The organism is Pseudomonas sp. WS 5411 (assembly GCF_012985595.1).
Lineage (GTDB): Bacteria > Pseudomonadota > Gammaproteobacteria > Pseudomonadales > Pseudomonadaceae > Aquipseudomonas > Aquipseudomonas shahriarae.
This window is the reverse complement of sequence record NZ_JAARMC010000032.1, coordinates 1-49,266: the sequence shown is the minus strand read 5'-3', so window position 1 is coordinate 49,266 and position 49,266 is coordinate 1. Positions and strand designations below refer to the sequence as shown.

Here is a 49,266-nt window from a genome sequence, read left to right as displayed (position 1 = left end):
GGCTGACCGGTGTGCAGTCCGGCGACGTTGAAGCGCCGGCTGGCTGGATCGTCAAGGTCTAAGCCCCGCTGCGCAACAAAATGTGGGAGCGGGCTTGCTCGCGAAAGCGGTGGATCAGTCAACGTCATCAGTGACTGACCCACCGCTTTCGCGAGCAAGCCCGCTCCCACATTTGCTTACAGGTGGTTTCAGGATTTGGGCAGGTTCTGCGCAATCTTCTTGCCCATGCTGATCCTCGGCTCCACGCCATACCCCAGTGCTTCGTAGAAGCCCACCACCGTATCGTTGCCCAGATTGATCTGCAGGTTGATCTTCAGGCAGCCCAGGGCGATCAACGCCTGTTCCCCATGGCGCACCAACGACGCGCCCAGGCCTTGCCGGCGATAGTCCGGATGCACGGCCACCGAATACAACCAACCCCGATGCCCGTCGTAACCTGCCATCAAGGTGCCGATCACGGCCTTGCCGTGGGTGGCGACAAAGAACAGCCCGTCCTCCACCGCAAGCTTTCTATCAATCGCCAGTTCCGGCCGGTTATGTGGGGTGTCATAACCAAACGCCGTCTGCCATAACGCCGCGACCTGGGCCCGATGCAAACGGTCGCGATACACGCCGATGGGGTGGCGAGACGACAATACTTTCTCCATCACCAGGGTGCGCTCGTTGCCGTGGTACACATCCCGCACGGTCTGGAACCCCAGCTTGGTATAAAACGGCTCGGCGGTGAGGGACGACGGTACGCTCAATACCGTGACCCCAGCCTCACGGGCCCGCTGTTCGATATCGGCCATCAGTTGGCGGCCGATGCCCTGCCCTTGCAGCACCGGGTTGACGAACACCGAACGCACCACATTGGCGTCCAAGGCGGCGGTCGCGACGATTTCTTGATCCTGGAGTGCAACCAGCACGGTACGCCGCGTGAGCAATTGCAGCACCGCCTCCGGCGTGAAGTTGCTCGCCACCCGCGCAATCACATCCGCCGGGTAGTCACGGGCGTTGCTGCTGCGCAGGGCCGCCAGGATGACCTGGCTGATGCCTTCGGCATCGGTGGGTTGGGCGAGGCGGACGGCGGTAGACATGACTCCTCCTGACGGGTGACGTAATGACAGCCACCACAATACCCATGTGTGGGCTTGTGTGGGAGCCGGGCTTGCCCGCGATGCAGGCACCTTGGTGTGTCCGCTACACCGCGATGATGCTATCGCAGGCAAGCCAGCTCCCACACAAGTCGGCTCCTACAGGTTTGAGCGCCCCCTGACAGCCGATTCGGCTGCCATACCCCTCTTTTCAGCTTTCCCGGCTGGGCTGCTCCCCTGTTTCAGCCGGGATTCTGCGGCCAGAGCGCACAAAATAGCCTCAATGCCCAACCCCATGGACTCGTGCCCCCATGCAAACCACCAATACCGTCCTGATGATCCGCCCGGCGCACTTTGCCTTTAACCCGGACACCGCGATCAACAACCGCTTCCAGCGCGCGCCCGTCGATCCGGTGGCCGCACAGCAAAAAGCGCTGGAGGAGTTCGACGGTTATGTCGACACCCTGCGCCAGCATGGTGTGGAAGTGTTGGTGGTGCAGGACACACCCGCGCCCCATACCCCGGATTCGATCTTCCCCAATAACTGGTGGAGCAGTCATGCCGACGGCAGCCTGGTGCTGTACCCGATGGAGGGCCAGAACCGCCGCCTGGAGCGCGATAAAGGCGTGCTGCAAGTACTGGAGCAGCGCTTCGCAATCAAAGACACCATCGACTTCAGCCACCTGGAACAACAGAACATGTTCCTCGAAGGTACTGGCAGCATGGTCCTCGACCGCCAGCACCGCATCAGCTACGCCTGCCACTCCGGGCGCACCCATCACGATGCCCTGCGCCAGTTTGCCGAGCGCCTGGACTATCAGGTCTGCGCCTTCCACGCCGTCGACCGCCATCACGCACCGATCTACCACAGCAACGTGATGATGAGCGTCGGCCGCGACCTGTCGGTGGTGTGCCTGGACGCGCTGCCCGAGACCCAAGAACGCCAGGGCCTGGAACGCTCCCTGCGCGACACCGGCAAAGACATCCTGGCCCTGGACTTCGACCAACTGGAAGCCTTCGCCGGCAACATGCTGGAACTCCACGACCGCGACGGCCAGCCGCTGCTGGTGATGTCGGCCAGCGCCTGGCGCTCGCTCAAGCCGGCGCAGCGCCTGCATGTGGAACGCCACACCCACCCAGTCGTGGTGAATATCGACAACATCGAACGCATCGGCGGCGGCAGTGCCCGCTGCATGTTGGCCGAAGTGCATCTTCCGGCCCGCGCCTCATTCCAATAAGGAGTTTTTCCATGACCCGTTATATCGACGTCAACGACCTCAGCTACCTGGTATCGCAAAAAGGCCTGCAAACCTGCATCACCGAGATGGCCGAGTACATCCGCGCCGACTACCTGCGCTGGAATGACTTCGAAAAATGCGCGCGCCTGGCCAACCACTCGCCCGAGGGCGTGATCGAACTGATGCCGGTCTCGGATGCTTCGCTGTATGCCTTCAAATACGTCAACGGCCACCCGAAAAATACCCAGAGCGGCATGCTCACGGTCATGGCGTTCGGCGCCCTGGGGGATGTGGATACCGGCAAACCGGTGCTGCTCAGCGAGATGACCCTGACCACGGCGATCCGCACTGCCGCCACTTCGGCCCTGGTTGCGCGCTACCTGGCACGGGACAACAGTCGCAGCATGGCGCTGATCGGCAATGGCTCGCAAAGTGAGTTTCAGGCCCTGGCATTCCACACCTTGCTGGGCATCAATGAGATCCGCCTGTTCGATATAGATACCCAGGCCATGCACAAGCTGGCGAACAACCTCAAGGCCTTCCCGGCGATCAAGCTGACCCTCGCGGGTAGCGTCGCCGAAGCGGTGAAAGGCGCCGATATCGTCACCACCGTCACCGCCGACAAGGCCTACGCCACCATCCTTACCGACGACATGATCGAGCCCGGCATGCACCTCAATGCCGTGGGCGGCGACTGCCCCGGCAAGACCGAACTGGACCGGCGCATCGTCGAGCGCGCGCGGGTGATCGTCGAGTACGAACCACAAAGCCGTATCGAAGGCGAAATCCAGCATATGCCTGAGGATTCGCCGGTCATCGAGCTGTGGCAAGTGATCAACGGCCAGAAGCCGGGCCGGGAAAATGCGCGCCAGGTCACCCTGTTTGACTCGGTAGGTTTTGCCCTCGAAGACTATTCGGCCCTGCGTTATGTACTGGATGTGGCCAAGGCCCTGGACGTGGGCAGCGAGCTGGAGCTGGTACCGGACCTGGCCGACCCCAAGGACCTGTTCGCCCGCCTGGCCCAGCGACCAACCGCACAGCATAAAAAGCGCGCCTGAAACCGCTCTGGCCTGCCGCTTTGCGCAAGCGGCGGGCCCTAAACCGCGGTTTGAAAAGCCGATATACAGGGTGCCGCAGCCGATTCTGCTGCAATCCGCGTTTTAACAGCGTATTCCGCATGCGAAGGACTAGGTAAACGACACAAAAAACGCACCATCATGAAGCATTCTGAGCGCGACCAAAGAGTCAGCAAATGAATGCATGCCGCACCCTTTCTACTGCCCTGACATCAATTACAAAATATAGGGAAAACACCATGACTCCGCTCCGATCACTCGTCGCCGCGCTGCTCCTGCCTTTGTGCGCCACCGCCGTCCAGGCCCAGGAATGGAAAGAAATCCGTTTCGGCGTGTTCCCCGAGTACCCACCCTTTGAATCCGTGGCCGCCGACGGCAGCCTGCAAGGTTTCGACATTGAGCTGGGCAACGCTATCTGCGCCAAGCTTGAAGTCAAGTGCACCTGGGTCCACAACGAGTTCGACGGCATGATCCCGGCGCTGCGTGCGCGCAAGTTCGACGCCATCATGTCCTCCATGGCCGTGACCCCGGCCCGGCAAAAACAGATCGACTTCAGCGATCGCCTGTTCCTCAGCCCCACCTCGGTGATCACCCGCAAGGGCGCCGGTTTCGGCGACACCCCCGAATCCCTCAAGGGCAAACAGGTCGGCGTGCTCCAGGGCTCGCTGCAGGAAGCCTATGCCCGCGCCCACCTGGCCAAGCTCGGTGCCCAGGTCAAGGCATACCAGTCCCAGGACCAGAACTATGCCGACCTGCAAAACGGCCGCCTCGACGCGACGCTGACCGACAAGCTCGAAGCCCAGCTCAACTTCCTGTCCAAGCCTGAAGGCGCCGACTACCAATCCGGCCCGGCCTTCAAGGACCCGACCTTGCCGCTGGACATTGCCATGGGCCTGCGCAAGAACGACCAGGAACTGCTGGCGCTGATCAACAAGGGCATCGCAGCCATCCAGGCCGATGGCACTTACGCGCTGATCCAGAAGAAGTACTTCGGTGACGAAGATATCTATCACGAGTAATCCCCCGCCCTATCCCCTGTAGGAGCCGGCTTGCCAGCGCTGGCGGTGCGACAAACACCGCCATTTGCGGCAGGTTCCTACCGGTTCTATCGAGACTTTCCCGTGAATGAACTCCTCAACCTGCAAGGCTTCGGCCCGCTGTTGGCCCAGGGTGCCTGGATGACCATCAAGCTGGCGTTCCTCGCGCTGGTCCTGAGCCTGAGCCTGGGCCTGATCGCCGCCGGTGCCAAGCTGTCCAGCCATAAGCTGTTGCGCATCCCCGCCACCCTCTACACCACCTTGATCCGCAGCGTGCCGGACCTGGTACTGATCCTGCTGATCTTCTACAGCCTGCAACTGTGGCTCAATGACTTGACCGAGATGCTTGGCTGGAACTACTTCGAAATTGATCCCTTCACCGCCGGTGTGATCACCCTGGGTTTTATCTACGGTGCGTATTTCACCGAAAACTTTCGCGGCGCGATGCTCAGTGTGCCGGTGGGCCAACTGGAAGCAGCGACCGCCTACGGCTTGAGCCGCTGGCAGCGGTTTCGGCTGGTGATGTTCCCGCAATTGATGCGGTTTGCGTTGCCGGGGCTGGGCAATAACTGGCTGGTACTGCTCAAGTCCACGGCGCTGGTGTCGATCATCGGCCTGGCGGACCTGGTCAAGGCCGCGCAGAACGCCGGCAAGACCACCAATGACCCGTTGTACTTCCTGATCCTTGCGGGCCTGGTGTACCTGGTGATCACCACCCTCTCCAACCGCATCTTCAAACGCCTGGAACGGCGCTACAACGTCGGCATCAAAGGGGTGGCGCGATGATCGAACTGATCCAGCAATATGGCCTGGCGTACCTGTGGACCGATGGCTCTGGGTTTTCCGGGGTGGCCATGACCTTGTGGCTGTTTATCGTGTCGGTGATCCTCGGGTTTTTCCTGTCCATCCCCCTGGCAATCGCCCGCGTCAGCGAGCACTTCTGGCTACGCTGGCCGGTGGAGGTGTACACCTACCTGTTTCGCGGCACGCCGCTGTATATCCAGTTGCTGATTTGCTACACCGGCCTGTACAGCCTGGAAGTGGTGCAGGATAACGCCTTGCTCAATCAGTTTTTCCGCAATGCCTTGAACTGCACGCTGCTGGCCTTTGTGCTCAACACCTGCGCCTATACCGTGGAAATCTTCGCCGGGGCCATTCGCAATATTCCCCATGGCGAAATTGAAGCCGCGCGGGCCTACGGCCTGCACGGCTGGCGGATGAACCTGTTCGTGGTGATCCCCGCCGCGCTGCGCCGCGCATTGCCGGCCTACAGCAACGAAATGATCCTGATGCTGCACGCCACGTCCCTGGCATTTACCGCAACCATCGCCGACATCCTCAAGGTGGCCCGTGACGCCAATGCCGAAACGTTCCTCACGTTCCAGGCCTTCGGCATTGCTGCGCTGCTGTACATGCTGCTGTCCTTCGCATTGGTGGGCCTGTTCCGACTGGCCGAACGACGCTGGATGCGCTTTCTTGTCCCGACCCGAGGCTAACCCATGAATCAGTCCGCACAGGCCCTGGCCGCTCATCCCACACACACTGCCGCGCCCCGCCCGAACGTGGTGGCGGCCGGCGCCAACGTCAAACTCAAGGTCGAAGACTTGCATAAAAGCTACGGCGACCACGAAGTGCTCAAGGGGGTTTCGCTCAACGCCAGCAAGGGCGATGTGATCAGCCTGATCGGCGCCAGCGGCTCCGGCAAAAGCACCATGCTGCGCTGCATCAATTTCCTCGAACAGCCCGACGCCGGGGTAATCACCCTGGACGGCATCAGCATTGAAATGCGCCAGGGTCGCGCCGGGGTGCAGGCGCCGCACCAGGCACAACTGCAGAACCTGCGCACGCGCCTGGCCATGGTGTTCCAGCACTTCAACCTGTGGAGCCACATGACCGTGCTGGAAAACATCTGCATGGCGCCACGCCGGGTGTTGGGCGTCAGTGCCGCCGAGGCGGAGAAACGCGCGCGGATGTACCTGGATAAAGTCGGCCTGCCGGGCCGGGTCGCCGATCAATACCCGGCGTTTCTCTCCGGTGGTCAGCAACAGCGCGTGGCCATCGCCCGGGCCCTGGCCATGGAGCCGGAGATTATCCTGTTCGATGAACCGACCTCGGCGCTGGATCCGGAGCTTGTAGGAGAAGTCCTCAAAGTCATACAGACGTTGGCCGAGGAAGGTCGTACCATGCTTATGGTCACCCACGAAATGGGCTTTGCCCGGCAAGTCTCCAGCCAGGTGCTGTTCCTGCACCAGGGCCGTGTCGAAGAACAAGGCAGCGCCGAGATCCTCGACCATCCGACCAGCGAACGCTTGCAGCAATTTCTCTCCAACCGCTTGAAGTGAACACAGAATCGACCATGGATACCAAGGCCAACGGACCCCATTCCACCCCAGTGCTGGATCGCATTGATGAAGCCATCATTGATGTCTTGCGCCATCAGGGGCGTATCACCTACGAAAAGCTGTCTTCGCTGGTGCACCTGACGCCCAGGCCCTGCCTGGAGCGGGTGCGCAAGCTGGAGCGGCGCGGGGTGATTCGCGGCTACGGCGCGATCATTGATGTGCAAATGGTCTCGCCGGGGTTGTCCTTGCTGGTACTGGTGGCCTTGTCGAACCAGAGCGGGCGCTCGGCGCAAAAAGCCTTCGAAGCCTGCGTCAAAGCCTGCCCACAGGTGTTCGAGTGCCAATTGATCAGCGGCCCCTTCGACTACAGCCTGCGCATGCGCTGCCGGGACATGGAGCACTACCGCGTGCTGACGGAAACCTGGTTGAACAATGATGAGCTGCACATCGACAAACTAGTGGCCCATCCGGAGCTGGCGGTGGTGAAAAACACCGCGACTGAGTTGGCCTGAACCCCATCGCCTCACACGATGCAGATCAGATGTTGGGGGGTGGGCTGGTGTGGGGGCTGGCCTGTGTGGGAGCTGGCTTGCCTGCGATGCAGACGCCTCGGTCTATCAGCTATACCGAGGTGATGCTATCGCAGGCAAGCCAGCTCCCACACAAGCCAGCCCGCCATATGCTTCCCATATGCTTCCCATATGTTTCCCACATGTTTTAACCGTGCCCGCCTGAAATCCGCTTGCCGGGGCGCTCACCAATCAGCTTCGCCTGCCCATCCCGCTGCTTCCCCGTCCGCGCCTCGCTGATCAACCCCGGTATCAACTTACCCTCCGGCAAATTCTTCCAGAACCGGCTCGGCAGGTGCCCCTCCATGACCTTGGGATTCAACCGCGCCGGGTTGAAGATATGGCTGTAATAGGTCAGCCACATGGCACTGTGTGGATCTTCGACATTCTGCGCCAACTGCTGCCATTGCTCCGGGCACTGGCGTTGATGAATCAACTGCTCACCGTCGTAATACACCCCATCCAGGGGCGTCGCGATCATCCAGCGATGACGGCCCATGCGCCCGACAAAATGCTGGCTGGCACTGTGCAAAATATCGTGGGCCGGTTCGTGCCAGGCCACGTACTCCGGCAACTCCGGCCCCGCCGCCGCCGGCAGCGCGATAAAACGCACAAACGCATGCAGATGGTGGGCCTCACGCCTTACCTGCTTGATCCGCCGTTGCAACTCGCTGCCCAGTTGATCCCCCGCCATCATCGCCGTGCGGTCACCATGGCTGACGCGCCACAGCACTTCATACAACAGGCTCCAGCGCTGCTCACCGTGGTAACAGGCGGCACTTTCCAGCAGCTCCAGCAGCGCCTTGGGAATGCGTGCCTGGAACGGGCCATTGTGCGTGGGGTAGTGTTCATCGGTGGCAAACAGGTCCGCCACTTCCACTTCGCCCCAACTGACATGGCTGGGGTCGATCTGATGGCTGAGCAGCCAGCGCGCCTGCTCGCGCCAGGTACTGAACAGGTTGTCGCATTCCAGGCTGATCATCCCCATAACCCCATCTGTTGCGGTTGCGGGCGGTCGCGCAGTTGCTCGCGCAGCAGCACGCTGGTGCTTTCCGCCTGCTGGGGGTGGTAGTCGCTGGTGATGAAGAACGGCTTGGCCTTGGTCAACACGCAGCGCATACGCGCCAGGTCTTCAAAACGGATCTTGCGTTGCCGGCGCAGCTCCACCAGGCGTTCGGTGGTACGCAGGCCAATCCCCGGGATACGTGCGATCAACGTCGCCTCGGCACGGTTCAGGTCCAGCGGGAACACCTCGCGATGCTCCAGGGCCCAGGCCAGCTTCGGGTCGATATCCAGCGCCAGATCCCCCGGCCCCGCGAACAGTTCGTTGGCGCGGAAGCCATAACTGCGCAGCAGGAAATCGGCCTGGTACAAACGGTGCTCGCGCATCAGCGGCGGCGCCGCCAGGGGCACGCTTTTCGGGCTATTGGGAATCGGGCTGAACGCCGAGTAGTACACCCGGCGCAACTTGAAGTTGCCATACAGCGCCTCGGCACCGTGCAGGATGGTGCTGTCGTCGGTGTCATCGGCGCCGACAATCATCTGCGTGCTTTGCCCGGCCGGGGCGAACCGCGGTGCCCGGGGCTCGTTGAGCACGGTTTGCTCGCCGGTGAAAATCGTCTGCATCGCCTGCTTGATCGAACCGATCTGTTTCTCCGGCGCGAGGATCTGCAGGCTTTTATCGGTGGGCAACTCAATGTTCACGCTCAAGCGATCGGCATACCGCCCGGCCTCGGCAATCAATGCAGGATCCGCTTCGGGGATGGTCTTGAGGTGGATATAACCGCGAAAGTCATGCTCCTCACGCAGCAACTTGGCGACCCGCACCAGTTGCTCCATGGTGTAGTCCGCCGAACGAATGATCCCCGAACTGAGAAACAGCCCGCTGACGCAATTACGCCGGTAGAAGTCCAGGGTCAGGCTCACCACCTCCTCCGGGTTGAACCGCGCACGGGGCACGTCACTGGAGCGGCGGTTGACACAGTATTGGCAGTCGTAGAGGCAGAAATTGGTCAGCAGCACCTTGAGCAACGACACACAGCGCCCATCGGGTGTGTAGCTGTGGCAGATGCCCATGCCATCGCTCGAACCCAGCCCGACCTTGCCCTCGGAGGTGCGCTTGGGCGCCCCGCTGCTGGCGCAAGACGCGTCGTACTTGGCCGCATCGGCGAGGATGCTGAGTTTTTCGATCAACTGCATGGCGGGCTACCGGATACTGTATTTTTGTACAGTATCAGCAGCGACACCCGGCATTCAAGGAGAGATCGGCGAACGGTAAAACAAATAGTTGTGGGAGCTGCCGACGTTTTTTCAAACATATCAAGAACAGTTGAGCGACCCCGAGCCTTCAATCGTCGCGCGTCAGCACTTCCAGCAACTCAATCTCGAAATGCAGATTGCTATGGGGCTGGATATGCGCGCCCATCGCCCGCTCGCCATACGCCAGATGCGCCGGCACAAACAGCTTGCGCACGCCGCCGACTTTCATCCCCATCAAGCCCTGGTCCCACCCCTTGATCACACGCCCGGTGCCAATCACACACTGGAACGGCTTGCCCCGCTCCCAGGACGAATCAAACACCGTACCGTCTTCCAGGGTGCCGGTGTATTGAGTGGTGATCAGCGCCCCCTTGACCACGGCTTTACCGTCGCCTTGGCGGATGTCGGTGATTTGCAGTTCTTCGTTGCTCATTTGTTCTCTCATTATTTCTGTATAGGATCCCCCAGATAGGTCTTTTCTCAGAATAAGGAAGGATTGGCAAGCACAATTGAAGTCTCCGCTAATAGTTACTCATAAAGTCACAGGAGGCATTCTTACAAGTAGCCGCGAATATCCTCTTCAAAAAACGCCGCAACACTTATATTAAATCCTGAAGAAAAAAAGGACGATGAAAGTCACAGAATTTAATCGGTATTTATGGAGAGCCAACATGACCATCGGATCAAACTTTAACTACCCTGCCGATATTGCAGCGCAGCGGTCACGTTCGAAAAGATCTGAAAAAAGTAAATGGCGCGGACGTTTCCCCAACCCTCCTGATTTATGCTTCGACTATAGGGCATTGGTAGAATTGGATGGGGGAATAGCCAACGCCACTGAAAGCGATCATAAAATCTGCATAGTTGGTGCTGGAATAACTGGACTGACGACCGCCCGAGAGCTATATCGCTGCGGCTTTACCCATATTACCGTACTGGAAAAGTCAAAAAGGATAGGCGGTAGACACCTTACCGTTCTGGGAAACCACAACTCCAACAATATTGGTCGCCCACCATTTGAGATGGGGGCTATGCGAATGCCTTTTTTTAACAGGTCGGATGAACACCCTAACGAAGGTCGATCACTTATGGCCTATTACGCCAAAAAATTCGACCTACTTTCCAGCAATTTCCCGAACCCCGGAAGCCCATGGGTTAAATCAACTGGCATTTATTTACGCGAAGGTAGGGTTGACAATGCCACTCAGCCGACCATGTTGATTTGGAAGAATGAAAATGGGACGACCTCACCACCCGGAGAAGAGTTAGGAAAGGTTTATGCCAAGTGGAAAACCTTTGCCGAACGTTTCACACAAAAAATTGAGCAGTTTTATGGTAGTGATCAATGGGAAAGTCTTTGGAGCTCTATAGTTGAGCGATATGAGAGCATTTCATTTCGGGACTTGGTGAAAATGCCAACAATTACTAATTGGAGCATAGAAAACCCAGGAGACTTTGGAGGTATGGGAATGACCGCACAAGAGTCTGCTATTTTTTATGCAATCGGCATCGGCGATGGTAGTTGGGGAGCATTTTACGACATTTGCTCACTTTACCCTTTACGTACCGCAGCCTTCGGATTTAGCAGTCATCTACAGTTAATACACGGCCGCGTAAGGCCAGACAATAGCGTTCTGGATTCACCGTACCTGCACAGCACGGCTATTTCCGACTCAAAAGGACTGCGATTTAACAAGCCAAACTATATAGGACTCGCAGCACTTGCAGAGTGCCTACTATTTATGAAAGACGCCGAAAACGATAAATCATTGTATGACCACCTTAGAGCATCCAGAAATGGCTTGCTTACCGACTCAATGGTCACAAAATTGACAAAACTACCCAACAGCAAAATACGAGTCAGCTATGACTGGAAGTCCAGCTCAGGATCAAATACCGAAAAACACAGCGAAGACTTCGACTCCGTAATAATTACACTTCCCTCATGGATTATAGAAACCCAAATAAGACTTGAGAACTTCGACCAAGAGATGCTCCCTTTCGACATCATAAATGCCTACAAAACCGCCCATTGGGAAACCAGCTGCAAAATATACGCACCTTTAAAGAAATCTCTACTTTCAAAAAACACCAAAATTCCTCAAGTTATAATTTCCGACAGCTTTATTCATGACACATATATGTACCGCTATAATGAAAACACCACTTACGACTGCATTCTGCTCAGTTACACCTGGGAAGACGACGCGACAAAACTATCAATTTTTGACAACAAAGAACTGGTTAGGCGCTGCATTGACGAGCTAGACAGAATACTAATGAACTCCGAAAACATAAAAGAAAAAATCTCCCCCTATATTGGTCATGAACAGGCGGTCGTCCAGCGATGGATGACTGATAAAAACTCACTCGGCTGCGCCAAACTATATCGCCCTGGCACCTACTACGAAGCGGTAAACCTAATGAAATACAACAGAGACTTCTCACACAAATCCGGCCTATATCTTTGCGGCGAATCATTTTCGGTTGATGCAGGCTGGACAGAGCCCTGCTTCAGGGGAGCCGTAGATGCAGTCATCAATATCTGCAACAAAACAAAGGCAAACTTCAACGGAGGTTTTACCATGCAAGATTATCCAGAGTTCTCAACTAATCATTAACCTCTAAGCACAATAGTAAAACCCACCATCAGAAAAAAACCACATCTCAACAGGATCCGTCCGACTTCCATTTAAACATTTAGTTGACTCTTATAAACACTCAACCACCCCGGTTGCACAACAATAAGAGGTCACACCCCAATGAGCCAACCAACAAGCCCTGTCCGCGTCGCTGTCGTGCAGTTCGACCCCCAGGTCGGCCTGGATAACCGCGAAAGCAATCTGCATCGCAGCCTGGCCTTGGCTGCCGAGGCGGTCAATGGTGGGGCTAACCTGATCGTACTGCCCGAGTTGTCGAACTGCGGTTACTTCTTCAGCAGCCGCCAGGACGCATTCGAGCATGCCGAGCCCGTTCCCGGCGGGGCCAGTGTGCAAGCCTGGATGGCGTTTGCCGCCACCCATCAGGTGTATCTGGTGGCGGGCCTGAATGAGATCGAGGGTCGGCAGTTATTCAATACTGCGGTATTGCTGGGGCCGGATGGGTTGATCGGTAAGTACCGCAAGGCCCACCTATGGAACCTCGAGAAGCTCTGGTTCACCCCTGGCAACCTGGGCTTTCCGGTGTTTGAAACGCCTATCGGGCGCATTGGCCTGTTGATCTGCTGGGACATCTGGTTCCCGGAAGTACCACGCATCCTCAGCCAGCAAGGCGCCGATATTATTTGTAGCCTCAACAACTGGGTGTGGACACCGCCGCCGCTGTTCGACGAGGCCGGTAAATGCATGGCGTCGTACCTGACCATGACCGCCGCCCACGTCAATAATGTGTTTATCGCCGCCGCCAGCCGGATCGGTGAGGAGCGTGATGCACGCTACCTGGGGTGTTCGTTGATTGCCGGGACCAATGGCTGGCCTATCGGCAAAGTGGCGTCGGCTAACCGCCAGGAAATCCTCTTCGCCGATATCGACCTGACCAGCGCCCGCAGTGCGCCGATCTGGAACAGTCTCAACGACCTGCACCGTGACCGGCGCGATGATCTTTACGATCAGATGCTCGGGTATTGCCAGCACCCCGCCCTGCCACGCTAAAGGGAGGGCGAGTCATGGAAAATTTATTCATGAAACCTGGGAACGAGCGATCTCGGGTCGATAAGGCGATCATCGCATTGGGGCTCATCAGCATCTCGCTGATTGTCTGGACGGTCCTCACGCACCAAGGCTCCTGGCCTAGCTACGGCGATATGGTGGCATCATTTCCCGCCCCCATCGCCTGGCTACGCTGGGTACTGGGAGATGTCAGCGAAGTGGCCTTCTACAAGCATGAGCTTGCCTCCCTCGGGTTGTTGGCGGGTGCATACCTGGCCTGGTGGGCCAGCCGCACCGGCAAGCGCTGGCAAGGCTTTGCGATTTGCTACGGCAGTGGGCTGTGGCCGTGGTTGGTGACCAGTTCCCTGCTGGGCCTGCTGCTGAGCAACCTGCTATGGGGTTGGACGGTCACCGCCGAGACCTGGCAACCCACCTTCGCCGCGTTTGTTTCACTGCCGGCAGCAATGGTGCTGATGTTTGGGGGTGGTTGGAAAGTCACCCTCAATGGCGCGTTGTTGGGGGCGCTGCTGGTCACGCCGATGTGCTTGCTGATCGTCAATTTTGTCTGTGTACCGCTGGATTTGCCGGTGGTGATTGGTAACGTGCTGGGCATGGCGGCGGGCAGCGTGATTGCCTTTGTCATCTGTCGCCGCGTGCCGATTCTGGTGCGCTCGGACTATATCGCCGCGGACAAACCATTGCCGCTCAAACCGCCAACCTATGGCCTGGGCTGGAGCTTGCGCAGGGTCTTGGCCGATTTTTCCGAAGCGCCGTTCTTCGGCAATGAGTGGGCCAGCCTTGGCCTACTGGCGGGAGTCCTGCTGGCGTATGCCTTGAACCCGTTGAGTGCCGCCTATGGGTCGGGACTGGTGCTGCAACTGATCGGTGCCCAGTCGCTGACATCGGCTCTGGGTGTACTGATCTGGCGCAGTCAGTGGATCAAGCGCGGTTGGTATCCCACCTACGTGCCGCTGGTCTCGGTCGTACCGGCAGCGGTGCTGACCCATGGCGGGAGTTGGATGGTGATTGGATCGAGTGCGTTGCTTGGCGCGTTGATCGCGCCGCCGCTGGCCTGTGCCATTGCCGGGCGGCTGCCGACACACTTTCATCCCTATATCGGTAATGTAATCTCGATGGCGTTGAGCACCTTGCTGATTGTGCCCGTCGTTGGAAGGTTGATCGCGTAAACAGCCGGGTAAGGCTCTTGAGCCTTACCCGCTCGCAGCCTTACAGCCACCGCCAGAACCGCCCCCAGAACCCCCGCTCCAGATCCGCCTTGCACCCTGCATACTGGCGCGCATACAGATCGGAACGGGCCTTGACCTTGCCGGCTACCGGCAACAGCCACGCCTTGCTGGCATAGGTGCGGTTACGGTAGCCGCCCCAGCCTTCATGGTAGTTGAGGTACTGGCCATAGGCGTCGTATTTGTATACGCCGTTGATGCTGGCGGTCTTGTCCATGTACCAGCCGACAAAGTCGATCGCGTCGTCGAAGTCCTGGCGGCTGGCCCAGTTGCGGCCGGTGCTTTTCTGGTAGTCGCCCCACACTTCATCCTTGGCCTGGGCGTAGCCGGCAGCGGTGCTGACGCGGCCCCAGGGGATGATCCACAGCAGGTATTTGCGCGGAGTCTTGGCGTTCTGCCGGAAGCCCGATTCCTGATACATGATGGCGAACGGCACCTGGATCGGCACACCCCAGCGCTTCTGGGTGACTTTGGCTGCGTCGTACCAGTCGTCCTTTTCGCGGAAGATGCCGCAGATGTCGTCAGGGGTGCGTGGCGGCGAGGTACCGCACGCCGCCAACAGGGTGGTGAATAGCAGGAGGGCTGTGGTTTTTACCGGGGTCAAAAGCATACCTTTGCGTGAGCGCGAAAAAAGCCGACAGTTTACGCGCTCACGCAAGGTGTTGCGGTTACGAATCAATGGGCCTTGATCAAGCCACGGGCACTTTGCGGGTCGAAATGGCCAGGCGACCGATGCCAAAGCTCAATGCGGCACCCAGTACCAACATCAACAAGGTGCTCCACGCCGCGCGGGACAGTTGCTTGGCCGCCACTTCACCGGCCTCGCGGGCCTTTTGTTCGGCCTGGGCCTTGAGTTCTTCGACTTTCTGCACGGCCTGCTGATAGGCCTGGGCATAGTTCTCGACAATCTGGCTGGCCTCGGCCTGGCTCTTGCCAGTACGGGCGGCGACGATGTTCACCAGCGCCTCTTTGTCGGCCGCATTCAACGCCGGCTCACCAGAGGCTTTGACGCGCTCGAACCATTGCTTGAGTTCGGTCGCGGCCTGGGCCGGGTTGGTGGCGGCATCAGTGGCCGATTGCTGACCGTCTGCCGCTGCCTGGTTAGCTGTTTGCTCGACGTTAGCCGGATCCAGTTCAGCCTTGCCGCTTTGCTTGAGCAAGGTGTCGAGCTCGCCCTGCAGGCTATCCCAATCCAGGCTGATGCCCTTTTCGTCCAGCTGCTGCTTGACGCTGTCGCTGATGCCGGGGGCCACGGCGGCAATGCCGCTACCGGCCGCCGACAGGCCTTTGCCTACGACATTGCCCGCGGCGCCGACCACGCTGGTGGCCAATGCCGCCAGCAGCCACGTGGTGAGCAAGGTGGTGATGGTCCAGCTCAGGACACCATGCAAGCCGCCACGATCCGGGGCTGTGCGGCCGGCGACAAAGGCGCCCACGCCAATCGCCAACAGCGTGGAGACAAACAGCCAGATCCCGGCGCCAGTGCCAAAACCGCTCAACGGGTTGCCAGCCGCCATGGGGTCGACCGCACTGGCGCCGATGGCGGTGCCCAGTACGCTGAGTACCAGGTAGGTCACCAGGGCAATTGCACTGCCGGCCAGTACCGAGCCCCAGGACACACGAAAAGGCGAGCGATGGGTTTCATAGAGGGGGGTCATAATCGTTCCTTGGACAAATGAGTAGACCTTCAGTTTGTCCAGGCCGACGCCTGCGGTCTCGGCACAAATGCACTAGGACGACTGGTGCATTCGCACCCCGTCAAGCTGAATCGGTCTGCACTATGCTCAAGGCCAGTTGTCGTACTCCACACAAGCCAGACATGCCCTGTTGCAGGCGCCGATGTCGTTATGTAGCCATTTTGGAGAAACCATGAGCCAGGCCGTTCTCGCCCAAGAAACCAATCGCCGCCAATTGCAGCAGATCATTTCCGGACTGTCCGATGGGGTGATTCTCGCCGAGATCGACCAGAGCATTCTCTGGGCCAACGAAGCCGCGCTGGCCATGCATGGCCTGGATGACATTGCCGGGCTCGGCGCCAACACCGCCGAATACGCCGAGCGCTTTGCCCTGCGCTACCGCAACAATCACCCGCTGCCCCTGGAAGCCTATCCGCTGAGCCGGGTGGCCAACGGCGAAGAGTTCAGTGATGTGGTGGTCGAAGTCACGCCCAGCGCCGACACCGACCGCACCTGGGTCCACCGCCTGCGCAGCCTGGCGCTCACCGACAGCGCCGGCAAGCCGGAACTGCTGGTGCTGATTTTGAGCGATGCCACCGAATGGGCCAGCGCCGAGCAGCGCTTTGAAAAGACCTTCAACGCCAACCCGGCGCCGGCGGTGATCTGCCGCTTGAGCGATCTGCGCTATATCAAGGTCAACCAGGGCTTCCTGGAGATGACTGGCTACAACCGCGACCAGGTGATCGGCCGTTCGGTGTACGAGCTGGACGTGCTGGAACAGGCCGAGCGCAAGGAACTGGCAATCCAGCGCCTGGGCGAAGGCGCGACCATCCCGCAGATGCAAGCCGAGCTGAAACTGCCCGAAGGCGGCAGCAAGCTGGTAATTGTCGCCGGCCAGCCGCTGGATATGAACGATGAGGAGTGCATGCTGTTTTCCTTCACTGACCTTGAGCCCCGGCGCAAGGCCGAAACCGCCCTGCGCCAGAGCGAGGAGCGGTTTGCCAAGTCCTTCCGCCTGACGCCGGTGCCGACCCTGGTGTGCGACGCGGACAATCAGCAGGTGGTGGACGTCAACGACGCGTTCATGAGCGTCACCGGCTACACCAGCGAAGAGTTGATTGGGAAGTCCATCAGCGATATCGACTTCATCGACAGCAAGGAGGCCTGCACGCAGTTGTTCGCCACTCTGGAAAAAGCCGGCAACCTCGACGGCCAGGACCTGAAAATCCGCAAGAAAGGCAATGAGGTGATTGATTGCGTGGTGTCGGCCGACACCGTGAGCATCCAGGACACGACCTGTTACCTGCTGGTGATGATGAATATCACCGAGCGCAAACGCTCGGAGCTGGAGTTGGTGTCGGCTATCGAGGAAGTGATGAAAGACGCGTCCTGGTTCAGCCAGACCCTGATCGAAAAACTGGCCAACGCCAAGAGCGTCAACAGCCCCAACCTGACGACCATCGCCTTTACCGACCTGACCGCCCGCGAGCGGGATGTGCTGGGGCTGATTTGCGAAGGCCTGGCCGACAAGGAAATCGCCTCGCGCTTGAAGCTGGCACCCAATACCGTGCGCAATCATGTGGCCACGGTGTACTCCAAGCTCAACGTGCACAGCCGCAGCGCCGCCATCGTCTGGGCCAGGGAACGCGGGTTGTTTGCCGGGGAACGGCGGGCAAAAAGTGCGAAATAAGGTGCAAATGCACTAGGGCGACCAGTGCAAATTCGCCTTATTTCCGGGCGGTGGGCTGCTTAACCTTGAAGGGTAGGCACAGGGTTTGATGCCCTGTGTCATGGCGAGTTTTTTGCCCTTGAAGGAGGCAGCATGAACAGTGAACAAGTCACCGGCCGCGTGAAAAAAGCCGTGGGCAAGGCTCAGGACTTTCTCGGCGAAATGACCGACGACGAACAACTACAGGCCCAGGGCGTAGCGCGCCAGGCGGCCGGCCAACTGCAACAGACCTATGGCGATGCGCTGGACACTGTTGGTGACTTTGCCCAGCGCAAGCCCCTGGCCACCGTGGCGATCGTTGCTGGCGTGGGCCTGGTGCTGGGCCTGTTGCTGCGTCGTCGTTGATGGGGGCTGGCATGTTTACCCTGGCCCAACTGCGTAATTGCATCGAAGAAGCCCTGTTGCCGCTGACCTGCGAATTCACCCTGTGCCGCGACTCGTCACTGACCTTGAAAGTGTTTGACGCCCAGAGCGGCCGCGTGGACCTGGTGGTCACCGGGATCAGCGTCAACAAACTCAAGACCCCGCAGGACGTCGCAACGATGGTCGAGGAACTGCGCTACGAATTGCACAGCAACACCGTGGGCGGCGCGCTCTCCATCTGACAACACCCCCTCTGTAGGGACGCCTACCCCTGTGGGAGCGGGCTTGCCCGCGATGGCGGTGAGACAGCCAACAGTGACTTGACTGACCCACCGCCATCGCGAGCAAGCTCGCTCCCACAGGGGCGCAGCTCCGCTGCTTTGGCCTTGTCTACAACGGGCGTGGCTTCAACGATGCCCCTATAAAGTAGAACAGCCCCCCGGCCACGATAAACCCCGCCAACATGTAGAACATGTAGTGCGCCGGCAGGCTCGCCAGCACCAGGCCGCACAACACCGGCCCCAGTGCGGCGCCGAGGTTGGAGAGGTTTTGCGCACCGTAGTACATGCCGCGCAGGTGGTCAGGGGCGATGCGGTCGATAAACATGTATTCGGCGGGAAACACGATGATCTCCCCCACGGTGAAGATCGCCATCGACACCACCCACCACCACACGCTGGTGGACAGCGCAAAACCCATCACCCCGAGCATGAACATGCCCAGCCCGAAGATCAGCCAGCGGCTCAGGTGACGGTGGCTGATCTGCCGACCGATCACGTATTGCAGGGCGATAACCAGCAGGGCGTTGGTGGTCAGGATGGCGCTGATCACGGTGTAGGTGTATTCGGCGTCCGAGGTGGTCACCAGGTACTGCGACAGGTAGGCGGTGAACTGCCCGAATACCACGGCACTGAGCAGGCCGCCGAGGGTGAAGCACACCAGGCGATGATCGCGCAGCAATACCCGGCCCACCGCCAGGAACGGCACCGGTTTTTGCGCGGCGTCCACCGTGGCCAGGCTGCGGTCGCCCCAGCGCCAGTACAGCAGGAAGAACCCCATCCCCAGCAACACCGACAAGACAAACGGCAAGCTCATATCGACCTTGGCCACCATCGCCCCCAGAAACGGCCCTACCGCGTAGCCGATATTGGTCAGGGTGTACTTGATGGAAAACACTTCGCTGCGCGCGTCGACGGGCAACAGGCTGGCAAAGCCGGCCTTGACCGCGACATCGATCACCGCATACGCCAGGTTGATCAGGATCAGGCAACTGTAGAAAAGCCATAGCTCGCGAGCCAGCAAAGTGCCGACGAATCCCAGGACGAACAGCAGGCTCAGGCCCAGCAGCAGCCGGTAGCTATTGACCCGGTCCACGAGGAAACCGCCGTACACGCTCAACAGGGAACCGACGATCAACGAGCTGCCGATCACCAGGCCCACTTGGCTGATGCCCAGGGCGAAGTGACTGGACAGGTAGATCACCATGTACGGAAAGGTGATCGCCTTGGCCAGGGTCAATACCAGCGTGGCCGATAGCAGCAGGTTTACGCTGCGGGGGTAGTTTTTTATTGTTTTCAGCATCCTGCTCTCGTTTCCTGAAAAGAGTCGTAGCACACGCCATGACGGGCGCATTGCGCAGCTACCTTACCTCAGGATGAGCAGCAAAAAAGACTGTTTTATGCATTCGTGCATGCGATTTTTAAATGCGCGCAGCGAAGGGGGGGAAAGCGGCATCAGCCCATTTCCCCCCACACCCGTTATTTGGCAGGGGTGATGTCGAGGATGGTGCCATTGGTGATTTTCACCAGCACATAACGATCATTGATCCGCGCCCACTGGCTGTCGTCGTGGGGCGGTTTCAGGCCGCGCTTTTTCCAGTCGCCCAGGGCCGACTCCTTGCGCACCAGGATATCCGGCGCACGGTCTCCAACTTTCAAGTCTCGGGTGTTGATGTTCGAAGGCTCCACGGTTTTCTGCGGATTGTCCTCGGCTTGCACGGTAACGCTGGCGGTGGACAGGCTGGCGGCAACCAGCAGGCTGGCAATCAGGGACGTTGCTTTCATGGGTATTCCTTCAGTAAATAATGCGTACCCAGGTTCCGACAGCAGGGCCCTGCAATCATTCACCGGCAATACAGCCACGGGTATCGGTGCCTGCTAATCTTGCGCCAGCCCTCCATCGAGTCCGAGAACAATGAAAACAGCCCTGACCCGAACCAAACTGCTGGCCAGCGCCCTGATCGTGATCGCCGTGATTGGCGGTGCCACTTATTACTTACTGGACCGCCGCGCCACCCATGGCCTGCTTGACGGTCCCGAATACAGCGAAGCGCAACTCAATGAGGGCGGTGTGGATGGCATCCGGGACCTGCCGTTGCCAGAAGCAAAAAAACGCCTGAATTACCTGATCCTCGATATGCGCGACGGCATCAACCGCATCGCCATGCTCGAAAGCATGCGCCTGGAAATCGGCCCGGCCACCGCTACACCAGGCGAACAGAAAGAGCTGAACTATGAGGAGCCGTTCGTGCCCTTCCCCGCCGCCGAACTGAAGGCGGCATTGACCGACCTCAAGCGTACACCGGGGCAGTTCCAGCAGTTGTTCTTCGACAATGCGTCCGGGCTGAAGCTGGAAGTCGAGGCGATTCGCGAGGTGCTCAAGCGCGGGGCCCTGCCCGATCAGCAGACCGAAGCCAGCTATCGCATCCAGACCCTGTACTTTCGCGACGGCTCGCAGCAGCCGTTCGCCGAGGTGGCGATCAAGGATGAGGACAGTGAGGAGCAGGACCAGGACACCACCCAGGCCGAACTCAAGCTCAACAAGCCCCTGGAACGCATCAGCCTGGCCCTGACGTATCAGGCCTACCCCGGCTTCAATAAAATCGTCCTGGACCGGGCCCACCCGAAAGCCACCGCCGAGGGTGGCGAGGTGTACCAACTGACCCATCTGGGCGACGCCAGCGCCTCCTTGCAACTGGCAACGCCGAAAAACAAATCCTATGTGATCCAAGGCCTGACGGCCGATGGCAAGACCCTGTACAGCGGCGGCAACAGCTCCAATTCCTCGCCCACCGCCGAACAAAAGGCCAACCTGCGGGCCTATTACAACGAACTGCTGCGTATGGAAGACAACTTCGCCGACTTCAAGAGTGCCGCGGCGGTGCAGGATCATCTGGAACAGTTCGCCAGCAACCTGCCCAGCTCCGACAGCGAGCTGAGTAACGTGCAGGCCACCTACCAATTCGAAGACACCCCCGCCAGCATCGTGATTTACGTGCTGGACCCGCTCCAACCCCAAACCCTTGATTGGGACATGCACAACAGCACCGCCCCTCGCGAGCGCTACATCGCCTACGACAGCGCCAGCGAAAGCAGCGGTTTTATCGACAGCAAGGGGCAATGGGTGGTCAAGCCGCGCTTCAAGCGCATTGATACCACCGAGATGCCCGGCGTGTACCACATCATGGTCGGCGAAAAATCCTCCGGCGAGGGCTGGAGCGAATTGCAGTTCAAGTACTTTGCCTTTGTACCCGGTACGCAAACGTTGAAAGAACTGCCCTTCGAAATCATCGACAGCGCGGTCAACGACGACCTAATGATTGTCGAGCGTGAAACCAACGGCCCCTATGGGGTCTACGACGTGAGGAAGCTACAGGTCGTGGTGCCCATGAAGTACGTCAACCCCAGTGTGATCGGCAACGTGTTCATCGCCCGCCCTGGCGAGACCACCTATGGCTCGAACTCGTTGTACGGCGCCTGGAGCCTGAGCGGCAAGGAGCTGTTGGCACCGCGCTACTCCGCAATCAACGGCAGCGGCGAGTTTATCTACGCCACCTCCGCCGACCAGAAACAGACCGACGTCTACAACCTGCAGATGAAGAAACTCAACCCACCCGGCGCGACCGTCTTCGGCCAGTTTGTCCAGGGCCAGCCCCTGCTGATCCAGGACCGTGGCAGCCGCAAATACAGCTTTATCAACGAACAGGGCAAGGCGCTGCCTTTGAGCCTGCCATTCGATGACGTCAACCCGTTCTCCAACGGCATGGCGGTGGTGCAAAAGGGCAGCCGCTATGGCGCCATTGATGTACACGGCAAACTGCGCGTGCCCGTGACCTACAGCAAACTCAACCCCTTCCAGAAGAACCTCGCCTCGGCAGAAATGGATGGGTTTGAAGGCTTGTTATTGATCGACAAAAACAACCGCGTGGTGAAAAAACTGGGGTCGTATACCCAGTACAGCTTCCCGTACAACAGCAACGAAGCGACCTATAGCATCTGGGATGTGAAAGACGAGAACCGGGTGAATGTGTTTGATGCTGACGGGGTGCAGGTGGACTCCTACCAGCGCGAGTAAGCCATATCTTTCTGACAAGGCAGCTCGATACGGGCGACATCCGCTATGATCAGCGCCTTTAATCCTACAGATAAGGAAATCCAATGTTCGGCGCCGTTTTCTGGGTCATCTTGATCGGTTCTCTAAGTGTGATCGCGCTTTACTTGATCGGTCTCTACAACTCGCTAGTCACTTTGCGAAATCGATTCAAGAACGCGTTCAGCCAGATCGAAGTGCAACTCAAACGGCGCCATGACCTGATCCCCAATCTTGTGGAGACCGCCAAGGCTTACATGAACCATGAGCGCGGCACGCTGGTGGCCGTCACCGAGGCCCGCAACGTCGCCGCCGCCTGCCTCAAGCTCGCGGCAGCAGAACCGGGCAGTGCCCGGTCAATCGTGCAGTTAGGCAAAGATGAGGGGCGACTTAACACTGCAATGGATAACCTGAATGTTTCGCTTGAGGAATATCCTGACCTGCAAGCATCAGAAATAATGATGCAACTGAACGATGAAATGACCAGTACCGAAGACCGCATCGCGTATGCACGGCAGTTTTTCAACGACGCGGTGATGGAATACAACATCTTCCGCCAGCAATTCCCGACGATCTTGATGGCCGATGCCGTCGGACATGGCTCGGACGCTACCTTGCTGGTGTTTGAAGACAGCAAGCAGATTCAAAACGCCCCAACCGTATCCTTTACCTGATTCCAGCCACGGATGGCCGCATGAATTTTTTTGCGCACCAGGATCGAGCTCGGCGCGGTTCCAGGTATTACACGCTGCTGACCTCGGTCATCGTGCTCGGCCCGGCACTGCTATGGGGCCTATCGACCGAGACGATCGACGACGTGGGCTGGGCCGAAATCTGTGTGGCGATGCTTCTCTTCATCTCGGTAAGTTACTGGTTCCTAAACCGCAAGCTGAAGGACGGCGGCAGCGCCATTGCCGAACAATACGGCGGGTATCTGATCAGCCTGGATCCCCATGAGAATGATCGCTGGCTGTTGGATATTGTCGAGGAAATGGCCATCGCCTCCGGCAGCCCGGTGCCCATGGTTTACCTGCTTGATGCCGATGGCATCAACGCCTTTGCCGCCGGACGCACCCCGCAGGACTCGGTCATGGGTGTGACCTATGGCGCCGCAGCCATTCTCGACCGTGAAGAAATGCAAGGCGTTATCGCCCATTTGTTCAGCGCGACTCACAGCAACGACATGCGTCTTGATACACGGATGAAAGGGGTACACTTAGGTTCCGGCCTGTTGGTTTTAATCATCGGTTTGAGCTCCGCATCCTTGCTCCCCGTTGGTCTGGGCTGGATCTTCCTTATGTTCCTTGCCATGTCCCGCGTCCGTCGCCAGCGAAAGTACCTGGCCGACGCCGCCGCTGCGCAATTCACACGTAACCCGCAGAGCGTAGCAAGCGCCCTGAGGAAAATTGGCGGGCATGAATACGGCGCACTCATTGGATATCGTGACAAGGAAGATTGCCCTCAGATGTTTTTCGCAACGCCGTTCAAAAATCTCGAACAACGCCTGGACTCACCTTACCCTCCTCTGGAAAAGCGCATCTGGCGCCTTGATCCCGACTGGGATGGCGAATACCCCGAGGTTCCATGATTGGAATCCCCGAGGTGAGATGCAGGATGCCGGAAGGGCTTGAAACACCCGCGCTTTAAACTGACGGGGTTCCACCATTGCCGGCGTGAAATATTTCCTGTAAGTTTTCATGAAATTTCTCGACATAAATTTCATGACACCACAAGAAGAACTTGCCGCCCTGGCGACCCTGATCCACGATCTGCGCAAGCATAAGAAACTCACCCTCACTCAATTGGCACAAAAGATCGAGCGTTCGGTAGGTTTCCTGTCCCAGGTCGAGCGGGGTCTGTCGCGACCTACCGTGGCGGACCTGACTGCCATCAGCCATGCCCTCGATGTGCCCACCACTTATTTCTACAGCGTGCCCAAACCCAAGGCGGTGGATTGGGTCACCCGCCCCAACGAGCGGCGCACGGTGTATTACGCCAACGGCATCACCGACATCCTCGTCTCCCCCAGCATGCAGGGGGCGTTTTCGATCCTCGACAGCCTGCTCGAACCCGGCGCCAACAGTGGCGAGCAGACCATGAGCGACCGCGCCGAGCAGGCCGGTTATGTACTCGAAGGCCACCTGACCCTGTGGGTCGAAGGCGAGGCCGACGCGGTGACTCTCGGCCCCGGCGACAGCTTTCACCTCGCCAGTTTTGCCCACTGCCGCTACGGCAACCTGACCGACCTGCCGGCACGCGTGCTGTGGGTCTACAACTAAGGCACACCAAGGAGCGTCACCCGTGAAAAGCCATTCCTCCACGTTACTGGCCGAAGTACGGACCTTTCGCCAGAACCATCCGGATGTACGTTATGTCGACCTGATCTCCCTGGATATCCCAGGGCGTTTCTACGGCAAGCGCTACCCGGTTGAAATGTTGGAAAAAGTCGCCGCCGGCAGCCCCCTGAAGCTGCCGCAGAACGCCGTGCTGCTGGGCGCCCAGGGCGGTCTGTTCAAGATTGGCGACTACTGCTTCCATGACGGCGACCCCGACGCCAACCGCCGCCTGGTGCCCGGCACGCTCAAGCCGGTGAGCTGGGAAGCCCAGCCTCTGGGGCAAATGCTGATCACCTCCGACGGCACCGAGGCCCCCATCGAATTCGAACCCCGTGAAGTCCTGGCCAAAGTCCTCGAGCGCCTGCACCGCAAGGGCATTCACCCGGTGGTGGCGTTTGAGCTGGAGTTCTACCTGTTCGATAAAAAGCTCAACGACGGCCTGCCGCAATTTGCCCGCGACCCGTTGAGCGACGACCCCGATGACCAACCGACCCTGCATATCGAGCGGCTGTCGCGTTTTGCGCCGGTGCTCGATGATATGGTGCAGACCGCCCAGGCCCAGGGGATCGACATTACGGTGATCACTGCCGAACTGGGCCCCGGCCAGTTTGAAATCAACTTTGGTCACCTCGACGATGGCCTCCGCGCCGCCGACTGGGCCGCCCTGTTCTGCCGCAGTACCCGTGGCGTGGCGCTCAAGCATGGCTATCGCGCCAGTTTCATGGCCAAGCCCTACCTGCAACATCCGGGCAGTGGCATGCATGTGCATGTGAGCCTGTATGACGCCGCCGGCAACAACCTGCTGGCGGCGCACCAGCAACAGCCGTTGCGCCACGCGGTGGCGGGTTGCCTGGCACTGCTGCCGCACTGCATGCCGATTTTCTCGCCCAACCACAACGCCTTCCGCCGCCTGGGCGGCACGGTCAATGCGGCCACCAAGGCCTGCTGGGGTTATGAGGACCGTGACGCCTGCGTGCGCATTCCCGAGTCCGACCCGCGCAACCTGCGGATCGAACATCGGTTGGCCAGTGCCGACGCCAACCCGTACCTGGTGCTGGCGGCGATCCTGGTCGGGCTGGAGCACGGCCTGGACGCCGCACAGGAGCCTATCGCACCGCTGAACGAAGACCGCACCAGCGGCCATGACTTCCCCCTGGAAATGCTCGAGGCGGTGCGCGCCATGCAGCAACAACCGGTCCTGCGCGAGGGCTTGGGGGCGGAGTTTGTCGACGTCTATTGCGAAAACAAACGCCAGGATCACCTGGCCTTCCAGCAGGAGATCAATGCGCGGGAATATCGCTGGTACCTGTAGATACCGAGCACCCTGCATATTCCTTGTGGGAGCTGGCTCCCACATTTTGAGCTTCGCGGCCTTGAGTAAGGTGCTACTTTGAAAAAGCCCGACCATCGCCCTCTCCTGCGGACTGCCCATGACCGACCAAAGCGCCCCTGCCCTCAAGGAAATCTTCAACGTCGAACGCCTGCAACACATCGCCGATGAGATGAGCGCGGTGTACCCGCCCTTCGATGCCCAGGGCTTTCTCAAGCACGCCAAGCGTGACCTGGCCGGGTTGTCGGTCATGCAGCGCATGGCTCGGGTCAGTGAAAGCCTGCACGCGGTGATGCCCCTGGACTACCCGCAAACCCTCGAACATTTGTATGCCCTGGCCCCGCGCCTGAACAGAGGTTTTGTCAGCCTGTTCCTCGGGCATTATGTGGCCAGCTATGGCCTGGATGATTTCCAGCGCTCAATGGCGGCGCTCAAGTACTTCACCACATTTGGCTCTGCCGAATTTGCTGTGCGGGCCTTTCTGCTCAAGGATTTCGAACGCACCCTGGCGGTGATGCAGCAGTGGTCGCTGGATGACAACGAGCACGTACGCCGCCTCGCCAGCGAGGGCTCGCGGCCGAGGTTGCCATGGTCGTTTCGCCTGGCCCAGGTGCAGGCCGATCCGCGCCTGTGCGCGTCGATCCTGGAGAACCTCAAGGCCGACAGCAGTCTGTATGTACGCAAGTCCGTGGCCAACCACCTCAATGACATCACCAAGGACCATCCGGATTGGGTGCTGGAGGTCATCGAAAGCTGGTCCCTGGACAACCCCCACACCGCCTGGATCGCCCGCCACGCCCTGCGCAGCTTGATCAAACAAGGCAATACCCGCGCGCTGACGATCATGGGGGCCGGGGCGCGGGCTGAGGTGAAAATTCACCAGTTCAAGGTCGAGCCCCCGGTGATTCGCCTGGGCGAGCGGATCAACCTGTCGTTCAGCCTCGAATCCACCACCAGCGCCCCACAAAAACTGGTGGTGGACTACGCCATCGACTATGTAAAAAGCGCAGGCCATAGCGCCGCCAAAGTGTTCAAGCTCAAGGCTTTTACCCTCGGCGCGGGTGAACGGCATACCCTGCTGCGTGGCCAACATATCCGCGATATGACCACGCGCAAGCACTACCCCGGCCGGCATACGGTGCATGTGCTGGTGAACGGCGAACGCCTGGCCAGCAGCGACTTCGAGCTGCTCGACTGACCACCTTTACCAAGACGAAGGCTCTATCTCGGGCCTTTCAGCGATATTTATTGTCCGACAATACTGGTTTTTGGTGTTGCGATCCATTATCATCTGCCGCCTTCTTGGTACCCGCCAGGGTATCTGTGTCAATGTTCCACCTGAGGCGCCCATGCACCGTTTCTCGTTTTACTGCCCTTTGATTTGCGCCAGTCTGGGGCTTGTTTCGCACACTGCTCATGCCGCGTTGCAACCCATGGCCGAAGCTGCACTTGCCAACGAATCCGAGCTGCACTGCCACTTCAACCGTGATGCCAGCACCGATTGCACCACCACCTACCGCTACACCATTCTCAAGCCCAGCGGCCGGGAAATTTTGTCGCGAATCGACTTCAACTATGCCGAAGGCGATAGTTTTGAAGTGCTGCACGCCGAGTCCACCCAGCCCGGCGGCAAGCCACAGCTGCTCGGCGAAGCACAGATCGACACGCGCACCGCGCCCAACCCTGACCAGGGGTTTTCCAGGCTGAAGCAAACGTCCCTGGCCTTCCCCAACCTGCGGGTCGGCACGCAGATCCGCTACACCGTGCGCGAACATCACCCCGCCAAGCCGCTGATGACCGAGTTCCACTACGCCCTGCAGTTCGGCCCCAGCAATGCGCGGCGCGACCGGCTCAAGGCGCGCTTCACCGCAGAACGGCCGATCGAGTGGCGCGCCGAGTTGATGGACGGCTTCACCATTACCCCCTCGGTCAATCGCAAGACCCTGGATATCGAGCAAAAGACGCCGACCTATCTCAACTACATCAACGAATCGGGCCACGCCTATATCCGCCTGATCCCACGGATCGAAGTGGGCAGCAGCCTCGATATGCAAAAACATTTCGGCGGCTTTGCCCAGCGCTACAACCAGATCCTCGCGGCCAAGCTGCCGGCTGACAGTGCCGCCGCCGTAGCTGCGGTGAAGGGCTTGGACCCGGCGCAGCAAGTGGCCGGCCTGATGCAGCACATCAACGACCATTACCGTTACCTGGGTGACTGGCGTGCCACCGATCGCGGCTATGTGCCGTTTAACCTGGAGGAGATCGAACAGCACGGTTATGGCGACTGCAAGGACCTGTCCATCCTCCTCACCGCCATGCTCAAGGCCAGCGGGATCAAGGCCGAGACTGCCTGGGTCAGCCGTGGGGATGTGGTGGATTCGCTGCTGGTGCCGGGCACCGGTGCGCCCAACCATGCCATCGTGCGCGCCGAAGTGGCCGGCCAGGTGTGGTGGCTGGACCCGACCAACCCGGTGTTCGCTCCAGGCCAGACCCTGCCCGATATCCAGGACCGCTGGGTACTGGTCAACGATGCCCAGGGCCGGGTGCGTGAGGAACATATCCCCCTGGCACGCCCTGACACCAGCATCCGCCTGGACAAGCAGGTGCATTACGACAAACAGGGCAATGGCACGACCCGCGCCAGCGTCACCTTCAGCCGCCTGCCCCTGATGCAACTGAGCATGGCTGATCGCGAACAGGGAGCTACCGCCACCGACCAGAACATCTGCGACAACTTTGGCCGCGAGATCAGCGATTGCCAGGTCACCCGCCAGCCCACCGGGTTCGTGCAGCCCGACAGCTACACGGTCAAGGCCAGCATGACCGACCTGGGCGCCCTGGAAAAACTCGACGAAGGCTACGTCTACACCGACCAGTCGCTCAAAGAGAAATGGGACGGCCTGCTCAACTACCGCCGCAACGGGCAACGGGGCGACCTGTACATGGGCAACCCGGACACCGTCGACTACACCTTTACCTTGACCGGCGGGCAGATGGACAAGCCTGTTCAAGGCTGCAAGATCAACTCGCCGTGGTATGACCTGGAACTCGATGGCGAACAGCTCAAGGATGGCTTGCGCTACCACTACCGGTTGACCCAGAAAGTGCGCTGGTTGAGCCATGATGAAATCGTCAGCGCGCCGTTTGAAAAGATGATCAACGATGCTCGTGCGTGTGGTGAACAGGTACACCAGACAGTAAAACTCTAAGCCCACACACAGTCCCATGTGGGAGCTGTCTCGCCCTGCGAGGCTGCGATGGCGGCAGGTCAGTCAACATCAATGCTGGCAGTACCGCCGCCATCGCAGCCTCGCTAGGGCTCGACAGCTCCCACATTTGATCTGTGTAGATCCCCCTTGCCCTTCGCTACGCGCCCAACAGCAGCCCCTGCTCCTTGGCACACAACTCCACCACGTAATCCCACAACACCCGCAACCGTACCGACTTGTGCAATTCGCGTCGGGAGCTGATCCAGTAGCTGCGCTGGATGCCCTCTTCCGGCAATAGCGGCACCAGGTCCGGGTCCCCAGCGGCGACAAAACACGGCAACACGGCAATCCCCAACCCCGAGCGCGCCGCCTGGTGCTGGGCGATGACGCTGGTGCTGTGGAATACCACCCGGGGGTTGCGGCAAAAGCTGCTGAGGAGTTTCAGTTCCTGGCTGAATAGCAGGTCGTCGACGTAGTCGATCCACGCGTGGGCGGCCAGGTCTTCGCGTTTCTCGATGGCTGGCGAACGCGCCAGGTAGCTGCGGCTGGCATAGAGGGCCAGGCGGTAGTCGGTGAGTTTGCGCGTGACCAGTTGATCGACGCTAGGGCGCTCCAGGTGGATGCTGATCTCCGCCTCGCGGTTGAGGATGCTGACAAAACGCGGCACCGCCACCAGTTCCACTTCCAGCCCCGGATAACGCTCGAACAGGCCGCCCATGCGGCTGGCAAGGAACATCACCCCCAAGCCTTCGGCGACCCCCAGGCGAATCTTGCCCAGGGGCGCGGCGGAGTGGGTCAGCTCTTCTTCGGCGAGCAGTGCAACGTTCTCCATGGCTTCGGCATGCTTGAGCAGTGCTTCGCCCGACGGCGTCAGTTCGTACCCCTGGGCATGCTGCACAAACAGCGCAGTGCCGAGGCTTTTCTCGATGGCCTCGATATGTCGGGCCACAGTGGCATGCGTGGTTTTCAGGCGCTGGGCGGCGGTGAGCAGGCGCCCGCTGCGCTGCAACTCAAGAAAATACCGCAGGTCATTCCAGTCGAACATGTCACCTCCCCTCTCGGCCATGAGCGCAGCGCTGTTTAAAAACGCACAGCAGCTGGGTAAAAACTAACATTTTTAAGACGAAAACTAACAACTAGGATGGAGCCAATAAGAAAAACAAGCGAGACCCCAGATGACTATTGCACCTGCGCAATACGATTACGTGGTAGTAGGCGCCGGCCCTGCGGGCTGCCTGCTGGCCAATCGACTGTCCGCCAACCCTGCCCATCGTGTGCTGCTGCTTGAAGCGGGCGGGCGCGACAACTACCCCTGGATCCATATCCCCGTCGGCTACCTGTTCTGCATCGGCAACCCGCGCACCGACTGGTGCTTCAAGACCGAAACCCAACCCGGCCTGCAAGGTCGTGCCCTGAGCTATCCACGGGGCAAGGTGCTGGGCGGCTGCTCGTCGATCAACGGCATGATCTACATGCGCGGCCAGGCCAACGACTACGATGGCTGGGCCGCCGAAGGCAACCCCGGCTGGGCCTGGGACGATGTATTACCGCTGTTCAAGCAAAGCGAAAACCATTTTGCCGGCGCCTCGCCCCTGCATGGCGACAGCGGCGAGTGGCGCGTGGAGCAGCAGCGCCTGCACTGGCCGATCCTCGACGCCTTCCGCGAAGCCGCCAAGCAAAGTGGCATCGCCAGCATCGACGACTTCAACCAGGGCGATAACGAAGGGTGTGGCTACTTCCAGGTCAACCAGAAAGGCGGCGTACGCTGGAATGCGGCCAAGGCGTTTCTCAAGCCCATCCGCCAGCGCGCCAACCTCACGGTGCTCACCGGCGTGGAAGTCGACCGTGTACTCCTGGAAAACGGCCGTGCCAGTGCGGTGGTGGGCCGCCAGCTAGGGCAAGTAGTGACCTGGAAAGCCCATAAGGAAATCATCCTGTGCGCCGGGGCGGTGGGTTCGCCCGGCATCCTGCAGCGCTCCGGGATAGGGCCTTCGAGCATCCTCAAGCCCTTGGGCATCGAGGTCCTGCACGAACTGCCAGGGGTCGGTGGCAATCTGCAGGACCACCTGCAACTGCGGCTGATCTACAAACTGGAAAACGCCCGCACCCTGAACCAGATCGCCGGCTCCGTGTGGGGCAAGATGGGCATGGGCCTGCAATACCTGTATGACCGCAGCGGCCCGCTGTCCATGGCGCCCAGCCAGCTCGGCGCCTTCGCCCGCTCGGGGCCGGAGCAGACTTCGGCCAACCTCGAATACCACGTGCAACCACTGTCGCTGGAACGCTTTGGCGAACCGCTGCACGCGTTCCCGGCATTTACTGCGTCGGTTTGCGACTTGCGCCCGCAGAGTCGCGGACGCATTGATATCCGCTCGGCCGATCCCGCGACGCCGCCATTGATCCAGCCCAACTACCTGAGCCATCCCGAAGACTTGCGCGTGGCCGCCGATGCCATCCGCCTGACCCGGCGCATTGTCGGCGCCCAGGCCCTGCGCCCCTTCAACCCGGTGGAATACCTGCCCGGTGAGGCCTTGCAAAGCGATGAACAATTGCAAGAGGCGGCGGCGCGGATCGGCACCACGATTTTTCACCCGGTCGGCACCTGCCGCATGGGCCCGGATAAAGACGCGGTGGTCGATGCCCAGTTGCGCGTGCACGGCGTGCCCGGCCTGCGCATCGCCGATGCCTCGATCATGCCGCGCATCACCTCCGGCAATACCTGCTCACCCACCCTGATGATCGCGGAAAAAGCCGCGCAACTGATTCTGTCCCCTCAAACAAGGAACCTCACCCCCGAAAGAGAACAGACAACACCGGCATGACCTGAAGGCGCGAGTTTGCTCGCACCTACAGGACAAGAGCGGCGCTGAAGTTGGCGCCGACAGTGGAACAACAATAAATAATCACTGTGAGGGCTACCCCATGTCAGAACGTGCTCAACCCCTGGACGCCTTGCCTGGCGCCACTGTCAGCAGCAAGGAGTCGCAAAAGGTCATCTTCGCCTCGTCCCTGGGGACGGTGTTCGAGTGGTATGACTTTTTCCTCTATGGCGCCCTCGCGGCGGTGATCAGCAAGCAATTTTTTGCCGGGGTCAACGACACCACGGCCTTTATCTTCGCCCTGATGGCCTTTGCCGCCGGCTTTGTGGTGCGGCCGTTCGGCGCGCTGGTGTTCGGCCGCCTGGGGGACATGATCGGACGCAAGTACACCTTCCTCGCCACCATCGTCCTGATGGGCGTGGCGACCTTCTGTGTGGGCCTGTTGCCCACCTACGCCAGCATTGGTATAGCCGCGCCGATCATCCTGGTAGTGCTGCGCATGCTCCAGGGCCTGGCCCTGGGCGGTGAATACGGCGGCGCCGCGACCTATGTCGCCGAGCACGCCCCCGCCGGCAAACGCGGCTTCCACACCAGCTGGATTCAATCCACCGCGACCCTCGGCCTGTTGCTGTCGTTGCTGGTGGTGCTGGCTTGCCGTTATTTCACGGGCGATCAGTTTGAAGTCTGGGGCTGGCGCCTGCCGTTCCTGCTGTCCATCGTGCTGCTGGGGATTTCCACCTGGATCCGCTTGAGCCTGCACGAATCCCCCGCGTTCCTGAAAATGAAAGAGGAAGGCAAGGCCAGCAAAGCCCCGATCCGCGAGTCGTTCGGTAACTGGCAAAACCTCAAGGTGGTGTTGATTGCGCTGTTCAGTATCAACGCCGGCCAGGCCGTGACCTTCTACGCTGCGCAATTCTATGTACTGTTCTTCCTGACCCAGTTCCTAAAGATGGACCCGGCCCTGGCCAATATGCTGCTGATCATCAGCGTGGTGATTGGCGCGCCGTTCTTTATCTTCTTCGGCTGGCTCTCGGACAAATGGGGGCGCAAGCCAGTACTGATGGTTGGCCTGCTGCTGGCCACCGCGCTGTACTTCCCGATCTTCAAAGGCCTGGCCCACTACACCAACCCGGCGATGGACCAGGCTAGCCGCCAGGCCCCGATCACCGTGCTGGCAGACCCGGCCACCTGCACCTTCCAGTTCGACCCGGTGGGCAAGGCGCGGTTTGACAGCCCATGCGACAAGGTCAAGACCTTCCTGGTCAAACAGGGCCTGCCCTACAGCAGCGAAGCCGCACCTGCCGGCAGCGCGGTGCAAGTCAGCATCGGCGATGTGCGCATCGACGGCTACGACGAAGACGCCCTGCGCGGCGCCGTGACCCTGGCCGGCTACCCGAAATCGGCAGACGTGGCCCAGGTCAACAAAACCATGGTGGTGGTGCTGATCGTCGCACTGATCCTGATCGCCGCAATGTGCTACGGCCCACTCGCCGCACTGATGGTGGAACTGTTCCCGACGCGGATCCGCTACACCTCCATGTCCCTGCCCTACCACATCGGTAACGGCTGGTTTGGCGGTTTCCTGCCAACCGTGTCGTTTGCCTTGGTGGTGTACACCGGCGATATCTTCTACGGGCTGTGGTACCCGGTGGTGATTACCGGGGTGAGCCTGATCGTCGGGCTGCTGTGCCTGAAGGAAACCAAGAACGTGGATCTGGATAAAAACTAATCTCCCGCAAACCCTGTAAATCCCTTGTGGGAGCGGGCTTGCCCGCGATAGCGGTGGGTCAGTCAATGAATGTACTGACTGGCCCCCCCCCTATCGCGGGCAAGCCCGCTCCCACATTGGTTTCCCGCCGCCCACACAAATTGCTGTATATCCATCCAGATAAAGGTTGCTCAATTGCCTTCTTTTGCCCATCCTTCGCCCATTCAACTGTGTAACGAATGGGCTGAGCATGCGGCTGTTCCTCTGTGAAAAACCCTCCCAGGCCAAGGATATCGCGGCCGTGCTCGGCGCCCGGCGCCGGGGCGACGGTTGCTGGCTGGGCACGGACGTCACCGTCACCTGGTGCATCGGCCACCTGTTGGAAACCGCCCCGCCCGATGCCTACGACGCCAAGTACAAGCGCTGGGTGCTGGCCGACCTGCCCATCGTCCCGGAAAAATGGAAGATGACGGTCAAGCCCAAGACCGCCAGCCAGTACAAGGCGGTCAAGCGCCTGCTGGGGGAAGCCCGAGAACTGGTGATCGCCACCGATGCCGACCGCGAGGGGGAGATGATCGCCCGCGAACTGGTGGAGCATTGCCGCTATCGCGGGCCGATCCAGCGCCTGTGGCTGTCGGCGCTCGACGATGCCTCGATCCGCAAGGCCCTGGCATCGTTGAAGCCTGGCGCAGACACCTTCAGCCTCTACCATTCGGCCCTGGGCCGCTCCCGCGCCGACTGGCTGATCGGCATGAACATGAGCCGCCTGTTTACCCTGCTCGGCCGTCAGTCCGGCTATCAAGGTGTATTGCCCGTTGGGCGGGTGCAAACCCCGACCCTGCGCCTGGTGGTGGACCGCGACCGCAGCATTGCCGACTTCGTCCCGGTGGCTTACTGGGCCATTGATGTTGAGTTGCTGCACCAGCAGATGCGTTTTATCGCGCAATGGCGCGCCGCCGACGATATCTGTGACGACCAGGGCCGTTGCCTCAACCCGGAGCGGGCACAACACGCGGCGACGGCGATGAGCAACGCGGCCAGCGCACGCCTGGTGAAGCTGCGCACCGAACGCATGCGCGAAGTGGCGCCCCTGCCCTTTGACCTGGGCACCCTGCAGGAAATCTGCTCGAAGAAACTCGGGCTCGGCGCCCAGGAAACCCTGGATATCGCCCAATCCCTCTACGAAACCCATAAGGTCATCACCTACCCGCGCAGCGACTGCGGTTACCTGCCCGTGAGCCAGCATGGCGACGCGGCGACGATTCTCGCGGCACTGGGCCGTGCCGACCCGGCGGTGAGCGCGTTGATGCCACACCTCGATGCGCAGCGCCGCTCCCGCGCCTGGAACGACGCCAAGGTCAGCGCCCACCACGGCATTATTCCTACCGGCGCCGGCAAAGATCTTGCGCAGTTGACCGGCAAACACCGCGCCGTCTACACCTTGGTCCGCGCCCGTTACCTGGCGCAGTTCCTGCCCAATCACGAATACGACCGCACCCAGGCGGACTTCGACTGTGCCGGCGAAGCCTTGCGCGCCGTAGGTAAAGTGGTGGTGGAGCCCGGCTGGAAGCGTGCGTTGCCCGAAGCGCTGGCCCCGAGCAAAGGTCGTGAGGCGCCGGCGCCGCAGCCTTTGCCGGCGCTGGTGCAAGGCCAGGATTACGCTGTGGCCAAGGTCAACCTCAAGGACCTGTGGACCCAGCCGCCCAAGCCCTTTACCGAAGGCGACCTGATCAAGGCGATGAAAAACGTCGCCAAACTGGTGCAAGACCCGCTGCTCAAACAAAAGCTCAAGGACACCACCGGCATCGGTACCGAGGCGACTCGGGCCGGGATCATCCAGGGCCTGCTGGACCGTGGTTACCTGATAAAAAACGGCAAGGCGCTGTCTGCCACACCGGCGGCCTTCAGCCTGATCGACGCGGTACCCAGGGCGATTGCCGATCCCGGCACCACCGCCATCTGGGAGCAGGCCCTGGACATGGTGCAGAGCGGTGAGATGAGCCTGGAAGAGTTTGTCGCCAAACAGGCCGCCTGGATGAGCAAGCAAGTGGCCCGCTGCAATGGTATGCAAATGACCATCAGCGGCCAGGCCAGCCCGGCAGGTCGTGGTGCCACCCCCTGGAAAAACAAACGCAAGCCGGCCAAGCGCAAGACCGCCGCCAGCCCGAAACGGGCGGTAAAACCGGCAAACAAGGGCTGAAATTGCAAAAAAAGTCAGGTAATGACGCTTTTCAAGCGGATATACGCCGCTTTGGCTCTTGCCCTGGCGCCAGCGGTCGAGGATTCTGTAGGCACTGCCTAATAACAAAACCGGGGTGGACACCATGAAGACCGTCGCACAACTGCTCAAGTCCAAGGACCAGAAGAATCAGGAAGTCCATACCATCCAGTGGAATCACACCGTGTTTGAAGCGTTGGTGGTGATGGCAGCGAAGAACGTCGGCGCCTTGCCGGTGGTCAAGGACGGCAAGGTCGTCGGCATCATCAGTGAGCGCGACTACGCGCGCAAACTGATTCTCCATGGACTGTCCTCGACGACCACCCAGGTCCACCAGGTGATGAGTTCCCCGGCAATCACCGTGGACACCCACAAAAGCGTCGAAGATTGCATGGGCATCATGACTGATGGCCACCTGCGCCACCTGCCAGTGGTGGAAGACGGAGAACTGCTGGGCCTGCTGTCCATCGGCGACCTGGTCAAGGAAGCCATCGCCGAGCAGGCGGCACTGATCCAGCAACTGGAACAGTACATCCGCGGCGAATAGCATTCCCCTAAGCACCACAAATCCAATGTGGGAGCTGGCTTGCCAGCTCCCACAGCAGCGCAACCCCTCGACTCCCCGGCACAAAAAGTGACGCCCAAGTCACCTTTCCCCAGCCCCCCCTCTCTTCTGCAGAAAATATGTAGTGAGCAAAAATAATCACTACATAACCGTTGACGTAACCATTTTGAGCTTGCATGATTCAAGCGTCTCCCGGATCGGGAGCGTTGGTAACAAGCGTTTTGAACAAGCTCGTCTGACCGCCGAGCTGTTTTTCCGGATGTGCACTGCCCACAAGGCAGATTGATGAAGCTGACCGGCCCGAAAGGATCGGTACAAGAAGCTCAAATGCTGCTTGTCTTCGTTATGAAACCATTGCGTAGCAGTTCATCAGAAACACTACATGCATCAGGTTCAAGACCCTGCCCGTATTTGGCAGACCGTTTCTGACGCCCGGTTTTCATAGCCGGAGACAACTAACGTGAATTAACGAATCAACTGAAGATCGCCAACTGGTCAAGGGGCTTACACATGAATCTGAACAACCAACCAACTATTGATGAATTGGCTGAGATGTTCGCAGCGCAGAAAGACACACTCGACGACCATATCCTGTGGATTGGCAAATCGGGCGAAGTGCAAATTGACTGCCTGGCGCCCCATACCGAAGAAGCCGAGTTCGACCGCAATAACCGTGAACTGGCGGCGCGCCTGAAGATGTACCGCCGCGGCCAGGGTTATGTTGGTAAAAAAGCAGCTGCCGATCGCAACTTTATCGAGCAGGTCTTCGATACACTTAACAATGCCTGGGAGTCGTTCAAGGACAACTCGCAAGTTAAAGTGATTGACCGCTACTACTAAGAATAACTAGACCTTTGTGGGAGCTGGTTTGCCTGGGATAACCGTTTAACGATCAACATAATTGTTGAGTGTTAAATAGCTATCGCTGGCAAGCCAGCTCCCACATTTGTTTGAGTCGACTTAAATCCCCGGGAATCGCCCCTTCCCCGCTTCGTCGCGGAAGATATCAAACAGTGCCTGCGCCGCCGCCGACAGCTCATGCCCAGGTTTGGTCAGCACCCCAATCGGCCGCTCGATCACCGGGTCACACAAGGTGATGCAACGGGCCCCCGCCTCTTCCATCTGCTGTGCGCACAATGCAGGCACGGCGCTGACGCCCAGGCCGCTGGCAACCATCTTGCCCACGGTTGCCAATTGATGGCTTTCCAACGCCACCGGCAGTTTCATCTGTAACGCGCCGAGGTGCTCCTCAAGCATCACCCGGACCGTGGAAGGCCGCTGCAAGGTAATGAACGGTTGCGCCAGCAGGGTTTTCCAGTCGATCGCGGTCATGTCCGCCAGCGGCGAGTCGCCGGGCACCACTGCGACAAAGCGGTCCAGATACAGCGGGGTGAAGGCCAGCGACGACCCCGGTGAAGGCTCAAACGCCACACCCAGTTCCACCTGGCGATCACGGACCATTTCCAGGACCTGCTCATTGATCAAATCGTGCACCGTGACATTGACTTGGGGAAACCGCGCACGGAACACCTTCAGGATCGGCGGCAGCAGGTTGCCGGCAAACGACGGCATCGCCGCCACCGTCACGCGCCCGCGCTGCAGGGTAAAACGCTGGCGCAGTTCATCCTCGGCATTGTCCCAGTCGGCAATCAACCGGCGAGCCAGGGGCAACAGGGATTCGCCTTCAGGGGTCAGCGCGACGTTGCGCGTATTGCGGCTGAACAGCCGCCCGCCCAGGCCCTCCTCCAGGCCCTTGATGGTCAGGCTCAGGGCCGACTGGGACAAATGCAGGCGCTCACAGGCGGCGGCAAAACTCAGGCTCTGGGCCACGGCAAGAAAGGCCCGCATCTGTTTAACTGTCATGACGCTGCTCCTACGGCTTGGCGATTGTGCTGTTTTTTAAATCAATCAACCTTAAAAAACAACTTAACAAATCAATCTGTCAGCGCAACACTCGAGTCACTGGCTGGACCACAAACAATAAAAGAGGTGCATATGGCAGGTTTCGATAAACGCGTGGCGTCCTATGAAGAAGCGCTGGCAGGCCTGGAAGACGGCATGACCGTACTCTCCGGCGGCTTTGGCCTGTGCGGCATCCCGGAAAACCTCATCGCCGAAATCAAGCGCAAAGGCACCCGCGACCTCACGGTGGTCTCCAACAACTGCGGCGTCGATGGCTTCGGCCTGGGTGTATTGCTCGAAGAAAAACAGATCAGCAAGGTCATCGCCTCCTATGTCGGTGAAAACGCCCTGTTCGAGAAGCAACTGCTCAGCGGTGAAATCGAAGTCGTGCTGACGCCCCAGGGCACCCTGGCCGAAAAAATGCGTGCAGGCGGCGCGGGCATTCCGGCGTTCTTTACCGCTACCGGTGTTGGCACGCCCGTCGCCGAAGGCAAGGAAACCCGCGAGTTCAATGGTCGCCCGTACCTGATGGAAGAATCCATCACCGGCGACTTCGCCATCGTCAAAGGCTGGAAAGCCGACCATTTCGGCAACGTCATCTACCGCCACACCGCCCAGAACTTCAACCCGCTGGCCGCCACCGCCGGCAAGATCACCGTGGTCGAAGTCGAGGAAATCGTCGAACCGGGCGAGCTGGACCCGGCGCAGATCCACACCCCTGGCATCTACGTCGACCGGATCATCTGCGGCACCTTCGAGAAGCGCATCGAACAGCGCACCGTCCGCAAATAATCTGCCCAGCCCGAACAATAAGAGGAACAGCACCATGGCTCTTACCCGCGAACAAATGGCTCAACGCGTCGCCCGCGAAATGCAGGACGGCTTCTACGTCAACCTCGGCATCGGCATCCCGACCCTGGTGGCCAACTACATTCCCGAAGGCATGGAAGTGATGCTGCAATCGGAAAACGGCCTGCTGGGCATGGGACCGTTTCCTACCGAAGACACCATTGATGCCGACATGATCAACGCCGGCAAGCAGACCGTCACCGCGCGTATCGGCGCCTCGATCTTCTCCTCGGCCGAGTCCTTCGCAATGATTCGCGGCGGCCACGTAGACCTCACGGTACTCGGCGCCTTTGAAGTGGACGTACACGGCAACATCGCCTCGTGGATGATCCCCGGCAAGCTGGTCAAGGGCATGGGCGGTGCCATGGACCTGGTGGCCGGCGCAGAAAACATCATCGTGATCATGACCCACGCCTCCAAGGACGGTGAGTCCAAGCTGCTCAGCCAGTGCAGCCTGCCGCTGACCGGTGCCCACTGCATCAAGCGCGTGCTGACGGACCTGGCGTACCTGGAAATCGAAAATGGCGCTTTTGTCCTCAAGGAACGCGCACCTGGCGTCAGCGTTGAAGAGATTGTGAGCAAGACCGCCGGTAAACTGATCGTCCCGGACCACGTTCCAGAAATGCACTTCCAGTGAGGACAGATTCCATGCAAGACGTCGTGATTGTTGCTGCCACCCGCACCGCCGTGGGCAGCTTTCAAGGAGCCCTGGCCGGCATCCCGGCACCGGAACTGGGCGCCGCCGTGATCCGCCGCCTGCTGGAGCAGACCGGCCTGGACCCTGCGCAAGTGGACGAAGTGATCCTCGGCCAGGTCCTGACCGCAGGTTCGGGCCAGAACCCGGCACGCCAGGCGTCGATCCTTGCCGGCCTGCCACACGCAGTGCCCAGCCTGACCTTGAACAAGGTCTGCGGCTCGGGCCTCAAGGCCCTGCACCTGGGCGCACAGGCCATCCGTTGCGGTGACGCCGAGGTGATTATCGCCGGCGGCATGGAGAACATGAGCCTGGCCCCGTACGTGCTGCCCGCCGCCCGCACCGGCCTGCGCATGGGGCACGCGAAGATGGTCGACAGCATGATCACCGACGGCCTGTGGGACGCGTTCAACGACTACCACATGGGCATCACCGCCGAGAACCTGGTGGACAAGTACGGCATCAGCCGTGAAGCCCAGGACGCCTTCGCCGCTGCCTCCCAGCAAAAAGCGGCCGCGGCGATTGAAGCCGGGCGCTTTGCCGATGAAATCACCCCGATCCTGATTCCCCAGCGCAAGGGCGACCCGATTGCCTTTGCGGTGGACGAGCAGCCCCGCGCCGGCACTACCGCCGAATCCCTGGGCAAACTCAAACCGGCCTTCAAGAAAGACGGCAGCGTCACCGCCGGCAACGCGTCGAGCCTCAACGACGGCGCCGCCGCCGTGTTGCTGATGAGTGCCGATAAAGCCAAGGCCCTCGGCCTGCCGGTGCTGGCGCGTATCGCCAGCTACGCGAATGCGGGTGTCGATCCGGCGATCATGGGCATTGGCCCGGTGTCCGCGACCCGTCGTTGCCTGGACAAGGCCGGCTGGCAGTTGGCCGACCTGGACCTGATCGAAGCCAACGAAGCCTTCGCCGCACAGGCGCTGGCAGTGGGCAAGGAACTGGAGTGGGACGCGGCCAAGGTCAACGTCAATGGCGGCGCGATTGCCATTGGCCACCCGATTGGCGCCTCAGGCTGCCGTGTGCTGGTGACCCTGCTGCATGAAATGCTCAAGCGCGACGCCAAGAAAGGCCTGGCGACCTTGTGCATCGGCGGCGGCCAGGGCGTGGCACTGGCCCTTGAGCGCGACTGATTCAACGAGCAACATGAAAGAGGCCCGGCTCCACGAAAAGCCGGGCCTTTTTTTGCCTATTTGATTTGCGAACCCCCTCCAATGTAGGAGCTGGCTTGCCTGCTCCTACATTAGATATCTAGCGTCCATTGGATTGCGGCACGGCAAATACCGCGGTGGCCCGCACCACCACCTTTTCCCCCACCTGCAAGCTGACCGTGGCAAACGCCATCTGCCGTCCGCGCTTGTGGTGCTCCAGTTGCACCTCGATCCACTCCCCCACCTGCACCGCCCCCAGATAATCGAGGGTCATGCTCGCGGTAATCAACGGCAACGGCGGGTCGCTGGAAAACGCCATGGCATACCCCATGCCGACATCCGCCAGGGTCGCCAGCACGCCGCCATGCACCGTGCCGCGCCCGTTGGCATGGCGGTTGTCGGCGCGCAGACCCAGTTGCAACTGCAGGCCTTCGCCACGGCAATACACCGGCCCCAGCAAATCCAGGAGCGGGCTGCTGCGGGGCAAGGGAATAAAGCCTTCAGGGACGTGAGTCATGGTGGATCTTCCTTGTGACCGGGCCTGAGGTTTAACCTGCTCCGGTGGATGCAGCCAGCATGATCAACCGGGTAAATCAGTGACGATAAGCCTGCTCCCGCTTTGCGTTCGCCGGGCAAACCGGCTTTAATCGCCGCGCACTTTATCCCGCACACTTGAAGGAACCGTAATGCGCCACCTGGAAGGCAGATCTACTGCATTGATGTTATTGGCCGCCCTGCTGCTCGGCGGCTGTTCGCCCAAGGAGTATTCCGAGTCGACGCCGATCAATGGCGAACAGGGCCGGGCCGGCGCGCTGCTGGCCTATGAACACGAGTTGAGCCTGGCGATGCCGCTGGCCCTGCTCGCGCCGCGCATGCAGGCCACCCGCCAAGCCTGCGAGTCGGCACAGTTCGGCGCCTGCAACATCCTGCGTATCGAAGAGAACAGCGACGGCGGCACGATCGTGTTGCGCATCGCCCCCAGCGGGGTCGAACCCTTGGTGAAGATGGTGGCCGAGGGTGGGCAACTGGGCCAGCGCATCACCAGCGCCGAAGACCTGGCCGACGCGGTGGCCGATGTGCGCCGTCGCCAGGAACGTTTGCAGGCCCAGCAAAAACGCCTGGATGAACTGGCGGCGCGCAAGGACATCACCGTGGGTGACCTGATCACCCTGACCAAGGAACAGGCCTCCATCGAAAACGAGCTGCAGGAACTGGCGCAGATCGCCGCCGGCCAGCAACGGCGCCTGGACACCAACCGCGTGACCTTGAACTTCAGTCCATCCGACGGCGAGCATCAGCAATCACGTTTTGCGCGGATGTTCGGCAACCTCGGCGACAACCTGGTCGACGGCACCGCCGATGCCCTGGAACGCTCCAGCTACGTGCTGCCGTTCGTGATCCTCGCCTTCCCGGTGTTGTGGCTGTGGGTCTGGTTGTGGCGCAAGCTGGTCAAGCGCCGCCCCTGACCTCAGCGCTTCATGCAGCGCTGGTAACGCTCATCCACGCGCTTGGCGAACCAGGCCGTGGTGAGGTTACGGGTGATCTTCGGGCTCTTGAGCACAATCCCCGGCAGGATCGCCCGTGGCAGCGGCTTGCCTTCGGCTTTCTCGGCCAGGGCAAACACTCGCTGGTACAGGGTGGTCTGTTCAAAATCCAGGCGATCACCCTGCTCCAACTGGCTGCGAATGCTCGGGTTGCGCATGTCCAGCTTCTTGCCCAGTGAGCGCACCGCCAACTCCGTGGTGCCGGGCATGATCGAGCCATAGCGGATCAAATCGCCATCCAGCGCCAGGCGGGTCCCGGAAGCACGGCTGACCGCGGCCTGGAACGCGGCATTGCGGCTGGCGTACCAACCGGCGTTGAAGTCGGCAAAGCGGTACAGCGGCTGCTCGTAGCTCACCGGGTAACCCAGCAAATGGGCAATGCCGAAGTACATGCCGCCACGCCGGGTGAACACTTCGCGGCGAATGCTCCCGTCTACGGTGTAGGGATAATTACGCGCCTGCTGCTCTGCGAAGGCAATGCTCACCTGCATCGGGCCTGCGGTATGCACTGGGTTGAAACTGCCAAACAAGGTGCGGCCCAACGGCACTGTGCCGATAAAGTCGTCAAAGATCCCACTCAGGTCCTTCTCGGTACGCGCAGCGCTCAGGCGGTCGGCGTAGGACTTACCCGTAGGCGAGCGCAGTTGCAACGCGGTGCGCACCAGCACGGCCGGCACATGCACCTTGGCTGCACGCTTGAGGATTTCATCCTGGGCGATCTTGCCCATGTTCGGCACCGGCGGGTCGACCTGATAGGTGGACTCTTGCTCGGTGACCGCCAGCACCGCACAGATATTTTCGGTGCTGGGGTAGATCTTCTGGCTGTCGAGCGCCGTGTAGATATCCTGGGCCCAACCGGCACGATCCGGCACCCTGGCCGGCATTAGTCGCACAATCTGCGCCTTGACCTCGGCCTCACTGCGTTCGGGGAGTTGCTGGCTGCGTTGGGTCGAACAGCCGGCCAGCACCAATAAGGCGGCCAGGCCGAGAGTCAGCCGGGATGAAAGCATGCGGGGGGTGTCCTGTGAGTCGCTGAAAGTGCCCACTATCTCACAAACCCACGCCCACCCCCTGCAGGAGCGGGCTTGCCCGCGATGGCGCCCTCAAGCCGGCTCCCACAGTACATGCGCTGGGATCAGATACCGGCGAGCGCCAGGTCCATCGCAAAGTAGGTAAAGATCAGGTCCGCACCGGCGCGCTTGATCGAACCCAGGGTTTCGCGCACCACCCGCGCTTCGTCGATGGCGCCGGCCTGGGCGCCGAACTTGATCATCGCGTATTCGCCACTGACCTGGTACGCCGCCACCGGTAAACGCGAGGCTTCGCGGATGTCGCGGATGATGTCCAGGTAAGCACCGGCCGGCTTGACCATCAGCGAGTCGGCCCCTTCCTGCTCATCGAGCAAGGATTCGCGCACGGCTTCGCGGCGGTTCATCGGGTTCATCTGGTAGCTTTTGCGGTCGCCCTTCAGCGCGCTGCCACCCGCCTCGCGGAACGGGCCATACAGGGCCGAAGCGAATTTAGTGGAGTACGCCATGATCGGGATATGGCTGAACCCGGCCGCATCCAGCGCCCGGCGAATGGCCTGGACCTGGCCGTCCATCGCGGCCGACGGCGCGATCACATCGGCACCGGCACGGGCTGCCGCCACCGCTTGCTTGCCCAGGTTGGCCAGGGTGCGGTCGTTGTCCACTTCATTGCCGTGCATCACGCCGCAATGGCCGTGGTCGGTGTATTCGCAGAAGCAGGTGTCGGACATCACGATCATTTCCGGCACCGCGTCCTTGCAGATCGCCGACATGCGCGACACCAGCCCGCGCTCGTTCCAGGTATCGCTGCCGCTGGCGTCCAGGTGATGGGACACGCCGAACGTCATCACCGACTTGATCCCGGCACGGGCAAAGCGCTCGATTTCACTGGCCAGTTTTGATTCGGGGATGCGCATCACGCCGGGCATGCTGGTGATCGGCACGAAGTCGTCGATTTCTTCTTCGACGAAAATCGGCAATACCAGATCATTGAGGGTGAACTCGGTTTCCTGGAACAGGCTGCGCAGCTCAGGGGAACGGCGCAGGCGGCGGGAACGGGCTTCGGGGAACTGACTGGACATGGGGTTTCCTACAAAAAAGGCCAGGGCACGTGGCAAGGCCGCTAGCTTAAGGGCGAAAGCTTATGCCCGGATTGACCGAGAGCACAAATACGGCGGCCATAACGGTGTTTTGCCATTCACGTAACAATGCGGTCTAGGCTAAACAAGCAGGAGCAGCAACGAGTGACCTGTAGAGACCGAGCTGCCCCCTTCCCCACAGGTGCGTTACTGCGTTACAGGCTCAGGCGCCCTTCGATACACAGCGAGACGGCGCCGCCGATCCAGATCTCATCGCCCTGCTGCTGCACGCGAATACGCCCGGCGCGGCCGATGGCCGTGCCCTGGCTGACCACGTATTCGCTGGGGGCCAGGCCCGCACCGAGCAGCCATTGTGCGACACCCGCGTTAAGGCTGCCGGTGGCCGGGTCTTCGGGGGCGCCGTCACCGGCAATAAACGCGCGCACTTCAAACTGCGCATCCACCTCGTCGCGCGTCGGGTCGCACGGAGCAACCACGCCCACCGCCAGCCCGAGCAGTTTTGAATAGTCCGGCTGCAACTCCAGCACCGTCTGCCGGTCCGTCAACATCAGCGCCAGCCAACCGGCGCCGTTATCGACCCACTGGCTGCGCACAATCGCTTCGGGCTCAAGGTTGAGCGCCAGGCGCACACGCTCCAGCAACTCGGCATCCAACGGCCCTGAACGCAGCAAGGGTGGCGCGATAAACGCCAGTTCCTCGCCCTGGCGACGGATGCGCACCAGGCCGATCTCGCATTCCTGGATGATCTCGTCGCCCTGGGGCACACCACCGGCCTGCAGCCACGCCCGGCAACTGCCCAGGGTTGGGTGGCCGGCGAACGGCAGCTCCTGCACGGTGGTGAAAATCCGCACCCGGTAATCCGCACGCGGGTCGCGCGGTTGCAGCAGGAACGTAGTTTCGCTGAGGTTGGTCCACTTGGCGAAGTCAGCCATCTGCTGGTCACTGAGGCTATCGGCGCCCAGCACCACGGCCAGCGGGTTGCCCTTGAGCGCCACGCTGCTGAACACGTCCAGTTGCTTGAAATCAAAAGTCGGCATGGGTCAGCTCGGAATGTTCAGGCCACGGATCACCGCCGGCCGGGCGACAAAGCCATCCAGCGCGCGCAGTACATTGGGGAAGTCGGTGATGCCCACCAGATCGCCCGATTCATAGAAGCCAATCAGGTTGCGGATCCAGGGAAAGGTGGCGATATCGGCGATGCTGTACTCATCCCCCATGATCCAGCTGCGGCCCAGCAGGCGTTTTTCCAGCACCTCCAGCAGGCGTCGGGCTTCAGCGGCATAGCGGTCGCGGGGGCGCTTGTCTTCGTAGGCCTTGCCGGCGAACTTATTGAAGAAACCGACCTGGCCGAACATCGGCCCGATCCCGGCCATCTGGAACATCAGCCATTGCAGGGTTTCGTAGCGCGCGGCGGGTGCCTGGGGCAGTAGTTGCGCGGTTTTCTCTGCCAGGTAAATCAGGATCGCCCCCGACTCGAACAACGCCAGGGGCTCACCGCCGGGACCGTTGGGGTCGATGATCGCCGGGATCTTGTTGTTGGGGTTCAGGGACAGAAACTCGGGCGAGAGTTGGTCCTGGGTATCGAAGCTGACCTTATGCGCCTCATAGGCCAGGCCCACCTCTTCGAGCATGATCGAGACTTTGACCCCATTGGGCGTCGGCAACGAGTACAGCTGCAGGCGTTCAGGATGCTCGGCTGGCCATTTGGTAATAATCGGAAACGCTGCAGCTGAAATCATCGATATACCCCAAGGTGAGAAAAACCCATGATAGCCATCCGGCGGCGCGCCTGCATCGGTCTTCAATTCGCAACATGCGCTGGTTAATCTCTTGCACCAAGCGAACCAAAACGCCCTGGCGCACTCTTAGAAGCGCTTGAACGGTTGAATGGAGGCATACCGCCATAACTGTCACGGAAAACCGCACGTTGCTTGGAGCATCGCTGTGGCTGGGCCTTCCAGCCTTGATCCGACGCACCGAAGACTCGACCACTAATGAAAATCAAGCCTTTGTGCCTTGGCAAACGTTTCAAAAAATATGCTTATTTCCTGGTGCCAACGGTGTTCGTCGGCGGTGCCTTGATGCTGGCTTTCGAAGCCCGCGAAAGCAGCGCCGAGCCGAAGAACGGCGTGCAAACCCTGGTGTTCCTGCGTCATGGTGAAAAGCCTGTCGGCGGCCTGGGCCAACTCAATTGCCAGGGCCTCAACCGCGCAATGAACCTGGCCACGGTATTGCCGGAAAAATTCGGCGCTGCCGACTTTGTGTTCGCGGCCAACCCGACGCGCAATGTCGAGGAAGGCGAGTTCGACAATTCCTACAGCTACATTCGGCCATTGATGACCATCAGCCCCAGCGCGATCAAACTCGGGCTGCCGGTGAACATCGAGTTTTCGGCCAACGATACCAGCGACCTGGCTGACGAATTGATGGAGGACAAGTACCACAACTCCACCATCTACACGGCCTGGTCCCATGGCTACCTGCCGGAATTGATCAACAAGGTGGCCAGTGAAGCGGTCGGTGAGAAGTACACCATCACCGAAGACTGGTCCGGCGGCGATTTCGACACCCTGTACGTGTTGACCCTGACCTGGCAGAACGGCAAGGCCAGCCTGCTCAGCCGCAACTACAAGCAAGGCCTGGATAACGGCTTGCAAACTTGCCCGGATGCAACGCACGTAGCCGCCGACACCTGACACCGGGACCGCGTATGATGCGTCGCTATCGACTTATCTGCGGATCTTGACCATGTCTAACCTCACCTCTGCCAGCCCTGCTCGCGGCTGGTCCTTCTGGTGGAAACCGGCGCTGTTCCTGTTGGTGGCCTGCGTCGGCCTGTATTACGTGAAGTGGTCGCCCTACTACTTCAAGGCCTTTGTCGCGGCCGACAGCCACAGCATCGGCAACTCGATTCTCAATGACCAGCAGGGCTCGCCATTGGCGGCCGCCCTGGCCTATGCCCAGGTGTATTTCCTGGCGATCTGGAAAGCCGCCGTGCTGGCGGTGATTCTCGGTTCGTTATTGCAGGTGCTGATTCCACGGGACTGGCTGTTGCGCCTGTTCGGCCGTGCCGGGCTGGGCTCCACGGTGCGTGGCGGGCTGTTCGCCTTGCCGGGCATGATGTGCAGTTGCTGCGCCGCGCCGGTGGCCGCCGGCATGCGTCGTCAACAAGTGTCGGTGGGTGCAGCATTGGCGTTCTGGATGGCCAACCCGGTGCTCAACCCCGCGACCCTGGTATTCATGGGGTTTGTGCTGGGCTGGGACTTTGCCGCCCTGCGCCTGGTGGCCGGTGTCGTGCTGGTGATCGGTGTCGCGCTGATCGCCCAACGCATCGCCCGCCCCGAGCAGGTGCCCCAGGTAGCACTGGAGGCCGTGGCCGACGTCAGCGGCACCGAGACCCAGCCGTTCCTCAGCCGCTGGCTGCGCACCTTGTGGCAGTTGTTCTGGAGCACCATCCCGATCTACATCCTGGCGGTGTTGCTACTGGGCGCAGCGCGGGTGTGGCTGTTCCCACACGTGGACGGGGCGATGGCCGACAGCCTGCTGTGGCTGGTGCCCCTGGCGATCGTCGGCACCCTGTTTGTGATCCCCACCGCCGCAGAAATCCCGATTGTGCAGACCATGATGGCCCTGGGGCTGGGCACCGGGCCAGCGGTGGCACTGCTGATGACCCTGCCGAGCGTGAGCCTGCCGTCGCTGTTGATGCTGCGCAAGGATTTCGATACGCGGGTGCTGGTGACGGTGGCCGGGCTGACCATGCTGATGGGTGTGGTGTGCGGGTTGGTGGCGGTGGTCGTCCTTTAGGAAGGGTTGACTGTCAGGGCCTCATCGCAGCATAGGTATCTACACAACTCTTTTATCTAGTGCTTGTTGGGTTTGTGTACATATCCGTTGCTGCGGTCACGGCGGCTATTGGTTCCGCCCTTACGGCGGGTCACTTTCGAAGAGCGCGAAAGTAACCAAAGCGCTTTTGCCCCACCACTCGGTGCCTCGCCTAGGCTCGGCATGCCCGCAGTCAGGCATTGCTCCGTGGGCCCGCCGCGATCGGCCATCCATGGCCGTGTCGCGGCTACCCCGGCATCCATGCCGGGGTGCCCACTGTGCAATACCTGCCTGCGGCCATCGTGGTTTAACGGGGCGCCTAAGATCAAGATCAAAAGCCAGATCAAAAGCAGAGCAACAGCAA

General features: G+C 60.3%; 46 protein-coding genes. 31 read left to right on the top strand and 15 right to left on the bottom strand.

Annotation, left to right across the window (positions count from 1 at the left end):
* Positions 1–188 precede the first annotated feature (188 nt).
* Entirely contained in the window at positions 189–1,079 is an 891-nt protein-coding gene (locus HBR93_RS25455; protein ID WP_169961337.1) for a GNAT family acetyltransferase, read from the bottom strand.
* Positions 1,080–1,387: 308 nt separating this feature from the next.
* On the opposite strand from HBR93_RS25455, the gene HBR93_RS25450 reads away from it, so the two are divergent.
* From HBR93_RS25450 to HBR93_RS25420, 7 genes are all read left to right on the top strand, one after another.
* Entirely contained in the window at positions 1,388–2,314 is a 927-nt protein-coding gene (locus HBR93_RS25450) for an arginine deiminase-related protein (protein ID WP_169961336.1), read from the top strand.
* 11 nt (positions 2,315–2,325) lie between these two features.
* Positions 2,326–3,372: an ornithine cyclodeaminase gene (locus HBR93_RS25445; protein ID WP_120733537.1), complete on the top strand. Its 1,047-nt coding sequence runs from the start codon at positions 2,326–2,328 to the stop codon at positions 3,370–3,372.
* 257 nt (positions 3,373–3,629) lie between these two features.
* A complete protein-coding gene (locus HBR93_RS25440) occupies positions 3,630–4,409 on the top strand; it encodes an ABC transporter substrate-binding protein (protein WP_057439422.1) in 780 nt (259 codons plus the stop codon).
* Positions 4,410–4,511: 102 nt separating this feature from the next.
* Positions 4,512–5,213: an ABC transporter permease gene (locus tag HBR93_RS25435; protein WP_057960092.1), complete on the top strand. Its 702-nt coding sequence runs from the start codon at positions 4,512–4,514 to the stop codon at positions 5,211–5,213.
* Positions 5,210–5,923: an ABC transporter permease gene (locus HBR93_RS25430; protein ID WP_057439424.1), complete on the top strand. Its 714-nt coding sequence runs from the start codon at positions 5,210–5,212 to the stop codon at positions 5,921–5,923. The genes HBR93_RS25435 and HBR93_RS25430 overlap by 4 nt, the downstream gene beginning before the upstream one ends.
* 3 nt (positions 5,924–5,926) lie before the next feature.
* A complete protein-coding gene (locus HBR93_RS25425) occupies positions 5,927–6,769 on the top strand; it encodes an ATP-binding cassette domain-containing protein (protein ID WP_225923795.1) in 843 nt (280 codons plus the stop codon).
* A 14-nt stretch (positions 6,770–6,783) separates the two neighbouring features.
* Positions 6,784–7,281, top strand: a complete 498-nt coding sequence (locus HBR93_RS25420; protein ID WP_057439425.1) for an Lrp/AsnC family transcriptional regulator — start codon at positions 6,784–6,786, stop codon at positions 7,279–7,281.
* A gap of 205 nt (positions 7,282–7,486) precedes the next feature.
* On the opposite strand, the gene HBR93_RS25415 is transcribed toward HBR93_RS25420, so the two are convergent.
* The 3 genes from HBR93_RS25415 to HBR93_RS25405 form a co-directional block, all read right to left on the bottom strand.
* The gene (locus HBR93_RS25415) at positions 7,487–8,320 is read right to left on the bottom strand and encodes a TIGR03915 family putative DNA repair protein (RefSeq protein ID WP_057439426.1); all 834 of its coding nucleotides are present in this window, start codon (positions 8,318–8,320) and stop codon (positions 7,487–7,489) included.
* Entirely contained in the window at positions 8,317–9,537 is a 1,221-nt protein-coding gene (locus HBR93_RS25410; RefSeq protein ID WP_057439427.1) for a putative DNA modification/repair radical SAM protein, read from the bottom strand. The genes HBR93_RS25415 and HBR93_RS25410 overlap by 4 nt, the downstream gene beginning before the upstream one ends.
* Positions 9,538–9,685: 148 nt before the next feature.
* The gene (locus HBR93_RS25405) at positions 9,686–10,030 is read right to left on the bottom strand and encodes an FKBP-type peptidyl-prolyl cis-trans isomerase (RefSeq protein WP_057439428.1); all 345 of its coding nucleotides are present in this window, start codon (positions 10,028–10,030) and stop codon (positions 9,686–9,688) included.
* A 238-nt stretch (positions 10,031–10,268) separates the two neighbouring features.
* Between HBR93_RS25405 and HBR93_RS25400 the strand changes: the two genes are divergently transcribed.
* From HBR93_RS25400 to HBR93_RS25390, 3 genes are all read left to right on the top strand, one after another.
* Positions 10,269–12,218 (top strand): FAD-dependent oxidoreductase, encoded by a 1,950-nt coding sequence (locus HBR93_RS25400; protein WP_169961335.1) that lies wholly within the window; start codon positions 10,269–10,271, stop codon positions 12,216–12,218.
* A 141-nt stretch (positions 12,219–12,359) separates the two neighbouring features.
* Positions 12,360–13,247, top strand: coding sequence for a nitrilase family protein (locus tag HBR93_RS25395; RefSeq protein WP_057439430.1), 888 nt, complete (start codon positions 12,360–12,362; stop codon positions 13,245–13,247).
* Positions 13,248–13,261: 14 nt separating this feature from the next.
* A complete protein-coding gene (locus tag HBR93_RS25390; RefSeq protein ID WP_169961334.1) occupies positions 13,262–14,431 on the top strand; it encodes a hypothetical protein in 1,170 nt (389 codons plus the stop codon).
* A gap of 40 nt (positions 14,432–14,471) precedes the next feature.
* Here HBR93_RS25390 and HBR93_RS25385 read toward each other — a convergent pair whose 3' ends face one another.
* Together HBR93_RS25385 and HBR93_RS25380 are read right to left on the bottom strand one after the other, a co-directional pair.
* Positions 14,472–15,098, bottom strand: a complete 627-nt coding sequence (locus HBR93_RS25385; protein ID WP_057439431.1) for a hypothetical protein — start codon at positions 15,096–15,098, stop codon at positions 14,472–14,474.
* Between the two features lie 79 nt (positions 15,099–15,177).
* Positions 15,178–16,146 (bottom strand): hypothetical protein, encoded by a 969-nt coding sequence (locus HBR93_RS25380; RefSeq protein ID WP_169961333.1) that lies wholly within the window; start codon positions 16,144–16,146, stop codon positions 15,178–15,180.
* 211 nt (positions 16,147–16,357) lie between these two features.
* Between HBR93_RS25380 and HBR93_RS25375 the strand changes: the two genes are divergently transcribed.
* From HBR93_RS25375 to HBR93_RS25365, 3 genes are all read left to right on the top strand, one after another.
* Positions 16,358–17,854: a helix-turn-helix transcriptional regulator gene (locus tag HBR93_RS25375; RefSeq protein WP_057439433.1), complete on the top strand. Its 1,497-nt coding sequence runs from the start codon at positions 16,358–16,360 to the stop codon at positions 17,852–17,854.
* A 132-nt stretch (positions 17,855–17,986) separates the two neighbouring features.
* On the top strand, positions 17,987–18,238 hold the full coding sequence (locus HBR93_RS25370; RefSeq protein ID WP_057439434.1) for a CsbD family protein: 252 nt from the start codon (positions 17,987–17,989) through the stop codon (positions 18,236–18,238).
* An 11-nt stretch (positions 18,239–18,249) separates the two neighbouring features.
* The gene (locus HBR93_RS25365) at positions 18,250–18,498 is read left to right on the top strand and encodes a DUF1652 domain-containing protein (RefSeq protein ID WP_038441863.1); all 249 of its coding nucleotides are present in this window, start codon (positions 18,250–18,252) and stop codon (positions 18,496–18,498) included.
* 148 nt (positions 18,499–18,646) lie between these two features.
* On the opposite strand, the gene HBR93_RS25360 is transcribed toward HBR93_RS25365, so the two are convergent.
* Complete coding sequence (locus HBR93_RS25360; protein ID WP_057959124.1) at positions 18,647–19,837, bottom strand: MFS transporter; 1,191 nt, start codon at positions 19,835–19,837, stop codon at positions 18,647–18,649.
* 176 nt (positions 19,838–20,013) lie between these two features.
* Complete coding sequence (locus HBR93_RS25355; protein ID WP_057959123.1) at positions 20,014–20,319, bottom strand: RcnB family protein; 306 nt, start codon at positions 20,317–20,319, stop codon at positions 20,014–20,016.
* Positions 20,320–20,449: 130 nt separating this feature from the next.
* On the opposite strand from HBR93_RS25355, the gene HBR93_RS25350 reads away from it, so the two are divergent.
* The 7 genes from HBR93_RS25350 (at position 20,450) to HBR93_RS25320 (ending at position 29,499) form a co-directional block, all read left to right on the top strand.
* Complete coding sequence (locus HBR93_RS25350) at positions 20,450–22,609, top strand: WG repeat-containing protein (protein WP_169961332.1); 2,160 nt, start codon at positions 20,450–20,452, stop codon at positions 22,607–22,609.
* An 83-nt stretch (positions 22,610–22,692) separates the two neighbouring features.
* The gene (locus HBR93_RS25345) at positions 22,693–23,298 is read left to right on the top strand and encodes a LemA family protein (RefSeq protein ID WP_057444126.1); all 606 of its coding nucleotides are present in this window, start codon (positions 22,693–22,695) and stop codon (positions 23,296–23,298) included.
* A 20-nt stretch (positions 23,299–23,318) separates the two neighbouring features.
* Positions 23,319–24,212: a M48 family metalloprotease gene (locus HBR93_RS25340; RefSeq protein WP_169961331.1), complete on the top strand. Its 894-nt coding sequence runs from the start codon at positions 23,319–23,321 to the stop codon at positions 24,210–24,212.
* 133 nt (positions 24,213–24,345) lie between these two features.
* A complete protein-coding gene (locus HBR93_RS25335; RefSeq protein ID WP_057439438.1) occupies positions 24,346–24,903 on the top strand; it encodes an XRE family transcriptional regulator in 558 nt (185 codons plus the stop codon).
* A gap of 22 nt (positions 24,904–24,925) precedes the next feature.
* On the top strand, positions 24,926–26,272 hold the full coding sequence (locus HBR93_RS25330; RefSeq protein WP_169961330.1) for a glutamine synthetase family protein: 1,347 nt from the start codon (positions 24,926–24,928) through the stop codon (positions 26,270–26,272).
* Between the two features lie 118 nt (positions 26,273–26,390).
* Positions 26,391–27,488, top strand: coding sequence for a DNA alkylation repair protein (locus HBR93_RS25325; protein WP_169961329.1), 1,098 nt, complete (start codon positions 26,391–26,393; stop codon positions 27,486–27,488).
* Between the two features lie 151 nt (positions 27,489–27,639).
* Positions 27,640–29,499: a DUF3857 domain-containing transglutaminase family protein gene (locus HBR93_RS25320; RefSeq protein WP_169961328.1), complete on the top strand. Its 1,860-nt coding sequence runs from the start codon at positions 27,640–27,642 to the stop codon at positions 29,497–29,499.
* A 157-nt stretch (positions 29,500–29,656) separates the two neighbouring features.
* Here HBR93_RS25320 and HBR93_RS25315 read toward each other — a convergent pair whose 3' ends face one another.
* A complete protein-coding gene (locus tag HBR93_RS25315) occupies positions 29,657–30,544 on the bottom strand; it encodes a LysR family transcriptional regulator (RefSeq protein ID WP_057439441.1) in 888 nt (295 codons plus the stop codon).
* Positions 30,545–30,674: 130 nt separating this feature from the next.
* Here HBR93_RS25315 and HBR93_RS25310 point away from each other — a divergent pair, with 130 nt between their 5' ends.
* From HBR93_RS25310 to HBR93_RS25290, 5 genes are all read left to right on the top strand, one after another.
* Positions 30,675–32,321, top strand: coding sequence for a GMC family oxidoreductase N-terminal domain-containing protein (locus HBR93_RS25310; RefSeq protein WP_169961327.1), 1,647 nt, complete (start codon positions 30,675–30,677; stop codon positions 32,319–32,321).
* Positions 32,322–32,421: 100 nt separating this feature from the next.
* Complete coding sequence (locus tag HBR93_RS25305; protein WP_169961326.1) at positions 32,422–34,047, top strand: MFS transporter; 1,626 nt, start codon at positions 32,422–32,424, stop codon at positions 34,045–34,047.
* 229 nt (positions 34,048–34,276) lie between these two features.
* The gene (locus tag HBR93_RS25300) at positions 34,277–36,226 is read left to right on the top strand and encodes a DNA topoisomerase III (RefSeq protein WP_057439444.1); all 1,950 of its coding nucleotides are present in this window, start codon (positions 34,277–34,279) and stop codon (positions 36,224–36,226) included.
* A 124-nt stretch (positions 36,227–36,350) separates the two neighbouring features.
* A complete protein-coding gene (locus HBR93_RS25295) occupies positions 36,351–36,791 on the top strand; it encodes a CBS domain-containing protein (protein WP_057439480.1) in 441 nt (146 codons plus the stop codon).
* A gap of 528 nt (positions 36,792–37,319) precedes the next feature.
* Positions 37,320–37,649, top strand: coding sequence for a hypothetical protein (locus HBR93_RS25290; protein ID WP_029296579.1), 330 nt, complete (start codon positions 37,320–37,322; stop codon positions 37,647–37,649).
* 120 nt (positions 37,650–37,769) lie between these two features.
* Here the strand turns inward: HBR93_RS25290 and HBR93_RS25285 are convergent, their stop codons facing one another.
* Entirely contained in the window at positions 37,770–38,672 is a 903-nt protein-coding gene (locus tag HBR93_RS25285; RefSeq protein WP_057439445.1) for a LysR family transcriptional regulator, read from the bottom strand.
* A 132-nt stretch (positions 38,673–38,804) separates the two neighbouring features.
* On the opposite strand from HBR93_RS25285, the gene HBR93_RS25280 reads away from it, so the two are divergent.
* Genes HBR93_RS25280 through HBR93_RS25270 form a run of 3 tightly spaced genes read left to right on the top strand, consistent with a single transcriptional unit; the run spans position 38,805 to position 41,390 of the window.
* Positions 38,805–39,503, top strand: coding sequence for a CoA transferase subunit A (locus HBR93_RS25280; RefSeq protein WP_010211319.1), 699 nt, complete (start codon positions 38,805–38,807; stop codon positions 39,501–39,503).
* A 34-nt stretch (positions 39,504–39,537) separates the two neighbouring features.
* Positions 39,538–40,197, top strand: coding sequence for a CoA transferase subunit B (locus tag HBR93_RS25275; protein WP_057439446.1), 660 nt, complete (start codon positions 39,538–39,540; stop codon positions 40,195–40,197).
* 11 nt (positions 40,198–40,208) lie between these two features.
* Entirely contained in the window at positions 40,209–41,390 is a 1,182-nt protein-coding gene (locus tag HBR93_RS25270; protein ID WP_057444130.1) for an acetyl-CoA C-acetyltransferase, read from the top strand.
* A 118-nt stretch (positions 41,391–41,508) separates the two neighbouring features.
* Here HBR93_RS25270 and HBR93_RS25265 read toward each other — a convergent pair whose 3' ends face one another.
* Complete coding sequence (locus HBR93_RS25265; RefSeq protein WP_057959114.1) at positions 41,509–41,925, bottom strand: PaaI family thioesterase; 417 nt, start codon at positions 41,923–41,925, stop codon at positions 41,509–41,511.
* A gap of 169 nt (positions 41,926–42,094) precedes the next feature.
* Between HBR93_RS25265 and HBR93_RS25260 the strand changes: the two genes are divergently transcribed.
* Positions 42,095–42,874, top strand: coding sequence for a DUF4349 domain-containing protein (locus HBR93_RS25260; RefSeq protein WP_057439448.1), 780 nt, complete (start codon positions 42,095–42,097; stop codon positions 42,872–42,874).
* Positions 42,875–42,876: 2 nt separating this feature from the next.
* On the opposite strand, the gene HBR93_RS25255 is transcribed toward HBR93_RS25260, so the two are convergent.
* From HBR93_RS25255 to HBR93_RS25240, 4 genes are all read right to left on the bottom strand, one after another.
* The gene (locus HBR93_RS25255) at positions 42,877–43,962 is read right to left on the bottom strand and encodes a DUF1615 domain-containing protein (protein WP_115128543.1); all 1,086 of its coding nucleotides are present in this window, start codon (positions 43,960–43,962) and stop codon (positions 42,877–42,879) included.
* 125 nt (positions 43,963–44,087) lie between these two features.
* Positions 44,088–45,062, bottom strand: coding sequence for a porphobilinogen synthase (gene hemB / locus HBR93_RS25250; RefSeq protein ID WP_057959111.1), 975 nt, complete (start codon positions 45,060–45,062; stop codon positions 44,088–44,090).
* A 212-nt stretch (positions 45,063–45,274) separates the two neighbouring features.
* The gene (locus tag HBR93_RS25245) at positions 45,275–46,117 is read right to left on the bottom strand and encodes a PhzF family phenazine biosynthesis protein (protein WP_169961325.1); all 843 of its coding nucleotides are present in this window, start codon (positions 46,115–46,117) and stop codon (positions 45,275–45,277) included.
* Positions 46,118–46,120: 3 nt separating this feature from the next.
* A complete protein-coding gene (locus HBR93_RS25240) occupies positions 46,121–46,819 on the bottom strand; it encodes a glutathione S-transferase N-terminal domain-containing protein (RefSeq protein WP_057439451.1) in 699 nt (232 codons plus the stop codon).
* Between the two features lie 255 nt (positions 46,820–47,074).
* Between HBR93_RS25240 and HBR93_RS25235 the strand changes: the two genes are divergently transcribed.
* Both HBR93_RS25235 and HBR93_RS25230 read left to right on the top strand, forming a co-directional pair.
* Complete coding sequence (locus tag HBR93_RS25235) at positions 47,075–47,776, top strand: hypothetical protein (RefSeq protein ID WP_057439452.1); 702 nt, start codon at positions 47,075–47,077, stop codon at positions 47,774–47,776.
* A gap of 52 nt (positions 47,777–47,828) precedes the next feature.
* A complete protein-coding gene (locus tag HBR93_RS25230; RefSeq protein WP_057439453.1) occupies positions 47,829–48,884 on the top strand; it encodes a permease in 1,056 nt (351 codons plus the stop codon).
* The last annotated feature ends 382 nt before the right edge of the window (positions 48,885–49,266 follow it).

Coding starts and splice junctions, on each gene's coding strand:
- HBR93_RS25455 (WP_169961337.1), bottom strand. CDS start 1,079: ATGTCTACCGCCGTCCGCCTCGCCCAACCCACCGATGCCGAAGGCATC.
- HBR93_RS25450 (WP_169961336.1), top strand. CDS start 1,388: ATGCAAACCACCAATACCGTCCTGATGATCCGCCCGGCGCACTTTGCC.
- HBR93_RS25445 (WP_120733537.1), top strand. CDS start 2,326: ATGACCCGTTATATCGACGTCAACGACCTCAGCTACCTGGTATCGCAA.
- HBR93_RS25440 (WP_057439422.1), top strand. CDS start 3,630: ATGACTCCGCTCCGATCACTCGTCGCCGCGCTGCTCCTGCCTTTGTGC.
- HBR93_RS25430 (WP_057439424.1), top strand. CDS start 5,210: ATGATCGAACTGATCCAGCAATATGGCCTGGCGTACCTGTGGACCGAT.
- HBR93_RS25425 (WP_225923795.1), top strand. CDS start 5,927: ATGAATCAGTCCGCACAGGCCCTGGCCGCTCATCCCACACACACTGCC.
- HBR93_RS25420 (WP_057439425.1), top strand. CDS start 6,784: ATGGATACCAAGGCCAACGGACCCCATTCCACCCCAGTGCTGGATCGC.
- HBR93_RS25415 (WP_057439426.1), bottom strand. CDS start 8,320: ATGATCAGCCTGGAATGCGACAACCTGTTCAGTACCTGGCGCGAGCAG.
- HBR93_RS25410 (WP_057439427.1), bottom strand. CDS start 9,537: ATGCAGTTGATCGAAAAACTCAGCATCCTCGCCGATGCGGCCAAGTAC.
- HBR93_RS25405 (WP_057439428.1), bottom strand. CDS start 10,030: ATGAGCAACGAAGAACTGCAAATCACCGACATCCGCCAAGGCGACGGT.
- HBR93_RS25400 (WP_169961335.1), top strand. CDS start 10,269: ATGACCATCGGATCAAACTTTAACTACCCTGCCGATATTGCAGCGCAG.
- HBR93_RS25395 (WP_057439430.1), top strand. CDS start 12,360: ATGAGCCAACCAACAAGCCCTGTCCGCGTCGCTGTCGTGCAGTTCGAC.
- HBR93_RS25390 (WP_169961334.1), top strand. CDS start 13,262: ATGGAAAATTTATTCATGAAACCTGGGAACGAGCGATCTCGGGTCGAT.
- HBR93_RS25385 (WP_057439431.1), bottom strand. CDS start 15,098: ATGCTTTTGACCCCGGTAAAAACCACAGCCCTCCTGCTATTCACCACC.
- HBR93_RS25380 (WP_169961333.1), bottom strand. CDS start 16,146: ATGACCCCCCTCTATGAAACCCATCGCTCGCCTTTTCGTGTGTCCTGG.
- HBR93_RS25375 (WP_057439433.1), top strand. CDS start 16,358: ATGAGCCAGGCCGTTCTCGCCCAAGAAACCAATCGCCGCCAATTGCAG.
- HBR93_RS25370 (WP_057439434.1), top strand. CDS start 17,987: ATGAACAGTGAACAAGTCACCGGCCGCGTGAAAAAAGCCGTGGGCAAG.
- HBR93_RS25365 (WP_038441863.1), top strand. CDS start 18,250: ATGTTTACCCTGGCCCAACTGCGTAATTGCATCGAAGAAGCCCTGTTG.
- HBR93_RS25360 (WP_057959124.1), bottom strand. CDS start 19,837: ATGCTGAAAACAATAAAAAACTACCCCCGCAGCGTAAACCTGCTGCTA.
- HBR93_RS25355 (WP_057959123.1), bottom strand. CDS start 20,319: ATGAAAGCAACGTCCCTGATTGCCAGCCTGCTGGTTGCCGCCAGCCTG.
- HBR93_RS25350 (WP_169961332.1), top strand. CDS start 20,450: ATGAAAACAGCCCTGACCCGAACCAAACTGCTGGCCAGCGCCCTGATC.
- HBR93_RS25345 (WP_057444126.1), top strand. CDS start 22,693: ATGTTCGGCGCCGTTTTCTGGGTCATCTTGATCGGTTCTCTAAGTGTG.
- HBR93_RS25340 (WP_169961331.1), top strand. CDS start 23,319: ATGAATTTTTTTGCGCACCAGGATCGAGCTCGGCGCGGTTCCAGGTAT.
- HBR93_RS25335 (WP_057439438.1), top strand. CDS start 24,346: ATGACACCACAAGAAGAACTTGCCGCCCTGGCGACCCTGATCCACGAT.
- HBR93_RS25325 (WP_169961329.1), top strand. CDS start 26,391: ATGACCGACCAAAGCGCCCCTGCCCTCAAGGAAATCTTCAACGTCGAA.
- HBR93_RS25320 (WP_169961328.1), top strand. CDS start 27,640: ATGCACCGTTTCTCGTTTTACTGCCCTTTGATTTGCGCCAGTCTGGGG.
- HBR93_RS25315 (WP_057439441.1), bottom strand. CDS start 30,544: ATGTTCGACTGGAATGACCTGCGGTATTTTCTTGAGTTGCAGCGCAGC.
- HBR93_RS25310 (WP_169961327.1), top strand. CDS start 30,675: ATGACTATTGCACCTGCGCAATACGATTACGTGGTAGTAGGCGCCGGC.
- HBR93_RS25305 (WP_169961326.1), top strand. CDS start 32,422: ATGTCAGAACGTGCTCAACCCCTGGACGCCTTGCCTGGCGCCACTGTC.
- HBR93_RS25300 (WP_057439444.1), top strand. CDS start 34,277: ATGCGGCTGTTCCTCTGTGAAAAACCCTCCCAGGCCAAGGATATCGCG.
- HBR93_RS25295 (WP_057439480.1), top strand. CDS start 36,351: ATGAAGACCGTCGCACAACTGCTCAAGTCCAAGGACCAGAAGAATCAG.
- HBR93_RS25290 (WP_029296579.1), top strand. CDS start 37,320: ATGAATCTGAACAACCAACCAACTATTGATGAATTGGCTGAGATGTTC.
- HBR93_RS25285 (WP_057439445.1), bottom strand. CDS start 38,672: ATGACAGTTAAACAGATGCGGGCCTTTCTTGCCGTGGCCCAGAGCCTG.
- HBR93_RS25280 (WP_010211319.1), top strand. CDS start 38,805: ATGGCAGGTTTCGATAAACGCGTGGCGTCCTATGAAGAAGCGCTGGCA.
- HBR93_RS25275 (WP_057439446.1), top strand. CDS start 39,538: ATGGCTCTTACCCGCGAACAAATGGCTCAACGCGTCGCCCGCGAAATG.
- HBR93_RS25270 (WP_057444130.1), top strand. CDS start 40,209: ATGCAAGACGTCGTGATTGTTGCTGCCACCCGCACCGCCGTGGGCAGC.
- HBR93_RS25265 (WP_057959114.1), bottom strand. CDS start 41,925: ATGACTCACGTCCCTGAAGGCTTTATTCCCTTGCCCCGCAGCAGCCCG.
- HBR93_RS25260 (WP_057439448.1), top strand. CDS start 42,095: ATGCGCCACCTGGAAGGCAGATCTACTGCATTGATGTTATTGGCCGCC.
- HBR93_RS25255 (WP_115128543.1), bottom strand. CDS start 43,962: ATGCTTTCATCCCGGCTGACTCTCGGCCTGGCCGCCTTATTGGTGCTG.
- hemB (WP_057959111.1), bottom strand. CDS start 45,062: ATGTCCAGTCAGTTCCCCGAAGCCCGTTCCCGCCGCCTGCGCCGTTCC.
- HBR93_RS25245 (WP_169961325.1), bottom strand. CDS start 46,117: ATGCCGACTTTTGATTTCAAGCAACTGGACGTGTTCAGCAGCGTGGCG.
- HBR93_RS25240 (WP_057439451.1), bottom strand. CDS start 46,819: ATGATTTCAGCTGCAGCGTTTCCGATTATTACCAAATGGCCAGCCGAG.
- HBR93_RS25235 (WP_057439452.1), top strand. CDS start 47,075: ATGAAAATCAAGCCTTTGTGCCTTGGCAAACGTTTCAAAAAATATGCT.
- HBR93_RS25230 (WP_057439453.1), top strand. CDS start 47,829: ATGTCTAACCTCACCTCTGCCAGCCCTGCTCGCGGCTGGTCCTTCTGG.